The 57671-nt window shown below is 35.0% G+C and carries 52 protein-coding genes and 2 pseudogenes (1 of these 54 running past the window's edge); 17 read left to right on the top strand and 37 right to left on the bottom strand.

Features of this window, described 5'->3' with window-relative positions; translation table 11 throughout:
* Positions 1-66: 66 nt before the first annotated feature.
* The 5 genes and pseudogenes from BIV60_RS11900 to BIV60_RS11915 all read right to left on the bottom strand — a co-directional run bounded on the left by BIV60_RS11900 (position 67) and on the right by BIV60_RS11915 (position 3245).
* Positions 67-309 carry a hypothetical protein gene (locus tag BIV60_RS11900; RefSeq protein ID WP_071355952.1) on the bottom strand — a complete coding sequence of 81 codons (243 nt, stop codon included), beginning with the start codon at positions 307-309 and terminating at the stop codon, positions 67-69.
* 101 nt (positions 310-410) lie between these two features.
* Positions 411-830 (bottom strand): DUF4279 domain-containing protein, encoded by a 420-nt coding sequence (locus tag BIV60_RS11905; protein WP_071355953.1) that lies wholly within the window; start codon positions 828-830, stop codon positions 411-413.
* Between the two features lie 203 nt (positions 831-1033).
* Positions 1034-2065, bottom strand: coding sequence for a 3-deoxy-7-phosphoheptulonate synthase (locus BIV60_RS11910; RefSeq protein ID WP_071355954.1), 1032 nt, complete (start codon positions 2063-2065; stop codon positions 1034-1036).
* 69 nt (positions 2066-2134) lie between these two features.
* Positions 2135-2197 (bottom strand): annotated as a pseudogene (locus BIV60_RS30940) (SEC-C metal-binding domain-containing protein); the annotation flags it as partial.
* A 427-nt stretch (positions 2198-2624) separates the two neighbouring features.
* Entirely contained in the window at positions 2625-3245 is a 621-nt protein-coding gene (locus BIV60_RS11915; RefSeq protein ID WP_071355955.1) for a recombinase family protein, read from the bottom strand.
* A gap of 638 nt (positions 3246-3883) precedes the next feature.
* Between BIV60_RS11915 and BIV60_RS11920 the strand changes: the two genes are divergently transcribed.
* Positions 3884-4519: an HAD family hydrolase gene (locus BIV60_RS11920; RefSeq protein ID WP_071355956.1), complete on the top strand. Its 636-nt coding sequence runs from the start codon at positions 3884-3886 to the stop codon at positions 4517-4519.
* 473 nt (positions 4520-4992) lie between these two features.
* Here the strand turns inward: BIV60_RS11920 and BIV60_RS11925 are convergent, their stop codons facing one another.
* The 3 genes from BIV60_RS11925 to BIV60_RS11935 form a co-directional block, all read right to left on the bottom strand.
* Positions 4993-5532 (bottom strand): hypothetical protein, encoded by a 540-nt coding sequence (locus tag BIV60_RS11925; RefSeq protein WP_071355957.1) that lies wholly within the window; start codon positions 5530-5532, stop codon positions 4993-4995.
* A 12-nt stretch (positions 5533-5544) separates the two neighbouring features.
* Positions 5545-11256, bottom strand: coding sequence for a DNRLRE domain-containing protein (locus BIV60_RS11930; protein WP_071355958.1), 5712 nt, complete (start codon positions 11254-11256; stop codon positions 5545-5547).
* 1038 nt (positions 11257-12294) lie between these two features.
* A complete protein-coding gene (locus tag BIV60_RS11935) occupies positions 12295-12549 on the bottom strand; it encodes a hypothetical protein (RefSeq protein WP_071355959.1) in 255 nt (84 codons plus the stop codon).
* A gap of 88 nt (positions 12550-12637) precedes the next feature.
* Here BIV60_RS11935 and BIV60_RS29640 point away from each other — a divergent pair, with 88 nt between their 5' ends.
* Both BIV60_RS29640 and BIV60_RS11940 read left to right on the top strand, forming a co-directional pair.
* Entirely contained in the window at positions 12638-12805 is a 168-nt protein-coding gene (locus BIV60_RS29640; protein ID WP_177177282.1) for a hypothetical protein, read from the top strand.
* 76 nt (positions 12806-12881) lie between these two features.
* Positions 12882-13721, top strand: coding sequence for an ATP-dependent DNA ligase (locus BIV60_RS11940; protein WP_071355960.1), 840 nt, complete (start codon positions 12882-12884; stop codon positions 13719-13721).
* A 122-nt stretch (positions 13722-13843) separates the two neighbouring features.
* Here the strand turns inward: BIV60_RS11940 and BIV60_RS11945 are convergent, their stop codons facing one another.
* The 12 genes from BIV60_RS11945 to BIV60_RS12000 form a co-directional block, all read right to left on the bottom strand.
* Positions 13844-14074, bottom strand: coding sequence for a hypothetical protein (locus BIV60_RS11945; RefSeq protein ID WP_071355961.1), 231 nt, complete (start codon positions 14072-14074; stop codon positions 13844-13846).
* Between the two features lie 81 nt (positions 14075-14155).
* Positions 14156-16678 carry a VirD4-like conjugal transfer protein, CD1115 family gene (locus BIV60_RS11950; protein ID WP_071355962.1) on the bottom strand — a complete coding sequence of 841 codons (2523 nt, stop codon included), beginning with the start codon at positions 16676-16678 and terminating at the stop codon, positions 14156-14158.
* A 2-nt stretch (positions 16679-16680) separates the two neighbouring features.
* Complete coding sequence (locus tag BIV60_RS11955; protein WP_177177283.1) at positions 16681-17988, bottom strand: type VII secretion protein EssB/YukC; 1308 nt, start codon at positions 17986-17988, stop codon at positions 16681-16683.
* 17 nt (positions 17989-18005) lie between these two features.
* Entirely contained in the window at positions 18006-19013 is a 1008-nt protein-coding gene (locus tag BIV60_RS11960; protein WP_071355964.1) for a conjugal transfer protein TrbL family protein, read from the bottom strand.
* Positions 19014-19027: 14 nt separating this feature from the next.
* Positions 19028-19675 (bottom strand): hypothetical protein, encoded by a 648-nt coding sequence (locus BIV60_RS11965; RefSeq protein WP_071355965.1) that lies wholly within the window; start codon positions 19673-19675, stop codon positions 19028-19030.
* Positions 19672-20232: a hypothetical protein gene (locus BIV60_RS11970; protein WP_071355966.1), complete on the bottom strand. Its 561-nt coding sequence runs from the start codon at positions 20230-20232 to the stop codon at positions 19672-19674. The genes BIV60_RS11965 and BIV60_RS11970 overlap by 4 nt, the downstream gene beginning before the upstream one ends.
* Before the next feature lie 11 nt (positions 20233-20243).
* Positions 20244-21293, bottom strand: a complete 1050-nt coding sequence (locus BIV60_RS11975) for a bifunctional lytic transglycosylase/C40 family peptidase (protein ID WP_071355967.1) — start codon at positions 21291-21293, stop codon at positions 20244-20246.
* Positions 21293-23212: a VirB4 family type IV secretion system protein gene (locus BIV60_RS11980; protein WP_071355968.1), complete on the bottom strand. Its 1920-nt coding sequence runs from the start codon at positions 23210-23212 to the stop codon at positions 21293-21295. The genes BIV60_RS11975 and BIV60_RS11980 overlap by 1 nt, the downstream gene beginning before the upstream one ends.
* Positions 23184-23888 (bottom strand): hypothetical protein, encoded by a 705-nt coding sequence (locus BIV60_RS11985; protein ID WP_071355969.1) that lies wholly within the window; start codon positions 23886-23888, stop codon positions 23184-23186. The genes BIV60_RS11980 and BIV60_RS11985 overlap by 29 nt, the downstream gene beginning before the upstream one ends.
* Positions 23888-24259 (bottom strand): hypothetical protein, encoded by a 372-nt coding sequence (locus BIV60_RS11990; protein WP_071355970.1) that lies wholly within the window; start codon positions 24257-24259, stop codon positions 23888-23890. Before BIV60_RS11990 ends, BIV60_RS11985 begins: the two co-directional genes overlap by 1 nt.
* 21 nt (positions 24260-24280) lie before the next feature.
* Positions 24281-24601, bottom strand: a complete 321-nt coding sequence (locus tag BIV60_RS11995; RefSeq protein ID WP_071356016.1) for a hypothetical protein — start codon at positions 24599-24601, stop codon at positions 24281-24283.
* Positions 24602-24657: 56 nt separating this feature from the next.
* A complete protein-coding gene (locus BIV60_RS12000; RefSeq protein WP_483295114.1) occupies positions 24658-24843 on the bottom strand; it encodes a helix-turn-helix domain-containing protein in 186 nt (61 codons plus the stop codon).
* 148 nt (positions 24844-24991) lie between these two features.
* On the opposite strand from BIV60_RS12000, the gene BIV60_RS12005 reads away from it, so the two are divergent.
* A complete protein-coding gene (locus tag BIV60_RS12005; RefSeq protein ID WP_071355972.1) occupies positions 24992-25426 on the top strand; it encodes a helix-turn-helix domain-containing protein in 435 nt (144 codons plus the stop codon).
* Positions 25427-25592: 166 nt separating this feature from the next.
* Here BIV60_RS12005 and BIV60_RS12010 read toward each other — a convergent pair whose 3' ends face one another.
* The 9 genes and pseudogenes from BIV60_RS12010 to BIV60_RS30945 all read right to left on the bottom strand — a co-directional run.
* The gene (locus BIV60_RS12010; RefSeq protein WP_256218396.1) at positions 25593-26150 is read right to left on the bottom strand and encodes a response regulator; all 558 of its coding nucleotides are present in this window, start codon (positions 26148-26150) and stop codon (positions 25593-25595) included.
* The gene (locus BIV60_RS12015) at positions 26140-27531 is read right to left on the bottom strand and encodes a sensor histidine kinase (RefSeq protein WP_071355974.1); all 1392 of its coding nucleotides are present in this window, start codon (positions 27529-27531) and stop codon (positions 26140-26142) included. Before BIV60_RS12015 ends, BIV60_RS12010 begins: the two co-directional genes overlap by 11 nt.
* A complete protein-coding gene (locus BIV60_RS12020) occupies positions 27528-28163 on the bottom strand; it encodes an HAD-IA family hydrolase (RefSeq protein WP_071355975.1) in 636 nt (211 codons plus the stop codon). Before BIV60_RS12020 ends, BIV60_RS12015 begins: the two co-directional genes overlap by 4 nt.
* A gap of 109 nt (positions 28164-28272) precedes the next feature.
* Positions 28273-29208, bottom strand: coding sequence for a replication initiator protein A (locus tag BIV60_RS12025; RefSeq protein ID WP_071355976.1), 936 nt, complete (start codon positions 29206-29208; stop codon positions 28273-28275).
* A gap of 639 nt (positions 29209-29847) precedes the next feature.
* Positions 29848-30129 (bottom strand): DUF5839 family protein, encoded by a 282-nt coding sequence (locus BIV60_RS12030; RefSeq protein WP_071356017.1) that lies wholly within the window; start codon positions 30127-30129, stop codon positions 29848-29850.
* A 326-nt stretch (positions 30130-30455) separates the two neighbouring features.
* Positions 30456-31625 (bottom strand): replication initiation protein, encoded by a 1170-nt coding sequence (locus tag BIV60_RS12035; protein WP_071355977.1) that lies wholly within the window; start codon positions 31623-31625, stop codon positions 30456-30458.
* A 1148-nt stretch (positions 31626-32773) separates the two neighbouring features.
* On the bottom strand, positions 32774-33181 hold the full coding sequence (locus BIV60_RS12045) for a GNAT family N-acetyltransferase (protein ID WP_177177284.1): 408 nt from the start codon (positions 33179-33181) through the stop codon (positions 32774-32776).
* 56 nt (positions 33182-33237) lie between these two features.
* Positions 33238-33402 carry a hypothetical protein gene (locus BIV60_RS29645; RefSeq protein ID WP_177177285.1) on the bottom strand — a complete coding sequence of 55 codons (165 nt, stop codon included), beginning with the start codon at positions 33400-33402 and terminating at the stop codon, positions 33238-33240.
* Positions 33403-33434: 32 nt separating this feature from the next.
* Positions 33435-33569 (bottom strand): annotated as a pseudogene (locus BIV60_RS30945) (DUF5839 family protein); the annotation flags it as partial.
* 528 nt (positions 33570-34097) lie between these two features.
* Here BIV60_RS30945 and BIV60_RS12055 point away from each other — a divergent pair.
* The 4 genes from BIV60_RS12055 (at position 34098) to BIV60_RS12065 (ending at position 36947) form a co-directional block, all read left to right on the top strand.
* The gene (locus tag BIV60_RS12055; RefSeq protein WP_071355980.1) at positions 34098-34733 is read left to right on the top strand and encodes a hypothetical protein; all 636 of its coding nucleotides are present in this window, start codon (positions 34098-34100) and stop codon (positions 34731-34733) included.
* 74 nt (positions 34734-34807) lie between these two features.
* Positions 34808-34960, top strand: coding sequence for a hypothetical protein (locus BIV60_RS29650; RefSeq protein ID WP_177177286.1), 153 nt, complete (start codon positions 34808-34810; stop codon positions 34958-34960).
* Positions 34961-35295: 335 nt separating this feature from the next.
* The gene (locus BIV60_RS12060; RefSeq protein ID WP_071355981.1) at positions 35296-36417 is read left to right on the top strand and encodes a ParM/StbA family protein; all 1122 of its coding nucleotides are present in this window, start codon (positions 35296-35298) and stop codon (positions 36415-36417) included.
* Positions 36418-36428: 11 nt separating this feature from the next.
* Positions 36429-36947: a hypothetical protein gene (locus BIV60_RS12065; RefSeq protein WP_071355982.1), complete on the top strand. Its 519-nt coding sequence runs from the start codon at positions 36429-36431 to the stop codon at positions 36945-36947.
* A 481-nt stretch (positions 36948-37428) separates the two neighbouring features.
* Here BIV60_RS12065 and BIV60_RS12070 read toward each other — a convergent pair whose 3' ends face one another.
* Positions 37429-38085 carry a hypothetical protein gene (locus BIV60_RS12070; RefSeq protein ID WP_256218398.1) on the bottom strand — a complete coding sequence of 219 codons (657 nt, stop codon included), beginning with the start codon at positions 38083-38085 and terminating at the stop codon, positions 37429-37431.
* Positions 38024-38452, bottom strand: coding sequence for a hypothetical protein (locus BIV60_RS30420; protein WP_256218399.1), 429 nt, complete (start codon positions 38450-38452; stop codon positions 38024-38026). The genes BIV60_RS12070 and BIV60_RS30420 overlap by 62 nt, the downstream gene beginning before the upstream one ends.
* 238 nt (positions 38453-38690) lie before the next feature.
* Here BIV60_RS30420 and mobQ point away from each other — a divergent pair, with 238 nt between their 5' ends.
* The 3 genes from mobQ to BIV60_RS12085 all read left to right on the top strand — a co-directional run bounded on the left by mobQ (position 38691) and on the right by BIV60_RS12085 (position 41332).
* Positions 38691-40709 carry a MobQ family relaxase gene (mobQ, locus tag BIV60_RS12075; RefSeq protein WP_071355984.1) on the top strand — a complete coding sequence of 673 codons (2019 nt, stop codon included), beginning with the start codon at positions 38691-38693 and terminating at the stop codon, positions 40707-40709.
* Between the two features lie 97 nt (positions 40710-40806).
* Positions 40807-41103: a hypothetical protein gene (locus BIV60_RS12080; RefSeq protein ID WP_071355985.1), complete on the top strand. Its 297-nt coding sequence runs from the start codon at positions 40807-40809 to the stop codon at positions 41101-41103.
* 7 nt (positions 41104-41110) lie between these two features.
* Entirely contained in the window at positions 41111-41332 is a 222-nt protein-coding gene (locus BIV60_RS12085; RefSeq protein ID WP_071355986.1) for a hypothetical protein, read from the top strand.
* Between the two features lie 479 nt (positions 41333-41811).
* Here BIV60_RS12085 and BIV60_RS12095 read toward each other — a convergent pair whose 3' ends face one another.
* From BIV60_RS12095 to BIV60_RS12105, 3 genes are all read right to left on the bottom strand, one after another.
* Positions 41812-42006, bottom strand: a complete 195-nt coding sequence (locus BIV60_RS12095) for an IDEAL domain-containing protein (RefSeq protein WP_071355988.1) — start codon at positions 42004-42006, stop codon at positions 41812-41814.
* A 393-nt stretch (positions 42007-42399) separates the two neighbouring features.
* The gene (locus BIV60_RS12100) at positions 42400-42594 is read right to left on the bottom strand and encodes a hypothetical protein (RefSeq protein WP_071355989.1); all 195 of its coding nucleotides are present in this window, start codon (positions 42592-42594) and stop codon (positions 42400-42402) included.
* Between the two features lies 1 nt (position 42595).
* Positions 42596-42817 (bottom strand): helix-turn-helix transcriptional regulator, encoded by a 222-nt coding sequence (locus BIV60_RS12105; protein ID WP_071355990.1) that lies wholly within the window; start codon positions 42815-42817, stop codon positions 42596-42598.
* 191 nt (positions 42818-43008) lie between these two features.
* Between BIV60_RS12105 and BIV60_RS12110 the strand changes: the two genes are divergently transcribed.
* From BIV60_RS12110 to BIV60_RS12125, 4 genes are all read left to right on the top strand, one after another.
* Positions 43009-43446 carry a hypothetical protein gene (locus BIV60_RS12110; protein ID WP_071355991.1) on the top strand — a complete coding sequence of 146 codons (438 nt, stop codon included), beginning with the start codon at positions 43009-43011 and terminating at the stop codon, positions 43444-43446.
* Positions 43447-43982: 536 nt separating this feature from the next.
* Positions 43983-44255 (top strand): hypothetical protein, encoded by a 273-nt coding sequence (locus BIV60_RS12115; protein WP_071355992.1) that lies wholly within the window; start codon positions 43983-43985, stop codon positions 44253-44255.
* Entirely contained in the window at positions 44252-44515 is a 264-nt protein-coding gene (locus BIV60_RS12120) for a hypothetical protein (protein WP_071355993.1), read from the top strand. Before BIV60_RS12115 ends, BIV60_RS12120 begins: the two co-directional genes overlap by 4 nt.
* Positions 44516-44868: 353 nt before the next feature.
* Complete coding sequence (locus BIV60_RS12125) at positions 44869-45519, top strand: Bax inhibitor-1/YccA family protein (protein ID WP_071355994.1); 651 nt, start codon at positions 44869-44871, stop codon at positions 45517-45519.
* A 719-nt stretch (positions 45520-46238) separates the two neighbouring features.
* On the opposite strand, the gene sigH is transcribed toward BIV60_RS12125, so the two are convergent.
* A complete protein-coding gene (gene sigH / locus BIV60_RS12130; RefSeq protein ID WP_071355995.1) occupies positions 46239-46886 on the bottom strand; it encodes an RNA polymerase sporulation sigma factor SigH in 648 nt (215 codons plus the stop codon).
* Positions 46887-47210: 324 nt separating this feature from the next.
* Here sigH and BIV60_RS12135 point away from each other — a divergent pair, with 324 nt between their 5' ends.
* The gene (locus tag BIV60_RS12135; RefSeq protein ID WP_071355996.1) at positions 47211-48092 is read left to right on the top strand and encodes an Rpn family recombination-promoting nuclease/putative transposase; all 882 of its coding nucleotides are present in this window, start codon (positions 47211-47213) and stop codon (positions 48090-48092) included.
* A 564-nt stretch (positions 48093-48656) separates the two neighbouring features.
* Here the strand turns inward: BIV60_RS12135 and BIV60_RS12140 are convergent.
* Positions 48657-49898 (bottom strand): efflux RND transporter periplasmic adaptor subunit, encoded by a 1242-nt coding sequence (locus tag BIV60_RS12140; protein WP_071355997.1) that lies wholly within the window; start codon positions 49896-49898, stop codon positions 48657-48659.
* Positions 49899-49929: 31 nt separating this feature from the next.
* On the bottom strand, positions 49930-50580 hold the full coding sequence (locus BIV60_RS12145) for a hypothetical protein (RefSeq protein ID WP_071355998.1): 651 nt from the start codon (positions 50578-50580) through the stop codon (positions 49930-49932).
* A 1250-nt stretch (positions 50581-51830) separates the two neighbouring features.
* Here BIV60_RS12145 and BIV60_RS12150 point away from each other — a divergent pair.
* Positions 51831-57671 carry the 5' portion of a DNRLRE domain-containing protein gene (locus BIV60_RS12150; RefSeq protein ID WP_071355999.1) on the top strand. Its footprint extends 114 nt past the window's final position, so the window shows 5841 of its 5955 coding nt (coding positions 1-5841); it begins with the start codon at positions 51831-51833; its stop codon lies beyond the right edge, outside the window.

The following is a 57671-nucleotide window of genomic DNA, read 5'->3' on the forward strand; positions in this document are numbered from 1 at the left end:
TACGACCTAAGCTCGGCCGCACAAGCACCCGTTAGCTTAACAACGCATTATCCATTTAGCTTCTACTTACATAACGTCTATCTCAATTAAGTCCCATACTTCCTTAATGAATTTATTATCCAGCCTTACTTTTAGAAGTAAATCTTTAAGATCTTCTCCTATGATTTCACTAGCTGAATCATAGAACTTCCAAAACATAAATTGACCTGTTCCACAACCTATATAATATGTTTCGTCTTTATAAATAAAATGAATCTCTCCACCTATACTTAAATATTCAAGAAATTCCTCATAACTGTAAAGTTCCATAAGTTTGGACTCCTTTTCTTGAACTCAAGCACCCGTTTGTTTAAGTAGAACTTTTCACAAACTCGTTCTTGTATTCAGATTTGTTTTACCTTTACTTTTGCTCAATAAGAAGTATCCTCAACTTCACCATATGAAAGTATATTCACTTCAAATCTAATATTTAAATCAGCTAATGCCCTTAAAGTCTTGGGGTGTAAATCAAACCCTAATTGTCCTAAATTTGAACGTAAACTAAAAAATATATAAGTATCATAAACTTCAGAGATTTCACGGATAAAAGCCTTATAAGGCAATAGTATGCTTAAAAATTTCTCTAACGCTTGATTTAATTCATCGTAACCTTTAAATTTCACTTGATAATTCCAATAAGAATCCTTCATTTTTATGTCTTTGGTGATTATTTCACCTTTTTTTCTAACTTTTGAAGGTTTAAGGTTTAACTTCTTTGATATTTCATCAGGGTATAAATCTATCCCACGAATAATGAAATCAAACGATCCAGTGACAAAACTCTCTTCCATTCCTAAACACATCCCCAAGAAAACATCATAATTATTTTTCTCCTAACGAGCACCAAAATCCTGAGCTAAACTGCCACGTTAAACACCACAAAAAAAAGAGCCGCAGCAACAACCCTTTGTGAAGCTCAAGCACCCTATAGTTTAAGTACAACTCTTCACAAGGTGATTATCTAAATGTGAAATAATTTATATGAAATTATTTGTTATTTAACTTCTGTTTTATAAATTTCATGAATAAGTTCTTCTGTCTTTTCCCATCCAAGACAAGGATCTGTAATTGATTTACCAAAAACTACTGGTTCGTCTTGACGTCCTTCTTCAAGATAAGATTCAATCATAAATCCGCGAACATATTTCTTAATTTTTTCATTCCATTCACGATTAATCAAAGTTTGACGAACGATACGAATTTGTTCTAAATATTGTTTACCAGAATTATCATGATTCGTATCAATTATGATAAATGGATTTTTAAGATGCATTTTTTCGTAGATTTTGATTGCGTCTAGTAAATTATCTGTATAGTAATTCGGTATATTTTTTCCGTATTCATTTAACCCTCCACGTAAAATTGCATGAGCAAGAGGATTACCTTCAGTTTCTACTTCAGCATGATTAAATAGAAAATTTTGTGCATTTTGAGCAGCATAGATACCATTAAACATTACGTTCAAATTACCTGAAGTTGGATTTTTCATGCCTGTTGGTACATCAATACCACTTGCAACAAATCGATGTTGTTGATCTTCTACACTTCGTGCCCCAACTGCGATGTAGCTTACCAGATCGTCAATCAAAGGAAGATTTTCTGGATATAGCATTTCATCTGCTGTTGTCAAACCAGTCTCAGTAATCACTTTATAATGTAATTCACGAACAGCCTTGATACCGTTAATCAAGCTAGGATTACCTTTTGAATCTGGCTGATGAATTAAGCCTTTATATCCATCACCATTGGTACGAGGTTTAGCCGTATATACCCTCATTACAATAAAAATCTTATCCTTAACTTCTTCTCGTAATTTTGCTAAGCGACGAGCATATTCAAGAACAGCTTCTTCATTATCAGATGAACAAGGACCAATTACCAAAAGCAAGCGATCATCTTCACCTTTAATAATTGCTTCAAGTTCATTATCACGTTCCTTTTTAAGTTTTAACGCTTCTCCTGATAATTTGCCAAGCTCTTTAATTTCTTCTATATTGATTTTAGGGCTTATTTCTTTAAATGCCATAATATTCAAACTCCTTTTTTATTTATACGCCTCAAAAAGAGGCTATTTTATATTTAACTAGATATTAAGCTAAGCAACGTGTCTACGACCATGACAATTCTTAAACTTCTTACCAGATCTGCATGGACATGGGTACGTCTATTTTAAATTGTGCAGGGTAATTTGTATACCGTAATTTTAAACCATCTGGACCATGCTTATTATAAAGGGCTACCCTTTTACTATGGATTTATGATCAGTACCTATTTGTCTTTCTATATCCCTATAGGGTTCTTTCCCTTTAAGATAGCCAAAAACTGCCTTCATTTTATCTTCAAATGAAAACTTCCCCATAAAAAAGCTACACCTTGGGAAAATCGGCTTTTCTTTAACTATGTGAAGAGATGTACTTAAACTAAACTGCCCCGTTAGTTTAAGTGAAAACCTTCACAATCTATACTCTATATTTCAACATAAATATTCAATTTTATTGATACCGTTCCTCAACAAACGGGCCCGTTTGTTGACATAAAATCCTTTTGCTTTCGATAAGCAAAGATTTTTTGACGAGTTCCTTCTATTATATATTGATACTTTTCGATTCTCTTTCGTACTCCTTAACTAGCTTATAAAAAGTTGTCTTTCTAACACCAATTTCTTTCATCGCTTTCACAGCTGTCATCTCTCCTGATTTCCATCGATGATAAGCTTGTTTAAACTCTTCCGTGATAATCGATTTCGGTCTGCCAAAAGCTACACCGTTTTTTAAAGCCACATCTATACCTTCACGCTGCCTTTTTCGAATTCGGTTGCGTTCGTCTTCTGCCATCCAAGAAAGAATTTGTAAAACCAGATCGGCAATAAAAGTGCCTAGACTATCTTTAAATTGTGTGGTATCCAATAAGGGCATGTCTAATACCACAATGTCAGCCTGGATGTTTTTCGTAATGTCATTCCACTCCTGCAATATCTCTTCTTTGTTTCGTCCAAAGCGATCGAGGGAATGAATAAAGAGAACGTCCCCTTTTCGTAAAATACGCTTGAGTAATTGATATTGAACTCGTTTGAAATCTTTGCCACTTTGTTTGTCCATAAAGATATCTCGTTCGTCTATCCCTTTTTCCTTCATGGCTTCAAGTTGTCGTATTTCATTTTGATCTTTGCTACTGACTCGTATATATCCAAATTTTCTAACTTCCACTTTAAACTCTCCTAATTTTAATTCTTTTTTCTCTTATTCTACTATAATCCGTTCGTAAAAGTTCGTTAAAAACAGAGAACGTCCATAAATTATTTTTTAAGTTTTACGAACGTGAAAAATAGCCATTTTTGAACAAAAAATACCCGTTCGCAAAAGTGTACTTTTACGAACGTCATTGGTGGTAGTCACATACTATTCTGGTTTTGATATTTATGGAACAAAATAGTAAGTTAGTTTTTTCGAGAGAGAACCACCGATAACACTGATAATGTAAATAAGAATCCTCTTCCTTATGTACCATAACTTAATGCGAGGGGATCAAGTAAACATAGATTTATAAACAGAGTTAATGGACATAATTTACAAAAGAAATATAGAAAACTAGATTCAATAATGTAGTGTACAGAAAATGACGAGTTTTGGAACAAATAATAAAATATGTGCTTTTTAATTTTGTTCAGCAATCGGGCCATTTTGTGGAAGATGGAACCTAAGCTAGGGGACTATATTTGATGGAATGTGAGAATTACACATACACTTAAACTTAAAATCCGGTTTAAGAAGTATTGGTTATTCTATATTCATTTTTTTGCTAAACTTTGAAAGTAATCAGTCATTTTAAAAGGGAGAGAAAAATAATGTCTCAATCACTAATCTTTGATATGGATGGAACACTATTTCAGACAGATAAAATATTAGAATTATCACTTGATAATACTTTTAACCATTTACGGTCACTAAACTTATGGGATACAGATACCCCTATTGATAAATACCGTAAAATAATGGGCGTACCATTGCCAAAAGTTTGGGAAGCTTTGCTGCCTAATCATTCCAATGAAGTAAGAGAACAATCTGATGCTTATTTTCTAGAAAGATTAGTTGAAAACATAAAAAGTGGGAAAGGTGCTTTATATCCTAATGTAAAGGAGGTTTTCGGTTATTTAAAAGAGAATAATTGTTCAATTTACATAGCAAGTAATGGTTTAACGGAATACTTAAAAGCAATTGTGAGTTATTATAATTTGGATAATTGGGTTACTGAAACATTTAGTATCCAACAAATTGAATCGTTAAATAAATCAGACTTAGTTAGGAGTATTATCAAAAAATATGATATTCCCAATGGAGCAGTAGTTGGAGACCGTTTATCTGATATTAATGCAGCAAAAGATAATGGTTTAGTTTCAATAGGATGTAATTTTGATTTTGCACAAGAAGATGAACTTTCTCAGGCTGATATTGTAATAAATGACTTAATTGAATTTGACTAGACCTCCGTTTTCCTCGACTTCCGACATGTAAATGCTGAATTCTTTTTCAAGTACTAATTTTTCCATCGGTACTCCCCCTATTTGTTTTTAAGATTTTTTGATTTTTAAAGTTATTTCATTGTCCTTTTGCCTGAAGCAACGCCTAATTTCCCCTAAAGGGGATTAATTTTCCCGTTTTGACACGTAGCTCGAACCGTTCCCATAGCGAATGGGTCAAGGGTTTCAGCACCAAAAGTTTTTCTGTGCAGCGCACGCTTAGAAACAGTTTTTTGCCCCTTGATCGATTCGCTCCGTTTCTTAGTTTGAAACCGGGTGGGTTCGGGGGTCCCGGCCGGTTGGAAGCTTATGAAACGTTGGGACACGGTACGATGCGCAGGGCAAAACGGAAAATGAGCAAAATAAAAAGCCAGGCGTTAGCCTGGCATCCATTAGTTCTAATAATTTAGCAATATTTCACAAATTTATTAGGAATTTTAATTCATTTTATAAAAACTTTTTTTTACTAAAGGGTTATTCATTAATGTTGGATAATTAATCGTAAGATAGGAATGAATATTTCTTAAACTTCGATCTATAGCTTCATAAAATTCTTTGTTTGGTATTTTAAATTTACTGGATTTAGGTTTAATTTTTGAAACTTTTTCACCATCATACCATAAACTTTTGAATTTAGAATGTAGAAATACACTCATGTATTGATCTTCTTTTATAAAAACAAACTCAAAAGGTATAAAATCTTCTGTTAGCCTAAATACATCGTAGTTTTCCCTTTTTACATAAAATTGACTAAGTTCAAATATAAAACTAATGATTGGAATTCGTAGATCAGGTATCGATTCTAAATTAAAAAATTCCATAAAATAGTATTGATTAATATTGATTAAGAAATTTTCATGATTATTTACAATTTCCAAATAACCCTTTATTAACTCAAAAACATCTTCATTTGTTTCATCAATATTCCTTAATTCTACTTCATTTTCTATTAATTTTAGGTTAAATTGAAAATTCATTTTTTCTCCTTTTTAAAAAGAAATTGAATAAACTGGATAGGCCGAATGTATTAACATTGTTCCGACATTAACAGGAACTTTCATTAATATTGCAGTGTGTCCGTGAATCACAGGAGCCATCTTATAAAACATTTTAGATCCGAAATATTTAAAATCTTGATGTAGGAGTAAAGCTGGGTTATTTGCTATTTTTATCGCCGTACTGTAAATGAAGTTTTGACTCCAACTACTATCGAAGTGGTTTTTCCCATTGCCTTTCGCCCAAGGTAAAATATGTTCATCTCTAATATGACGCCTATAATAATCATTAAGAACGTACTTTCGGCTAATTCTATCTTTGACTGTTACGTATGCTTTCGATAACAAATATTTCATTTGTGTTTGTAACATGGTAATTGCTGCTAAAAGTCCACCTAGTGCAGCAACCCCTGCAACAACATCATCTACAATTGCATATGTGCCGTTAGGGTCTATTAACATTACTGGATTATTTTCTGTGTAATCATATTGATTTAAACTTAACGGATCGTCATCAAAACCCTGGAACGTATCCATTGTAATAAATCGCCCTACATTAGAATCATAATATCGAGTCATCAAATAATATAATCCAGTTTCATTGTCATAACGATAACCAGCATAACGATAAGGGTTAGAATCTTTCATTGTTCCTGTTGAAGAAATTATGTTCCCCCACGCATCATACTGATACTGCGCAACGATATTTCCACTCGCATCCGTAAGTGATGTTACGTCCCCATGGCCATTCACATGATAATAGTATGTTGTTCCACTCTTGGTCATCGTTACTGGATTTCCTTTATCGTCCCAAGTATAATCAGCAACAATATTATTATTTGAATCTGTTTCATATATCACTTTATCTCCACTGTAATGGAAATAAGTTGTTCCAGTTGAAGTGGTCATACTAGTTCGCTTACCATCTTGATTATAAGTGAAAGTTGCTAAGCTTGTACCATCCGATTTCTTCACTTCAATTAAATGATTTTCAACATCGTAGATGAAAGTGTTGGAACCATTATTGGTCAAGTTTCCATTCGCATCGTACGTATACGCCTGACCATTGACAGCTGTCAGCTGGTTGGCAGCGTCATACGTATAATTGGTTGTTGTGTTTGTTGAACCTTGAGTGACCGTTTTCTTTGTACGATTTCCTACTGCATCGTATTGATATGCAATAGTTGTACCGCCCAATAAGGTTTCTTGCGTTAACTGGTTTAACGCATCATATTGGTACGAAATGGTACCTGAACTTGTTACTACGCTGGTTCTGTTGCCGTTCGCATCATACGTATAACTGTATGAATCTAACAGCGAACCTGCATTGTTATAGTTCTTTACAGATTTTAAGCGATTAGCATCGTCATATTCATATGACGTATAAGTGCCATTTGAACGATTCACAGAGATGACATTTCCCTGTTCATCATAAACGAACTTCGCTTGATTAGCCCCATTTCGAGAAAGGGCAGTTACTTGATTCTGTGGATCGAACGTATATCCTGTGGATACGGATGTTGCTCCTGCTGTAACCGTTAACGAAGTAGGATTCCCATTATTATCGTTCACATAATCAATTTTGTTTGACGCCCCTTCAGCCATTTGAGTTACACGATTATTTTTGTCATATGTGTATGTCGTAGACTTGCCAGCTGAATCGGTTGCTGAAGTTAAGTTACCATTTGCGTCATACGCTAAATCCCATTTCTTCACTCCATTGTAAGAAATACTATCCATTCGATTCAAACCATTGTATGTGTAAGAAACGGAATCTCCTTTAGGGAAGGTTACCTTTGTCCTGTTTCCGTTCTTGTCATACCCAAATTGAATGACCTGATTTAACGGGTTTGTCATACTTGAAATCAAATTCCACTCGTTATAACCATAATTGGTTACATGATTGTTTGCATCCGTTATCAAAGTTTGATTTCCCACTCCGTCGTAACCATAGGAAGTATCTCCTAAGTTAGCGTCAGTTACTTTTGTTAATCGATTTAATGCATCGTATGCAAATGTTGTTTTCTTTCCTTTTCCATCCGTCATACTTGTCTGATTTCCGACACCGTCATAGGTATAGGAAATACTGCTTGCTGAATTATCAACGTTCGTGAGATAGTTTCCGCCAGCGTCATGAGTGTTAAAAGTAAAAGAATCTCCTAGTTCTAAACGCATAGCATCAAACCAAGCCGTTCCCAATTGATCGTAGTAATAATAATAAACATCAATGGAATTAAAGGCCTTCGTTGGCTTTACTTGTGCTGCTACATGTTGCCAGTCTGTAGTTGTTTTACTGAAATCATTTGCAAAATTCCCTACAGTTGAATCGGTATAATTGATTTGAACTTGAAGAGCATAATTTCCACCGTTGGAGTCAGCCCCTACTTGTTTAGACCAACCTGATAGTGTCAATGGAGTAGTTGCATCTCCGGATAAAATAATGTGTTGCTTAATATATTTGTTTTTACCCTTTTCTCCTGTCATTTTAAACGCGTACGTCCCAGTGTAGACGTTGTCATCGCCCGAATTCACGTTTTTATCGATTCCATCATTCGTGGAAGACAAGTTCCCACTGGTTGTCCAGTTATCCGGAATACTATTTAAACCTGAATTACGTTCAAAGCTTGAATTATCTATAAGGTTATAAGCACTCAACACGGTACCTTTTTCTAACTGAACCCCATCAAAATATGCAGTCCCTGATCCAGCGTTAAGTCCAACTGACACTCGAATAGATGCAGTATTCGCTGGTACACTGTCAATAACCGCTTGAATACGAGTCCAATCTTGCGTTCCTTTTAATGTATAAGCTTGTTTTTCACTAATCCATGCTCCTGTAGAATCCAAAAATTCTACTTTGACAACAGAGGTACCTGTTGTTCCGGACGTCTTTACATACCCGCTAACAATATATTTATCGCCTGTTACGTAAGGTATCTTATCCGATTGGACGATTGCCCATCCAGTTGGATTGGAAATGCTAATACTTTTATTTCCAAACTTGGATGTTGTTGACCATGCAAACGTAGCTGTTTTACCAGTTTCGGTTGCTTTTGTCCAGTTATCCGGCCAGTTATCCGTATTACTATCAAGTTCAAAACTTGAGTTAGCCAGCTTATTATCTGCTACAGACATAGGTTTCGTATCATATTCCTGATTCCCATTTGCATCGTATCGACTGGCTGACGTTTGAACATTTGCGTCAGTCGATTCCGTTTGATTGTTATTTGAATCATAATCGGATGAAGTGATATTACTATTAAAATCTTGTTCTTTTGTTAGATTATTTTGGCTATCATACGTGTTATTGCTAGTTTGACCACCTGGAAGCTGTACCGATGTAATGTTTCCATTCCCATCGTACGTATAAATATATTTACTCGTGCCACCCGTTTTATTGGTGTTTGGATCTTGGACCTGAGTAAGGTTGTTATTATTGTCGTACGTATACGTAGTAATGGCTTTGTTTGCAGAATCCAATGGATTTTCAGTTACTTGAACCACATTGCCATTTGCCGTATAGGTGTAATCAATTCGCTTTCCTTCTCCGTCCGTTACAGACGTCACTAGATTCGTCGTATCATAAGAGTAAGTTGTTGTGCTCGTTTGTAAGGTTCCATTGATGGTAATTGGTTTACTAATAGTCTTAACCCTATTGGAAGTATCGTAACTAATAGTCGTTGTGATGTTTCGTGCATCCTTAATTCCTGTCAGTCCATGGTTAGAATCATAGGACAACGTCGTAATTTTTCCAGCTGCATCTGTAACAGTTGTTAAATTACCGGATCCATCATATCCATAATTAATAGTGTGATTTGCTGGATCTGTTATGCTTGAAACATACCCATTGGTCCCATACGTTAAAGTTGTACTTCTTGATGAAGCGTCCTTTAAAGTTGTTAATTTTCCACTTCCATCATAAGTAAATGTCGTCTTATTTCCATTACTATCGACAATAGAAGACAACTTTCCACTTGTATTATAGTTCTCTTTTGTTCCGTCTGTTTGGGTGATGGTGTAGGTTCCATCCCCATTTTTCTCAAGTGTTAAATAGTCACCACCAGCAGTTACATATCCTCCACCAATCTTTTGTCCAAAGATGTGCCGCGTATTATCTTCATCGATCAGCGTAATAGGACCAGTTCCACCATCTACGAGTCTCTTTTCAACATTACTAGTCCATCCATATCCAAACAATCCCGCAACATCAGATTTACGATTGTTATATGTACGAGTCATACTTACTGGTACGCCACGTCCTGGAATAGATAAATCATTTTTCTGATAAACTAAATTTCCATTTGCAGGATTTACTCCATCTTTGGTAAGACTCCAATAATCTTCTGTACCTATTGGGTCAACTGTATAGTTAATCGTCAATTGCGGAGTATTATTTACATTATTTACTGTAGTAAATGTACGGTACGGTGAAGTCGTTTCATTTTGTTGTTTTAGCATGAATCCATAGTTTGGAGTTACTCCATTATACCAATCTTTTACCAATTGTGTAATCGTCCACTGCCAATAAGCATTCGATGAGTTACTTGTAACCGTAGTTTCTGGAGTCGATTGGGTGGTTGGCAGTGTATTCCATGTTACAGAATTAGTCCAACTGCTCGTGATTCGATTTAAATCGACTGACACATTGGTGGCATCTACTTGAGTCTGATAGGCTTTAAACGTAGCACTAGATATTTTGCTATCACTTGGTAAACTAGGTAAGTAAAATTGAACAAGACCACGAGTAGAGCCAAAATAACTGTTATATCCTGTATCCATGTACGTATTACTAGAATAGATGGAGGTCGGGAATGAGCTAGCGACAAAGTTATCCCGTTGAACATCCCAGGTATCAATGGATGGATCAATTGTAACTGGATATTTCGTTTTAGGATCTTTCAAGAAATCTTCGTCCGCTACGACATCAACATAGGTTTTTCCTTTTTCTTCACGAAGTTTGAGGTTAACCTTGTCTGAATACTTACCATTAGCATCTGTCATAAATAGGTTTTTAAAGTACCAAACTTTCTTACTTTTTGAATCTGTAAAGCTGATTGAACCGTCTTTCCCTACAACGGGTTTAACCCCATTGACCTTTAATTCAAAACTAAAGGTATTTTGATGATATTGTTGCAAAATAAGATCTTCTTTTAAGGTATCTCCTTCAATACGATAACGCGCATCGGTATCTGTAAAGATTCCCGGATAGGTGATTTCGTTTCCTTTGATAATACCTTTGACGCTTTTCGCTTGAACAGGAACAAGGGAAACACTTTTTCCGTCTTTTTCAACGGACGCTAAATCTCCTGTTCCAGACTGATCTGCTAACAACGTTTTTACATCACTAGCCGTATTCTCCTGTTTCCCTTCTTTTTTATTAGATTTAAGGGTATTATCAATCTTCTTCCATTTTTTATCGGTTGGATCTTGATAAAATTGAGGATCTAAAAAGACTTCTTCTGTAAAACTTCCATCTGGATTCAGATAACGAGTCGAATACTTGGTTCGCTTACTTGTTAATTCCAGTTTGTTTTTAGGAAGTTTATTCGGGATTTCCCCAACATCTGCTTTTTCAGTTTGCTTATTAGGGGTCCTACCGGTCACACCTGGGGCTGCTTTAGCAAAATTAGGCCCTACTAAACTAAAAGCAATACAAAAGGATAAAACAATTGACACATAACGATAAAAATACTTAAATAAATGCATATTGAATCTTTCTTCCTTTCTAAATAATTGAACAATCCGGATAGTCAACATGATTTTACCTAAATTAATAGATATTGGAAATCGTGAAAATATTGGTAAAAAAGGGCATTATTATTATATTTAAATTAAAATTAGGTTAAATTTATTAAATTTAGTTATATCTCCGTATTATTTTACATTTAACGGATAAAAAATAGTGATTAACACCTATTTGATTTTAAATTCTTAATAATTAGTATTCTTACAAATATTTGAAATTGAATTACCTTAATTTTGCACACTACTAAAAAAAAGGGCGCTGAAACTTCCAATCGATTGAAAACTCCTTGGACAAAAATGAGGAAAGTGGCTAGACACTATACGACTTAAATTTAATAAAAGAGATGTCCCCCTAAAGTATAAAGATATCAAACGTTGAAAAATGAATGTATAAAATATTGAGGCTAGTAAAAAATCAGTAATATGAGGATAATCGTATATAGTTTCTAAAATATCTAGCGAAAGTTCAATATCTGTAGAGCCTTTTAAATACTCATGGGCAGTCTTTGTTACCACATGTCTCGGTTCTATCCCAAGTAGCATAAGTCTCGTTTGTAATCCAGCTTCTCCCCGATCAAAATCACCATATGCAACTACACGACCTCCATCTTACTGAGCCACTTCACGAACTATTTCTACAAATTTCTCATAAGCAAAGACGGAGCCAAAATCTTGTTTTGCAGTTTTTTCTATATTTTCAAAGTCGAAAATATGGCTACAAACATAGTAAATCATCCTCAGTATATATTGTTATAAATTTTCTTGTTCCATTTCCTTTAGGCCCTAGTGACAGGGTTGCTGTCATTTGCTGGTGGTACCCCGTACTGAATATAGGGAGCAGATAAGGTAGATAAAGAGTAGGATAGGAATTTTATGTAATAATTTGATGGACTTCAGCAGCAACCCTGTGGTTAGGACTAATAAAAACGGTAAGGTTTAATCCTAACCGTTTAAGGTACACGTAAAGTTTTCCTTTAGAACGAATAAACCTTAAAAAGCCTACCCTTTGATCCGGTCTTCCAAACATTTCTTTAAGTAATCCTCCAGGATGTTGTTGATGATGTTTGTTTTAATTCCCTTTTTCTTTCCGAAAAATTTAGCCTGATAATCGATTTCCTCTTCAAGCCTTGCTAACAGGTCCCGGCGAACAAAGAATGTCGCCCGCACATATTTTTCTTCCCAATAAGGCTCGTTTTTGTTATGTTGCTCCATTGCGTCTTGCTGGTATTGATTTCTAGCAGTATCATCAATCATGTGTGGTCCTCCTATCGTAAACGTATACGTTTACGACTTTTAGCATACATGAGGAAATCCTGCTGTTCAAGAGAAAGGCTGCGGATATATGGAAAAAGTCGAAAAAAAGATGTCTGCCTATTATTGTGCGAAACAGTATCCGATTGAGGAAATGAAACAGCTCCCAGATGAATATCCAAACTGGTATTACCCGGAATGTTACCCTGAAGTGTTAGAAGCGCATTGTAAGCTTCCCTGGAACTGGAAACGGTATTAGCCCTTTTCTTTCTTTCTATCAATCCCCTAATATTTGTAAGGTATATCCATGCTATCATGGGATAGAGGTGAGAAAAATGTATCTGAGCCCTATGCTTCTGTATAAGTCTGATGATGGAGCATTCAATGATCCAAATTTCATTTCCGAGTTAAAATGCGATGGATTTAGACTTATATATTCATATATGGAACAAAAGAAATTGTTTACACGTCATAAAACGGATATCTCACAGCGTTTTCCTGAATTATTGGCGCTTGATATCCCGAAAGGTACCGTGCTTGACGGGGAAGTGGTCATGATGGATTCGAATGGCAAAATTGATTTCGAAGCAGTCATTGCAAGATTCGCTGTAACGAACACAGACCGAATCAAAATCCTTTCCGAGATGGAGCCGGTCAGTTTCGTCGCCTTTGATGTTTTGGTGTATGAAGGTGAGAAGGTCACGAACCTTCCGCTTTATAGGCGCAAGGAATTGCTCAATGAACTGATCCCGGATGATACTCCGGTTTTATCAAAAGTCTTAAGTATCGATGGGAACGGAGAAGCTTTGTTCAATCTTATTAAACAGCAAGACCTTGAAGGAATTGTCCTGAAGAAAAAGGACAGTATCTACGAGATCGGGAAACGCAGCCATTCGTGGCTTAAGATAATTGATTATAAGCACGCTTCAGTCATCGTGAATGGATACAGGAAAGAGGAATTCGGTTGGCTGCTGTCCTTTGAAGACGGCAAATATGCCGGCATCATGGAGCTTGGCGTGCCAAAAGAAGCGCGAAAACACATTTATCAGCAGAAAAAAATCGATGAAAATGAGAAGTATGTCTTCATTGAGCCGATTTCCGTATCGGTCAAATACCGGAACATCACAAAAGCCGGACTTTTAAGACTACCTTCATTCGTTTGCTTTAATAATTAACTCGCCTGAAGGGAATCCTGGGCGAGTTATATTTTTTCCTCTTTATATCGATAACCAAGTCAAAAAATAGTAGAGAAAAACAATAAAGCTGGCTTTCGCCAGCTGTTCTCCCAATATCCACTTTAATCATTTTCAAAAAAGAAAAATCCTAGTAAACTTAAAATTAAAAGTACTCCTAACGTACTTAGAACTAAAAAACCGATACCACCTACCAAAAATAACGCTTTTGGAAAAATAAAAGCCACAATTAATCCAATAAGTAAGATCCATATAATGGACTTGAATGTTACTTTGAGAAGTTTCCAGATAATATAACCAAAAATAATTCCGATAAGGATATGGGTTATCAGCATAAGACATACCCCCTTAAAAATATTTTGTAAACAATATCATATCAGGTTAAAAAAAAAATTCCTACTAGAATTATCTGGGTACTACCCTACAAACTCTTCATCTGCTTCCGTCTCTGTAACAACCTTTTCCTCCTTGGACTCATTGGTCTTTTCCATACTCTCTTTTACCTTAGAAAGAAGCTCTTTTGTAGAAATAGATACAGATTCTAATTTAAATTGTTGCTTAATTTGGTCTTCTGAAGGATTAACCACAGCATTCGCTGTGGTAACTGATTGAGCAGCAGCCACTTGAGCCAGGGCTGGAATCTTTTCTCGTGCAGCCGCAACCAATTGTTGTTGTTTTCTTTGCTCCTGTTCACGTTCTGCAAGCTCTTTTTCCTGTAACTCCTGCTGCCTTTTTACTTCGATATCCTGTTTTATTTCCCCTTGGGATTTTTTACCTAGTCCCTCAAGTTCTTTAATCCTTTCTTCTAAGGATGTTTTTGTTTCAAAGTCTTGCTGTAATGTAAACATTTCACGCTTTCTAAAGTAACGTTTACCCTTAATAATTTCTCCATCTTTATCCTTGTATAACTCAAACTGAAAAGCCTTTTTACCCTTAAAAGGAGAGGTATTATCCGTTATAACAAGTACAGTATCTTCTTCTAAAGTCTGAATTTCGTTTGAATCAAAAAGATTCCTCCTTGCATACTGCGTTGATTGACTACTTGTATTACCATGATTACCACTACTTGTTGACTTATTATCAACCTGAATCGTTGTTGGTCCCAGAGTCTTAGAAAAATATTCTGCTGTTTCATATTCCGACGCTTTTAAAATCACTTTTACAGAACAGTTCGCAATAATTATTTTTGCATCTGTTTTACCATATTCCTTCTCTAACTGAGAGGGATCTTGTATGATAGGTAATGCTGAGATACCATATCCTCGGCAGGTACTTAAAAACTTCCCGAAATTCGGTATTTTTCCTAGGTTTGTAAACTCATCCAGAATCATTTTAAGTGGAACATACAACTTTGAATCATTCTCGGCACCTACTTTATACAGCTCGCTCATAAGTTGACGGATAAATAAATTAATTAAACTTTTCCAAGTATCGTCGAGCGGTTCTAAGATCATATACACGATCATTTTTTTTCGTCCTAAATCCCCTAGCTGGAAATCACTTACTCGAGTGAATCTTGTTACTGTCTGACTTGTGAAGTCTGCTAATGTTGTCAGTAATGAGATAATAATGCCTGAACGTACTCTGTCTTCTGATTTTTTATATCCAAGTTCGTAAGAAATACGAGCTGGATGTTTATAAGGAAGAGATAAAAACAGACGATCCAATTCAGCTTCATCATCACCTTCTTTTATTTTCGTATCAAATTCCCTTAGGACATCAATTATCCCTTCTACATTACGTTTCAAAGGATGTAATTCGTTATCGACAAACAAGATGAGTGAGCGAAGCAACGAAACTTGCGAGTTGTACCAGATATCCTTCTTCTCAGGATTATTTTTAGATGAAACGAAAGCTTCTGCTGCAATGGATGCTTCGACTTCCTCTCGAACACAATCTAGACTATTCCATCGATTTGAAATTCGCATATTTGTAAAGTTAATAACCTTCACTTCATAGCCTTGTTTTTCTTTAATAGCTGCTGTGTTCTCAAACAATTCACCTTTGACATCTGTCACAAAAATACTAGCTTGCGTTTCATGGATAATATTTGGATATGCTACAGCTTGTGTTTTGTAAGAACCTGAGCCACCAACGAACAATACGTTTGTGTTCCCAAGTTTACTATTGCGATGTTGAATAACAGGCGAACCTTCAAAACGACAAATGATATTCCCCATTCGATCCGTGAATTCTTCAAACAATTGTGCTGAGTATTCCCTGATATAATCTTGAGAGTAAGGGATGTATTGAGATAATGTATCAAGGTCGACATCTCGTAATGCTATACGACCTCGTTTTCCAGCTTTCTCATAATACAAATAATGTTTTGGAATTTTAGCCACTTCTTGTTTTATAAACTCTTCTCGTTCTGCCTCTAATAACTCCATTGCTTCTTCATAAACACGATCTACTTGAAACCCTTCTGATGCTCGTAATTCTGCGGTATGTTCTGCAATTTTTTTCACTAATTCAGGCTTCGGTTCATACCCATCTTCTTCCATCCGAATTCTTTTTTTCTCTGTATCTACTTGTTTTTGTAGCTCGAAGGAACGGTTTAAATCTTTCATAAAGATGTCTTTTTTCATCTTCTGAGAAAAATAACGAGGATTAAAAATTTCTCTTACTGAAGCCCATTTCCCCTTGCCGTATCCTCCGTGTTGGTGAGCTTCTTTATATGTACCTTCGGTACCATCTTTTAAACGCAGATAAAACAGATAACACAAAAGTAAAAGAAGCGGTTGCCCTACTTTAAAGGGCATTTGCGCCCAAGCCGTTTTCAGCAAGAGCGCAGGATGTTGAACAAGGGAAATTAGTGATTCTATCGAATTTAAGGGGGCTTTAATCGCAATCGGTACAACCGCCATTACAACAGCAAGACATACATCGATTAAAATAAATAGGAATAGCACCATGAGTAACGAACCGATGTTTTTCATCTTTATTGCTCCCCTTTGTTTATTGTTTCAATCTCTTTCTGGATAGCTTTAATTTCTGTCTTTTTTTGTTTATCTTTTTTACCTTTGTCAGCCTTGATGACCTCAATTTGTTTGTTTTTGACTTGAATCATCAAGTCTTTATTACCGATTTCTTTTGCTAACACAAAAGATTCATTCAATTTATTTGTGTTCATATAAGCAACAGCAATTATAGATTTTTGGCGATCATCCGGTTTTATTTTTTCTCGTAAGGAGATGACCTGATCATATTTCTTATTGAGATACGCTTTTTCAAATTGAACCAGGGAAGAATTTGACTCCCATTTTTTCAATCCATCAGGGTTGTTTTTAAGTAAGTAGTGAACCACGTCTTCTTCAGAAGACAGTTTGGCTGCTTCAGCATACTGCCCAGTGCTCAAATAAGACTCTTTTAGCAGAGTTTTTTCCTCACCAGTTAACTTTTTTTCATTTTTCATAGCATTAATAAGCTGCTCATATTTCCCATTATAATGAAGTCGATACATCTCCAATAATTCATTTGATTGCTTCAACTTGCTTTGAGTATCCGCCAGTGATTGTTGAGATGCTTGAACGGCAGGATTTGAAAGAGATTGGCCAAGAGCGACAGAACCACCTGAAATACCGAATGCAAGTATTACGCTTCCTCCTATAAGAAGCAATTTCTTTTGAGGTTTTTTCCCTTTCTTTTTCTTATCTAGCTCTTCCATATAACTTTCTTGCAGCCGTTCTCTTTCTCGAATGATGGCAGTTTGTAAATCATCAAAGTTTCGAGCATCAATAATATGTTTAAGGAAATCCGTAGTCTCTTCATACACACTGTAAAGACCTTTTTGTTTAAGTGCATGGAATGGATATTTTGTAAAGAGATAGACAATCAAGCATTGTACATAATAGTGATCATTCTGCTCTATTGGATTGGTTAATCCTCTTAATCCTCTATATAGCGCCTTCACTTCTTGTAATTGCTTAATGTAGAGGTTTTCAGGATGAAGAAATGTAACATAGTTACTGTCCGCAAGAGATTCGAAGGTTAAAAGATTTTCAGCAATAGCAAGCTTTTGTAGTGGCGCTTGCTTTCTTTCTCTTGATAAAGGAAGAAATCCCTTTTCGATCTCATAATGAAAAGTCGTATATTGCTTATCAAAATGAATTTCCATACAATTAAAGAATAGGTGCGATGGTTGTTTTAATGGCTTTAATTCACCAACCGTATCTACTTTTGTGAGATTGGAAGGAATGCGGTAGCAGGCATCCTTCCCTTCTATTTGTAATGTCCCCTCTAAAAACATCTGCGGCTTACTCATCGTTATTTACCCCCTTTGAGAATGAATTTGGCAATAGCAACCTTTCCCGCTGATCCAGCTGCACCAATCGCGGCACGTCCCGTTCCTGTACTGTATAAAAATTGTCTTAAAAAAGCTGGACCACTGATAAGAACAAGACATAATCCAAAGCCCAGGGCAATCATTTTAAGCTGCAAAGTAGCAAAACAATTAGCAATCATATATAACAAAATAACTTGAATGACAAATGTAAACAGTGTAGCTATCATTTCTCTCCACCAAACCGAAAATACATTTAGTTCATCACTGATTAAACTAATTACCGCCAGAGGAAATGTAGCAACAAGGAAAGCAAATTCTCCATCAGCTTTTAATCGCTGAAACACAACTACAAAGAATAAGAAAACGAAAGCAATAGAACAAATAGCAATTGCACTTAAAGCAACTTGCGGGTTAAGTCCCATCATTTCTGCAAGCTTTGAATCTGGTGATCCTGTTTCAAGCCACTTCCCTAACGCACTATTTTCAAAATTAATTCCTTTATTCGTAAAATACTTTGTCATTGCCCCACATAATTCAACAAGTTGATCAATTACCCATGGAAGTATAGCAATAAGCACCATACTCTTTATAAGAGCAGCCAGCTTATCTTTTATGTAACTTGAGTTATCACCTATTGTGTTCACCCGAAGCATACTATTAAGAATGTGATACATCATCACCGCGATGGCTAGTAAAATACCAAACCATTTAAAGAAAGTGGTCACATTATCTACAATACTGTTTTGATATACTTCTGGGTCAAGGATGAACCAGTTCATCCATTTTAGTACCGCTCCTCCAAATCCTTTTGCAATATCTGTTATATAAGCGGTCGCTTGATCTTTTACACTGTTTCCAATCGCTTCTGTAGTCGTCTGGATGGGGTGGGCAACAAATTCACCAGTTTTTTGAGCCGCATCTTTTATACCATTAGCAACATCCGTAGCTTTATCAACTATTTGATTTGCAATATTACTAAAGTCTGGCATATTTCCTTCCCCCTTTATGAATTAACAACTTTAAACTTAGCATTAGGAGTATAATTGATTTTCCAGATTCCACCTTCATTTGAAATTACTACACCTAGCATCCCAGTATTTTGATTAGTTGTAAGCTTCACAGCAACAGAGTAAACTTTGTATTCCGAATTATAATCAACCATCTCAATTGAAAGATTTATTAACTTTAAATCAAGTAATTTATTGTTCCCATCACCTATAGAACTGTAAAGATTGATACGTTGATAAAATTGGGCAATTTGTTGCGGGGTATATTGTTTTAATGAATCCTGAGAAAACTGTTGTTTTATTTGGTCATATAAAGCTTTTTCACGATTTACTGCATCTTGACCACTCAAACTTTTTTCATCAAATAAATGAAAGAAATTCAATGTCACTTTTTTTATTTCTTCCACATCAACATTTTCTTGATCTGTTATATTTTTTTCCTTCATTCCAAACTGTTCTAATGTCTTAGAATTAGAGTCTATATCTTTCTGAGATGAAGTAGTAGAAGCTGCTGTTTGTGTTGATTTCGTAGAATGTGTGGCTTGCTTCGGTTTTTCTTCCGTTCTTCCGAATGTAACAGTGAGAATCAGAATTAACAGAAAGCCTCCTATTACACCAGCTACAATTTTTGTAGATTTTTTCATTGTGTTCCCTCCGTTTGGGTGATGACTTGGGTATCATCGACTAAATACGTTTGTTGCTTTTCATCATAAATAAGCTTGCATGCTAACATTACTCGGGAAGTGGAAGCATTTCCGTTTACATCAACGGTAATATCAAACATAATAATTCCCTTTCCTCCTGTTCCAGAGGTGTTTGGGCGAAAATACACATCGAAATTCGTTGCCTTTGAAGTAACAACCACATCATTTGGAAGCTTAGGAACTTCTCCATTAGCACTAGAAGGAATCATAGATTGTAATCCATTTTGTGTTGTATACGGCTTTGCTTGTTCATAACGGTTGTCTTTTTGAGAGCTATAATTAAACGCAGCTTCGACAAAGTGTATAAGCTTATCTTCTCCTTGCTTAACACTTCCCCCATCACTACCAGAGAGCTTTTGTTCCTTTTTCTGTTGTTTGAGCGTTTGTATAAGCTTCTCAGCTGCGTCTACCTTACTGTTTGCAGAAATCACCGTATAAGTGAGGGCGCAAACCATAATAAGGAGTGTAGCAATCAGTATATTTTTGAAAATCCGCATTCCTTCCCTCCTTATCCCTTTATCACCCTACCCGCACCGTAGTAATGTTTACCCCAGTATCCATCAAACACATTGTCAATTCTGAGTCCACTGTCATTAGAATTAATCATTTTGCCGTTTCCTAAATACAGCCCTACATGCGTCACTGTTGGCCCATTATATGTGCCCTGAAAGAAGACAAGATCACCTGCTTGTAGCTGTTCTGGATTTACATGAGCTGTAAAATTATATTGTTCTTGAGCCGTGCGGGGAAGATTGATACCAACTTGTCGAAATCCGTACAACATTAAGCCGCTGCAATCGAATCCTGTTTCAGGACTTACTCCCGTCCAATAATACGGTTTTCCTAAATAGTTAGCCATCGTGTTATAGACTGTATTGACATCAAATCCTTGTACGCCTGCTGCAATTGCGACATTAGAGGTATCTGGTGTCAAGTTCTTTAATACTTTTTCAGAGTACTGAAAATCGCCATAACAGGCTTTATATTGCGTCCTGATTGCAGATGAACAAATGCCTTGCGGCGGTGTATGCTCCTGTGAAAACTGAATGGCTAATTCCTTGCTATATTTACCACCTCTCGCCTTTATATAATCAATAAATCCGGGGCCATAGTTATACGACTGAAGGGTTAATGGCACATCATAATTAGCTTTCATCAGAACATTTTTAAATTCTTGAACCCCTGCCCAAATACTGTATATTGGATCTTGAATCCCATTGGGGATTTTAGGGTACTTGTTATTAAAAGCTCCCTCACTCGCCTGCATTGGATCGAGTCCTGTTCCCCCACTTTCCTGTTGCATCAATGCGAGAAGAAGTTCAGTATAGTCTCCTATTCCAAACTCTTCTGCAAATTTTTTTACTACAGGTTCCCAATTTCGGACCGCTGGTGATACATTTGCTTTTCCTCCTATTTCACCACTGATAGGAGGATTCAATTGAAGAGAAGAAATACCAGCCATGGTAAGAAATAAAACCCCTATAAAACCAATGACCGCCATCAGAATGGGCTTTCGAAACTTAACAACTAAGCTTCCCACCCGAACCGCAGTCAGCATTAAGAAACACCACGCTTGATAACAGAAATGTCATAATGCGGTACTTTATTTGCATCTTTCATAAACTTTTCTTCATATCTTGCTGCATCAAATAACCGCATCTCTTCTGGCGTTTGTACAATCTCAATCTGAACTCGTTTAGTACCCATGCAATAAATGCCTTTCGCCTTTACTTTTCGCTTGATAATTTTAATTTCTTTTTCTGAAAGTTGAATACCACTTTTTTCGATTAAGTCTTGTAAACCCTTTTCCTCTAATCCTAAAATCAATTTTGTATAGGAATTTTCAATAATGGCTGCCCCATAATTGCGTTTTCCATCGGAGGCTGATAAGTAATCCTCAATTTGCTGCGTCGCAACCGTTGCACCGCCTTTATACTTACGAATGCGTTTATAAATGTGAGACACAAACTTCATAAGCAAAGGATGATCCGGATCAGCCAGAACGTGGGCCTCATCGATGTAGAGCCGCTTCATAACCGATTTATCACGCGTAATTTCGTCCCATAAGAAGGTGATAACATTGTACATAGCCGTTTTTTTTAAATCAGATCCATCCTCTAATTTTTTAAGATCAAAACAAATAAAATCATTCGATAAATCCACATTTGTGTGGCCATTAAACATATTAGAATTGCTTCCTGTTACGTATGTTTCAAAGATCATACGGAAATGCCTTAACTCCTGATATTCTTCATCTGGAAGCTTCTCTATTTCGTATAACACATCTGAAAAAATGGGGAAATCTTTAGAACTTAAGGAGCTAAAATCTAACTCTGTCTCATCTTTTATCTCTAATTTCCGTTTATACGTATTGAATAGCACTTTTTCCAATAATGCTTCTTCGACTTGTGTTAAATCCTTTTTCATGGAGCGAAATAAAATCTTTAATCTTTGGACCTTTTGACTCAATAAGGAGGCTTGTAATTCTCCATCCTCTTCCAATTCTTCTGTATCTGTAATTTCATTATTTAAAATTTCCATCGGGTTAATGACTGTTCTTGATGAGTTGGAGAGGATGACCAGTGTTCCGCCTAACGCTCTCACAATTTTTCTGAATTCTCCCTCTGGATCGATAACATATGTCTTTACTCCAAGAGGCCAATGACGTAACACATCCGAAATCATCATAGTTGTTTTTGCAGATCCCGAAGTCCCGCAAATGAATTCACTATGATTCATTAAAGCATAATGATCTACTAGAACAATACTACCCGTAGTTTCATTAATCCCTTTAATAACGCTATATTGGCTCTGATGGAAAATTTCAGAATCATCGAACGGGATAAATGATGATAAAGCTTCTACATCAATATTTCGATTTGTAACTTCAGGTACTGCATTATCCCTAAGTGGCAAGACAGAATGAAAAGCATCTTTCGCTCGATAATGTACATGTGTTCCTTTTAAATGAACACGCTGCAACAAATTGGTGATACGTCCTTCCAGTCGTTCTAGTTCTTTTAGGTTTTGGGCTTGTAGATGAATATACATATGAACTTTAAACATAATATCGCAGTCACTTTCGACCAACTTATCTAATAAACGCTCATTGCTCATTCGTTCCTTTTCTGCAGCTCTTCTTTTATATTCGTCTTTTGTAGCCTCCCGGCTTTCCAATTCAGGAATAGCTCGTTTTAAGTGCTTAATCATTTTATCAGAAGGAGATTTTTCGAGATGAATCGAAATCGTTACATTTCCTTGAAAACGGCGTAAATTGGAAAGCCAATTTCCAAATACCCGCTTCGGATAGTCAAACACGCAGATAGTACTTGCATAGTTGCTTCCAAGCTGCATGTATTTGGTATGTTCTTCTACGACATCTGGCAAAATGATATCTTTAAACGTAATTTCATCTTCTTCTTGAAACACGATTGTTTCTTCTTCCTTCTTAGCCAGCAATGTAAACAACTTTCGCATCCGGTTTTTCCCCTCCTTTTCGAATCACTTGTGGCACATATGCCTCTTCAATAGGCTGATACATAGCTGCAGCATAGTTATAAAATACTTGAAACAGATACATAAGCTGCTGATTCGTTAAGCGGTAGCAATCAAGTGTAAAGTCTCTTCCGAACATATTTCTAATTCGCTCTTCCAATTCTTTTGCTCGCTGATTCAGTTCATCTAATGCATCTTTATAAGCCAGGTCATCATCCCCTATAATTTTTTGATCGATAATCACATAATGCTCTTTTTTGAAAATTTTGTTATGCGTCTGATGGTCATAGGCGAACAATGCATAACTTGCTTGAAGACGTCGTTTATGCTCGTTTTCCTCAACTTCATGTTTTTGGACCAACATTCGAGTGTAATCTTGCAAATTAACTGGCTGCGCGACATTTTCAAATTGAATGTTCCCGTCCAATCCCGCCAAAAATGCCTCAAAACTATCAAACACATAACTTTGTTCTCCTAAAGACATTAAATCTAGATTAATAGTACTTATCCAAAATACAGCAACGAGACGATTATCTTTTGTTACTGCCACATCATCTCGTATATCCTCCACAGGAAAGGCATCTTGCGCACTAAGGTCGGTCTGCTGCTCTTTGTTCTTCGCACGATTGATGAGGTAATTTTGAAGAGCCTTTAACATTAATTCACTCCTTTCTTACGATAGAAAAAACGTTTTTGCCGTTGATCAAATTGAAAGTACCAAATAAATATTTTCCAGGCTGGTAAATCACGTCGGAGAGGTCGAATCATGATGAGAAAAAGAACTGAGAAGAATAGTAAGAAGTCTAAAGACAATTGAATAATCCAATTTACACGTAGAAAAAATAAGAAGCCAACCAAAATAATGACGGGAACAAAGAAGCGTAAATCGGATAAATATATCCCCCACATTTGTGTTTTAGAGTCTATATTCATTGGGATATAAAACTCTTTTCCTTTTGTAGCTTCTTCACCAAATAGGGAACGAGATAGAATCCGTTTGAGAGCCGATAATACTTGTTCATCATACATAACAGCTTACCTCACTCAATATCATAAAAGTCCCTTAACCCAGTAAACTATTCCGCCAATGGACACTGCTAAGATTTCAAGAATAATAAGATATTGAAGCTTCCCTTTAAGCTCAGCTCGATCATGACCTTCATGTTTTGCCATATACGAGATGACTAGAAAAATAGCATTCGCTGCACAATAAGCAGTCGCAACTCCTACCCCTACTCCAATGAATGCATTAATAACTGTCTTAATCGTCGAAGTCGGATCAATAGCTTCACCTTTTGCAAAAGCTATGGATGGAAGACCAGCAAAAAATGCTGTAATCCAAGGCGTTTTTGATTTTAAAATTTTTTTCAATGTAAAATCCCCTTTCCGTTTTTTTGTTACACACATACATAATTCATCTTTTAGCGTTACTCGGTAAGTTCCTCTATGTTGATTTCTAAAGCTTTAGCAATCTTCTTGATATTTTCATGAGTAGGGTATCTTCGATTTCCACTTTCGATTTGCGAAATGGTCGGCTGTGGAACTCCTGATTTTTCAGCCAGCTCGAATTGTGTCCACCCTTTCTCTACCCTCTTTTCCCTTATTTTATAAATAATGATCACCTCCTTTAATCCATTATATTCCATATCGAATAATTAAGTCAATAAAATATATTCTAATAAGAATAAATATTAAGAATTCCTTCCTCCTTTTTCTGATATAATTTAGGTAAAAATAATCTACAACTGGTGAGTGAGAATTATGGATCAATTTAGTAAGGAACTTGGAGCCAAGATCAATAAATATCGAAAAGCGATAAATATGTCAACCACCGTACTATCTGAGCTCTCAGAAACTTCCCAAGGCACAATCAGTAAGATTGAAAATGGTCATTCAACGACAAATATTGAAACTCTTATAAAAATTTGTAATGCACTGGGAGTTTCACTTTATGAAATATTGCCAGACAATGTTTCGCCTAATCTTAAAGTAGATAATCCTGATAAAAGACAGTTGCTCAAGGTTTTAAACCAAATGTCTGAAAGCGAGATAAAGATGATTCGAATCCTTCTTACAAAAAATATCATGCCAGTACTAAAAAGCATTACCCCTGTTATAAAAGCAATAGATGAATTAGACGATAAAGAACGAGTACTTTTAACCGACCTCCTTGATTCAATAACGAATAATAAGTAATTACCTTTATGCTACAAGACTGAAAAAGTTTAGGGGAGGGTGAAAAAATTCACCCTCCCCAGTTTTAGAAACATATGGTATAATATTATATTTGCATTTCGATATTATGAAATCATTTTCTACTACCATTCAACAAAAAAAGCAAAATAAATTAAAGTGGCCTCCTTCAATTTATTTTGCTTTTTATTATTTTCAAATGACTTTTTATTGTTTCAATGGACTTATAAAGCTTTTGAGCGATCTGCTTTTTGTTTAGCCCCTGTTCTCTCAGATCATAAACCTCCCGTTCTAAAGGAGTTAATACTTTTACTTTTCTTTCCCTTTTAAGTTCATTAATAAGTACATTCGAAACATCTGAATGAATGCTAACCCTGTTGTAATAAGCCTCTCTGATCGACGCAACAATATCTTTACAAGATGATTTCGTGATGTAATTTATTGTTCCATAATCAAAGGCTTTTAGAATAATTTCTCTTTCCCGAATGCTTGTAAGGACGATAATTCGCTCTAAATTTCGTTCCGTCAATGCTTTCACTATTTCTAATCCGTCAAATTGATGTTTGGTCAAACAGAGGTCAACCAAAGCAACATCAACTTTAGAAGGGCAAAATTTTTCAAAAGCTTCAGATTTCGAAGCAGCTACAATAGTTACTTCTATATCTGGGACTTGTTTAAGTTCAAATGTGATATTTTGTCGCCAAAACTCTTCATCTTCAACCAGCATGACTTTTATTATCTCCATGGTCCCACCTACCTCTTGTAAAAATCAATTTAACAATAGTTCCTTTCACATCACTGGTTATCATTAAATTACCTTTATGTTTTCTCATGACTTCAGAGCAATAACTTAATCCCAAGCCATAGTTATTTGAATCCTTCTTAGTCGTGAAATATGGGGTAATGACTTTATCTAAAAGTTCTTTTGGAATGCCCTGGCCACTGTCTGCTATCTGGATAATGATTGAGTTTCTTAGTTCAAACGTAGAAATTGTTATGTACCGTTCAGTATGTTTCATAGCTTCAATGGAATTGTTGATGATATTATTCAATGCTTCTTCAACATGAATTCGATCACAATTAAGAGTACCTTTGAATTGGCTGTCCACGGTAATCTGCACATTTTTCTTTTCTATATTGGGGTTTACAATAACTTTATCCAAGATGTCAGAAAGAAAATGATTATTCCTTATGATTACTATTTCAGCCGTTTGCGAACGAATATGATCTACCATATCCATCATGTGATTGCTTACATCTACTATTTTTCCAATTACATCTTTCATGGATTCATCTTTTCCATTGTTATCTACCCAACGATCAATCCGATCAGAAAGGTATTTTATTTTGGAAATCTCATTCTTCATGGTGTGATTGATAATATCCGTTCCAGATGATACGGCAGACATGGTTTGACTTAAAATATGGCTTTCCAATCGAATTTTTATTCCAAGGACACCATTAAACAGCGAAAAAATTAAAAACAAAGTAAAGGAATAGGCAATAAAATAAGGGATTACCTCGTAATATTGTTTAGAATGTTGAATATCAATTATATTTGCTATATAGATAAAGACCATACCAGCTAAGATTGTCGGAACCAGAATAAAAGCTGTAAACAGACGATTCTGTTTAACTTGCTTGTTCTTCTCCTTAAAGTAAGAAGAAATGAGCAACCAACAACTGTAAAGATTATAAGGAATAACCCAAATAGCATGGTTAATGTAAAAATATTGGTCTTTATTAGCTAGATTCCAAGGTTGCATAAAGAAGCTAATAAATACGGGAATCAATAAAATATAGGAAAAAATTTTTATGGATTTTTTACGGAAAATACCCGAATAAACAATTGCATACATTATTAATCCGTAGTGATAAATAGTGTGTGGAATCAAACTAAACAATGGATCAATATATAACAAAACCATTTTAAACAATCCATTAGGATCCATAATCGGAAAAATAACATGTGCAATGACTTGGTTCAGTCCACCCAACCCACTACTAACAAGAAACACAACAGCCCATTTGGATGAATCTGATTCGGAATAAAAAGCGATCAAAACAGCAACTATCAACGGAAGAAAAAACATCGCAAAATAAATCATGTTGAACATTCCTTAATTATGTTGCAAATTTCTACTGGCTCATGAATTATGTATTGAGGATTTGCACTAACCAACAATTCCTGAGCTTCAAATCCCCATGTAACTGCTACACAAGGTACATGAATTTTATTACATGCTTCAATGTCCCGAAGCTCGTCACCGACATACAACATTTCACTTGGAGAGATTCCTTTATCTTTCATCAAGCGCAGAATAGCTTTATCTTTGCCGAAGATATTGCTCGCCGTGAAAACAAAATCAAAAGCATCAATTTGATTAAGCTCAAGAAAGCTTCGGATGTTTTCTTTGTAATTCGATGACAGTATTCCGATGGTTGCTCCATTTTTTTTTAAATCCCCAAGGACTTCCCTAATTCCAGCAACGGAACCTAGAGTGGCAACATCCTTTTTGTACTTCTTTTTCATATCAATAAGAAGCATCGGTAGCTTATACATCGGACATTTCAATGCCTTTAGACGATCTGGAATAGAAAGTGTAGACAAGTATTCAACTTCATCATCACTTATCTTTCTATAGCCATATTTGTCTGCAAAATCATTAAATAGTTGAATGGCTAGTGGTCTACTGTAAACGAGCGTTCCATCAAAATCAAAGATTACTGTTTTGGGCATCGCTTAACATCCTTTCGTGTAATTCTTTTGAATAAAGAGTCCTGTCGTGCAGGGTTAACCCTGCTTTATCTATCTTAAGATAGAATTCTTTCTAAAATGGTTGGCCGTATTAAGCATCCAACCAATTGTAGAAAGGTACTTCAATTATAGGTTGGGTATCCAATTCTTGTTTCCATTGCTGGAACTTTTGTTGTTTAGATTTTTTTATTTCCTCTTTGACTTGATCCTTGGCTCGACGGAATTCTAACTCTTCTATTTTATTTGATAGGGCAGTAACAAGGTAATCCCTAAAGATATTAACTTTTCCCTGATTATATTTATCAACGACTTTTCGAACAACAGCATTAAAACTCCTATTTGATAATTCCTCTTTAGTAGATTCTCTAAAATTTGAAATAACTAAATTAATATATTCATCGTTATGTCTAGCCGAAACTTCTCCCGAAGGGGAAGTTCGCTTATCATCATCAATATTATCTATATATTTGTTATTAGTATTAGTTCTTATTTGTTTATTTTTAATAATATTATTCTTAATTGTCTCCGATTTGTGGAGTTCTAGTTCTCCGATTTGTGGAGTTCTAGAACTCTGATTTTCGGAGTTCTCTTGTGGCTCTAGGGATCCGGGATTTCCCAAAGGTGGTTCTTCGTCATTTTCGATACCTTCGTGGTCGTTGTTTGCTTTATAAATATCTTCATCCGTATATTCAAGCTGAAGAATATAAAGACGATCAGACTTACCTTGGCCAATCCTCATAGCTTCCATTAAACCATATGTAATAAGTTCTTTTTTTAAATTAACAGCCTTTGTATTTTGACAGTTCATACGTTCTTTGATTGTTTCCAAAGACATTTTTATGTAATAATGACCTTCTTCATCTTTCCATCCTCTTTTCATCGAAAGCTTAATTAAATCCAGACATAGCATATAAAATAGCTTTCCATCGCCAGACATTTTTTTGTACTTCTCCCCGTACATTAACAGTTTCGGAAATTGGAAATAAATCAAATTAGCATTATCAGCATTTGTAAAATATCTACTCATTTTATTTGTTCCCCTCTCGGGAAAACAAAAAAGACGTTATTCCCTAAAAATTAGGAAACAACGCCTTAAAAATCTAATATAAGCCTCTTGAAAAATCTATATACATAGTTTAAAATAAACATGTATATAATGATATTAAAGAGACTTTTGGCAAGTGTTTCCCTAGTGTGAGTAGGGTAACGGTTTAAGGGTGTTGCAAGCACCACTTAAACAGCTGAAAGTCTTTTTTATTTTCCGTTCTTATTTGTTAATATCATTATGGTTTATGAGAAAAATTAAATCAAGTATTTTTCTAAATTATAGCAAATTTAAGGGGGGTGAATTTTTTCACCCTCCCCAAATTAAAAAATAAATGGTAAAATATATATTTCGAACTTTCTATAAAAAATGGACCTCTAAATCTTTTCTAATATGCCTCTGAGCTTTATTAAATCTGCTCCCTCCTGCAATAGCAGCTATATCAGCTGACGTAGCTGCTACAATATCTGTCACAGAGCACGGTCAATGTCTTACTGAACTTAAAAAAGAGCCTTAAGGCTCTCTTAGCAGGATTGCTTTAACTCTGGGTTACAAGCTTCATAGATTTCTTTTGCTTCTGGATAGTCAAAAATTTTCGTTTCCTCGTAAAATAAAATAAAATTAACTAACAGGTTCCTTCTTTGGTGCTCTTTCTAACACCTTGACCACTCTTTTATAGCGCTTTTGTGTTTCCTTAAATTCTTCTCGAAATACCTGCATCACTAACACGGGTGCAAAACCATTTGCAGTAAGAACTAAAACAATATCTCCTTGTTGAATTGGCTCGTTTCTCAAATATTTGGGTATATGCCAATAGTACATTTTACTTGTAGCCAATTTTATAATTCCGTCCTTGTTGCTCAAAACATGAAAAGCAGCTATTCTATTATTTTCCAAGATCATCCCTCCGAGCAATTTCTCATTCATATAATTATTCAATTCTCATCGTGAAAAAAACATTGATATATAAGGATTAATTAGCTTTTATTCATGAAAATCCTTTATTTTTTTAGGGTTTCACTTAATGGACTACTCCAGTATATGTTGTTCTTCCAAAAGGTCTTGGCGTAGCGAGTCTATCAACTCCTTAATGTGCTCCCTACGGTCCGCTTACCGTACGCCATACGAGGCTTTCTTGCCTTTGTAAGAGGTTTCCCCTCATTTTTACATGGGGTGTTTGCTTAAGCCAATGCGCAGTCGTTTTCCATTCGTTCCATATCCTCGGTTTTTTAAACAAGCATTTTTTCTCTTTGTGTATTGAGTTCTTGTATAATTTCTACCTTTTTTTCTAACCACAAATTATTTGCTTGCTCTTCAGTCATAAATTGCTTAAATACTTCAATAGCGATTTCTTCCATCATCCAATCAGGTAAATATTCCAACCTTTTAACTTTTCGTTTAGGAATATTATTCAAAATAAACTGACGAATAGCTTTTTGAACGTTATCAGCCTCCGGCTCCTCTTTATCTTTTACCTTTTTTGGTAAAACAGAAGATACGTATCCAATCGGATTTTTTATATCTGTTTTATATTTGATATAATCTATTAATTCCAATACATTTTCTTTTCCATATTGCAACCATTCCGAAACAAGTTTTGCTGATAAATTTAATCCTAATTCTTTCCCCAGTTTTTGAATTTCCAAAACATCTTCTTTTTCCATCACCTTATCCATTTTTTCTTGTATATCAGGAATGCTGGATACTTTAGGATTTTGTTTTATTTTGAATTTTACTTTTTCTACAGAACGGCCTTTTTTAATAGTTTCGTAAGTAAAAGTAATATCCGTCTTTTCCTCAAGCTCATCTTTTGCATGGTCTAGAACCCGTTGCCTGAAATTTATCCATTTCGGATATTTATCTGGAATACCTAATTTAATCCTTAACTCAACTAATGTAAAAGTCCTTTCAGTTAAACCCTCATAACTTTTTAGAAGTTCATATAATCGAATGGAGTAGCTGCTGCGAAGATGAATGATATTCCCTAATTTATATCGGGTAAATTTTTCACTTAAAAATAAAAAAAATGGCTTTAAATCAGGGTCGAAACGAACAGTTACAGATCCTTCATTTGTGTTATATGTGGCTTTAGATAACCAAGCAATCCTGGTTGGTTTTCCTTCAGCATTTATGAATAAAAAAGGTTGCATTAACTTTGTGGTGATTTTATCTATTTCACCATATATATTCTTTGATTTTGAACCTATTAGGTCTTTAAATTGCTTAATAGAAAACGTATAAGTCTGAAAATCTTTATCTGTGGGACGAATATTTGAAGCAATGGTAGATATAATCTTTTGTTCCATCACACCTAATTTATAGGTTGCTTCGATAATGGTATTTGCTTTTGAAACTAGATTTGAATCTTTGAAAATTATATCTCTATTTTCATTTGTCATTATGTATAGTCCCCTAAAATAAGTGATACTATCATTTTAAACGATAAAACCAACATAAATAAATTAAAGTTTTTTTTCGGAATATTTCCGTTTAAACAAGATCACCCCAAATTTGTTGTGTATTCACCCCTTTTTTGTTGTGTAATACCCCAAATCTGTTGTGCTTTCGCCCCAAAAGTGTATAGGTTTGACACCCTAAATTTGTTGTGTATTCACCCCTTTTTTGTTGTGCAATGCCCCAAATCTGTTGTGCTTTCGCCCCAAAAGTGTATAGGTTCGGCACCCCAAATTTGTTGTGTTTCCACCCCTTTTTTGTTATGTAATACCCCAAATCTGTTGTGTATTCACCCCAAAAGTGTATAGGTATATCTTAGCAACCCCTTGTCCATCAAGGCTTACAGAAACCTGTAAACAAGTATAAACAAGAAATAAACAAGATTAAATAATAATATATGTTAAACAAGAAACAAACAGAACTAAAAATTACATTGTTGTTATTTAATAGAATTCAAATGGAAGTAAATTGCTGAATAATTCCAATTTCCACTTATAATGAAATTTAAATTTAAAATCTCGAATAAGTAAAAGTAATTACCCCAAATTTGTTTGCTTTTTAAGGTTTAAAGTCCCCAAAATGTGATTTATTTAAATTAATCTTTATTAAGGAAAAAGCTAACTTAAATATACATTGTTACTACCAAGCTAATTTGTCCAAAAAGTAGCACTGACATTTGAGTTGTCCAAATTGGGGTGTTTTAGCGTCCAATTTGGACATAAATAATCGACTTTTTTCATGTTACTCCGTCCACAATATATAGCTATGAAAAACATAGTTTGCAGGATCAATAATTATATTGGCAACTTAACACTGAGCCCCTACAGACATGATTGCCAAGTCAGAAAGCCAATCTGTCTTCGCCCTACAAGGTTATCATTGTATTTGGCAAAAAATGCTGTTTAACTGGCATTATGTTTTTTGAATATAAAAAGAGCCTAAAATATACAAGGAATGCATAAAAACTTGCATATTTTGGGATCTTCAATTGTTATTGTTAGCTCATTAAAGCACTCCTTTAGTTTAAGTGCATTGCCTCAAAATCACGTTTCTAAAATTAAGTTACTTAGCAAATATAGATAACAAAAGAATATTACCGATATATATTTTTTGTCATTCCAACGAAAAATTTCTTAAAACCTAAATCTTTATAATAGGATTCCAAACTTTCTACACACATAAGTTGAGGAATTACTTTATTTTGCTCACAATGATTGATTATTCGGTTCAATATTTCTTTACCAATTCCTTGGGACTGATAACTAGGCAGTTCACATACTCCGCATATAATCGCCGTAATGACGCCATCAGAAATAACACGTCCCATTCCCACTAATTGTTTTTCATCAAAAGCATATACTGCATACCAGCTCTGTTTACACATTCGTTCTAAATCATTAACGGTTAATTTAAGTGAATTCCATCCTAACGATTCATATAAATTTAATAATTCTTCAAAATTTCCAGGTGCCTCTGCCGTATAATCTATCTTTTTTATCACATAAATACCTCCTAATTTTGTATCACTTGCAAATTAAATCTGAGAAAGGATTAACACTACACTCCTTCAATAACATAACTAATAAGTTTTTCCTTGATACGAAAAATTCCCTCTAAATCTCTTCTATATATGCCTCTGAGATTTATTAAATCTGCTATGCCTCCTGCAATAGCAGCTATATCAGCTATATCAGCTGACGTAGCTGCTACAATATCTGTCACAGAGCACTGTCAATGGCTTAATTCCGTTACCTTTAAGGCACAAATAAAATAAAATTAACTGATTCCTTCTGTGGTGCTCTTTCTAACACCTTCCCCCCTCTTTTATAGTGCTTTTGTGTTTCCTTAAATTCTTCTCGACATACCTGCATCACTAACACGAATGTTAAACCATTTGCAGTATTAAACTAAAACAATATCTCCTTGTTGAATTGGCTCATTTCTCGAAAATTTTGGTATTTACCAATAGTACATTTTTGAAGTTTGCAATTTTATGTCCTTGTTACTCAAAATATGAAAAGCAGCTATCGTATTATTTTCAAAGATCTTCCCTCCGAACAATTTCTCATTCATATAATTATTCAATTCTCATCGTGAAAAAAACCATAGGATTAATTAGCTTTTTTTCATGAAAATCTTTTATTTATTTTTTAAGAGTTTCATTTGTGGACTCTCCAGTATATGTTGTTCTTTCAAGAGGGTCTTGGTGTAGCCTAGAGTCTGTCAACTCCTTAATGTGTTGTGCATTTCCTACGGTCCGCTTACCGTACGCCATACGGGGCATTCTTGCTTTTGTAAGAGGTTTCCCCTCATTTTTTAGGAGAAAAAGCAAATGCAAGCTAAAACATCATAGTGATCAGAGCAGGGCTAATGTTATAATTACTATAACAGTAGATATAGAAGGAGTTGTAGCTGCTATGGTAGATGATGTATCAGATATTTTAATTGATTCAGTACAATTAGCTGATGTTTGGGATATGAAGCCGTCTACAATACGAAAATATTCGGCTGCAGCTGAAAGTACGGGGTACAGATTCAAGCGGTTGGGAAAACGGAGCAAGTTGATGTTTTCATCTAAAGAAATAGATGCCTTCAAAAAAGCCATCGAAATGAAAGAAGAACAAGGCGATGATTTGAAGATAGAAGATGCTATAGCAATTGTTTTCACTGCTATGCTAGATGATGTAGCAGATATAGAAGCTGACATAAGCCCTGTAACAGATATTGTATCAGCTACGTCAGCAGATATAGCTGATATTGCAGGAAGTATAGCAGATTTAACAAAAGTTATTTCTGACATGTCATCAAAAATTGAACGCCTTGAAGGTCAAAACATTGAACAAGCCAAATCCTATGAATCTAAAATCAGTGAACTTTCTAAACAAAATAATGAGCTTATTGAAACGATGAACAGAATTGAATCGAACATCAGCAAGAATGATGATATTCTGGAATCAATTCGAGGAACTACCAATATGTTAAATGAAATGACATCGGAGTTTGCAGTTTCAAAGGAAAAGAAAGGATTTTTCAGGAAGTTGTTTGGAAAATGAAAATGACAGCTGCTGAAATCTTAGAAACAATTTAAAACATGGTGAATGCTGAATAATGGTGATTTTTTTCTTCTATGTCAGATGATGTAGCAGATACAGAAGCTGACATAAGCTCTGTGACAGATATTGTATCAGCTACGTCAGCAGATATAGCTGCTATAATATCTGTCACAGGAAGTATAGTAGATTTAACAAAAATTATTTCTGATATGGCATCATCATATTAATGCCTTAGAAGTAATGAAAGGCCATAGAGGGCTTTTATAAGTCCTCTATGGCCTTTTTTAGGTAAGCTTATGGGAGATTTTTGTTATACTTTCCATCCAATTGTGTTTAACATATTCTAAATTAACTAAAAAATATCTTAATAAATAATAAAAACTAAAAGGTTTTTTATTTAAAGTTAAACAAAATATATAACAGATTAATATCATATAAATCAAAAATTATTATCACTTAAGTTATACATTTGTAAAACCTTTTTTAATATGAATGTTGAATTGTTATACGTTATGTTATACAATGATATCAAATGGTAAATGTTACTTTTGGAGGGATATTGATGAAAATAACCACTCGTTTTGCTAGTGTTGACATTGGTAATGATGCATTGAAAGGGATTTTCGGTGGAGTTGCTGAAAAATTATACATACCTAATGTAGTTGCCAAAGAAGAAGAAGATCGTAAAATTATAGAATTAGAGAAAGATACATTGAACGGCTTACATGTAAAAATTTCTTCACCATCTTTATCAAATGAAACAGGGATTTTTGCCGTTGGTAATCTGGCAACAGGTTACGATCATAATGATCGTATGGGAATTCGCTCTATTAAAGCAGAGAGTGATCAATCTCTTGTCGTTCTATTAACAGCACTCGCAATCGACGCTGTAAAACATTTTCCTTCCATAAATGGTGTATGTGAAGCAAATTTTCTTCTAAGCACAGGGTTACCTCTTGATGAAGTGAAGGACAAAAAGAAAAAAGTGCTTAAACAACGCTTAATGGACAAAGAGCATGTAGTGACATTCTTACAGACTCCTAGATTACAAGGGAAATCAGTAAGAATTACATTTTCAGATGTTTTAGTTAACTCAGAAGGCTATGCTGCATTTTTAGACTTAACAACAGATGATGCCTTACAAATTCGGAATGGATATTTAAAAAACAAATGCATCATGATTAATGACATTGGTGGCGTCTCAACTGACACAGCCGTATTTAAAGCTGACGGAGAAATTCATAACAAAGCGAGTCAGGGAATCGATGAGGGCACATTAAAATATCTACAAGAAATTCTAGAAGCGATTGATAAGCAACATAAAGTGAAATTGCCAAGCTTGCAGCATGTTTTAGATGTAATCAAAAATGACAAAATGGTATTAGTGAAAGGGCGAAAAGTTTCTGCTGAAAAAGAAATCACGCCTATCTTAGAAAAAGCTGCCAAAGTACAATTCAAACATATTGAAAATACGTGGGAAGCCGCTCCCGAGCTCGAAAAGGTGTTTTTCGTTGGCGGTGGTTCTGCGCTTCTGAAAGAATATATTCTAGAAATGAATAAAGAAATTAATTATCCTTTGGAATTTATACAAACAGATGAATCGGTATGGATGATCTCCCGTGCGTACTGGAAAGCACTACAACTCTATGTAAAACATAAGAATCTAGAAATTGTATCTGTCTAAAGGTGATTTTTATGAAAAAAGCATCCAAATATGAAGGAGGGTCTTTATTCACGATCCGCTTTCCAAACACCACACCAGATATTGTGCTGGATACGTTAAATGAACTAAAAGAAAAGCACGGAAGAGAATTTACTTCTAAAATCATTGACCGTTGGCACAATATGTTTTCAGAAGGAAAACAAACAAATGATAAACATTATTTACACTTACCAATACCTTTTTTAACAGAAGAGCAACGGAAAACACTCGAAAGCAAAGAATTTCAGGATATGATGTCTAGTTTAGCTTATTTTTTATTAACCAAGACGATTACTCCTGCTTTAGAACGTGCACCTATTTATTTTGGGAGTGCTCCAATAAATACGGCCCCTGTTGTTACTAATAAAGTTGGGCAACAACCTATAACAGAAGAGAAATCAGAAATAAAATTGGAAGAAAGTTCAGAAGTAAAAGAAACAGTAAATCAAGAAGTATCACAAGAAGCCCTTAGCTTTGCGTCAAAATTCTTATTTGACGATGATGATGATTGAACATTCGTTGTTTTAAATCAGACTCTATACTGAGCTAAAGTTGTCTTGAAGGCAATAGAGACACCATGAAGTTCTAAAGGTCTTTTGTCCTCATCAGGTTGAGGGAAGGGAGGCTGGGGTGAATTGGCAAGAGCCAAGAGGGGCGAGCCCCTTCCTAGCGTCACTAAACTAAGCATAAAAGAACACTTGGAACGGAAGGATTAGCGGTTTTGCAGGCTATACTTGCTGTCAGCGAACGAGCCGTAAATCTGTTCCTCATCAGTATATTGGTCGTTCGGCGACATAAACGTAAGCCTGCAAAAATGCGGAATGCAAGGGGGAAAGGGTGGAGATTTTTTTGAGCGTTAGCGTTCCGAAGGACAAAAAAATACTACCCAAACCTTGCGTGGAGCATAGCCTCGAAGAAGTGTATAATGACAAAAACCATTTTCTATATGTATGAAATGGTTTTTTCTTTAACGACTAATTGCTCATGCTTTTTTTATAATTCAAGAACCTCAATTTCAACAGTTTCTACATCGATAATGTTCTCCAAATCTTTTTCAAGTTCTACTCCCATTTCTTGATTTATAAACCGATCCATAACTTCAAATGCTTCTTCTTTTGTAGGAAATTCTCCACCTAGTTTTTCGATAATGATAGGTACAATACCTTTTGAATCTTCTGTTACATCGTATACTTCATGGCCAATAAAAAAGATTTCGCGTTCTTGTGACTCATACACATTAAAATACACCTTTTCATGAACACAGTGGTATTGTTTATTAAAATCGGTATCTTGCAAATTCTCTTTCATTACAACGCACTCATCCGAAACCAAGATTGGCAAACGTTCCTCTTCTAAAGGAACCGGATATAAACCATAAGGAGCAATTTTTGTTTCTGGTAAAACAACTGTTATTGTTTCAATCTGCCTTCCATCCTCTAAGAGTAGTTGCTTTTCACGGATAGGAAACTTATATTGTCCTTCATGAAATACATCTAGCTTTTTTTCTTGCTGCATCTTATTCAAAATTTCTGCTACTAGCTGTTTAGAATTTTCCTCATTCAATTTAAATTTTTTAGAGACAGCCGATTCAACCTTTTGTACTGGTTGCAAATTCCGTTTTTGAAGCATTCGTGAAATCATCACTTCCATGAATGTTTCCACATTCTTCTTGATTTGTTCGGAAATTCCCGTACTGTTGTGTCGCAACTTTCTCCACCTCCTTCTCAGAAGATACATCAGAGTGTTTTTCGCGTTTACCTAGTAAAACATAATCCTCACGAATAATTTTTTTCTGCTTAATCATTTCACCAAATTGAATTGCAACTTGCTCGGCTTCTTCTGCCCCTTCAATTTCAAAATATTTCTCAAAAATAGCCCCGACTTCAATTAAACGTCTTGTTCTCTCTTTCCGTTCCTGACTACGAATCTTTGCCTGTAAGGATTTTTCTTGTTTTGCTATTTGTTCTTTTCGCTTTTGTAGTTCTTCCAAGCGTTCTTCCATCGTTTTTCGTGCCATGATTTTGTCTTCTCCTTTCTATTTTATTCGCAGAATAAAAGTGAACTAATATTAAGAATATTATAAATAAAACTGGAAAGAAAAGCAAGAAAATGGTATAATTTTCACACGAACGAAGTGAATAGTGCGCACTTATACATTGATTCTCAATGTGTGCGGTCTTCGACACAAAAAACAAGTCCTCGCTAGGCTGCGGTGTTGCCCCAAAGGGGTTAAAAGGAAAGGAGGGAATCCTAAAATGGCCATCTATCATTACCATACGCAAGTATTTAGCCGTTCAAAAGGGCAAAATGCAGTTGCGGCCGCTGCTTATCGTTCTAGTGAAGAACTGATAGATGAAACAACAGGAGAGAAGAAATTCTACGCTCGTGAAATCAAACCTGTTGATTTTATTTTGGCTCCCCCCGATGTCCCAGAGTGGGTATATGACCGTCAGAAACTTTGGAATGAAGTCGAGAAAGTAGAACGTCGAAAAGATTCGCAACTCGCACGTGAAATGGATATTGCGTTACCACGTGAATTGTCCTTTTCACAACAAGAAGAATTAGTACGGACATTTGTAAATGAAAACTTCGTAGATCATGGGATGATTGCAGATGTTGCTATTCATCGTGACGATCTTAATAATCCTCATTGTCACATCATGCTAACCATGAGACATATTGATGAAAATGGATTTGGTAAAAAGGCGAGAGAGTGGAATCCAGAGTTTCGAAATACAAAAGGCGGAACTGGATTTGTTGCAGAGAAAAACACGATTTTACACGCTCGTGAGATGTGGGCAAAGTATGCCAATGAAGCATTAGAACGAGCAGGATTCGAAGAGAGAATTACACACCTGCGATTAGAAGATGGAACGATAAAATTGATTCCTACTCAACATCTTGGATATAAACAAAATGACTTAGAGAAACAAGGAATTACAACTCCGACAGGAGATTTAAATCGTGAGATTAAAAAGCATAATGTAGAGGTTCTTTCTTTCCACGAAGAAAAGAGAAAAATTGAGGAAGAGCGAAAACAACAAAAAGAGTTTGATGATTCATCTGTTCAAGATAAAATTGCAATCAAAAATGCGGCAAAGCTTCTTCGTCAATATGCGGATTATTCCTCTTGCGAAAAGCGTTTAGACCAACTCAATAATTGGGAAAGAAAAGTCCAATCTCAATTACAAAAAGAGCCACATTCCGAAGAACTTCAAAAGAAATTGCAAACCATTGAAGGACAACGGAAGGTTATGGAAAATGCTCTCAAAGCATTTGAAAACGAAGCAATTCGTGAGCTACCAAAGTATTTTACACAAGATGATTTATCTTCTTTCTCTCGTTCAGAATTAGCAAGAATTCATGAATACACTCGTAAATTTGGCTTAGTCGAACCTTCTCATCTTCCAAACATAATTGAATATTATCAAGATGAAAAAGCATTAGATCAAGCAAAACGATATACAAAGGATCTCACATATGAAAAAGTAAAAACAGAATTAGCAAAACTCGATAACTGGAATCGGGCTATTGAGAGTAAGCAGTTGGAACTTATAAAAGGCTATGAAGTAGCACTGGATAAGGAAGCATATCAAAACCAATATGAGAAAGAATTTAAAGATGTGTTTGCGCAAGAAGATGCTTATAAAGCAAAAAAAGCAGTGTTGGAGAAGGCATTTAAAGTCTTAGAAGAACGTCTTGTTGCTCAACTGATTGTCACGTATCCAGAATGGTCAGGAGCAGAGCATGTTCCAGCGGAACAAGCAAAACAAATGTTAGATATGAATCAATATTACGGCCGCACTTTGAGACTGGATGAATTTGCAAATATACCGAACATGCCACTCTTTAAACGAGAAGAACGCCGTGAAATTCATGAAACATTACAAGAATTACGTGAAGTGAAAAAGCTAATTCGTGAATTTGAGCCGCAGCAAACAGAAGAGGCAAAAGAAAACCTTCCGCTTCTAAAGGCTTATGAAGTACAGCAAAAAGAAAAAATGTTTGCAACATACAACATTGATATCGAAGACAGCACATTTAAAGACCTCTTCTATCAAGAATGCAAGTATCAAGAAGATGATTTCATGCAGCAGGAACAGCCGAAGATTACTTATCAGCCAAACTATGAATCTGCTTCTCCGACTGTTGCTGGTGACGTATTAGGCGAAATCCTATGGGCTGTGGAACAGGCGCAGCGTGAGGCAGATCGCCGTACTCAAGAGCGACAACGCAGCATGAAGCGTAAACGAAACTTTGGATTAGACCTATAAAGGAGTGGTATTATGTATCGAGTTTGCTTAGCCGAAAAATCCGACCAAGGACGAAAATACGCTAAACCGTTCCCTTATAAAGATAAGGGTAAATTCATTGAAATTGAGCCATATGAAAGTTTTCCATTCCGAAGGAATTCAAGGTGCTATAGCAATTGTCTTCACTGCTATGTTAGATGATGTAGCAAATACAGAAGCTGACATAAGCCCTGTAACAGATATTGTAGCAGCTACGTCAACTGATATAGGTGCTATTGCAGGAGGCATAGCAGATTTAACAAAAACTTTTTCAGATATGTCATCAAAAATTGAGCGTCTTAAAACTTACTTTATATGCAGGGAACTGGATATAACTTATCGAATTAATCATGAACATATGATTGTAAAGGAGTAGGGCGAAAATGGACAAAATCTGCTGTTTAGCTTATCTTTTATACCAATCGGATAATGAGGAAGTTAAAAATATCGCTATTGAATTATTAAATGGTGAAATATCACTTAAGGACATTAAAAAAAGAAAAGAATTAAAAAAATATATCACAGCAACGGAAGCAAAAATCAATAAGGTTGATACACATGAGGTAGTTCTATTCGTAGAAAAATTTATGTTAATGGAAGCTTAAATGAAATAAACAAACAACTAGGGAGCTGTACATTGATCTTTTTATTTAGACGTAGATAACAATGGAATTAACTTTATTCTCAATGAGGGAATCGCAAGAGATATATACTCAGACTTAGAAAAAATGCTGAGACCGCTTGTCGCTTCTACTTGTAAAGTATTAGAACACTACAAATCGTATAATAAAAACACCATCATGCAAGGTCAAATCTTAGAAACTGGGGAGTTTGAAGTTAATCTCAGTCCTGGATTAGGACAATACATTGACCCATACACCAAAAATCAAATCCTTTTTGAGAACGCAAAACTGATTGCAAATATTTTAGCACAGGTGATGAATCGGCGTACTTTAGAGAATCGATAATGGAATAATTTTCTGTTATTCCAAAGACTCTTAGATTCATATAATACAAAAACCATCTCAAAGTAGAGATGGTTTTTTCTTCTTCTTTATGTTAAGGGCTACTTTACATACAACAATTAAGAAATGTTCTTTAACTCTTCTGTTAATCGTAGAAATTCTTTTTTGTTTTTGTCTCGTAAGGATTGGTCAATTTTCTGTTGAATTTTCTTTTTTTGGAAATCAAGTAGAGCCTTGTCTAACACCATTTCAGCAAATAGAGAATCTATGACATTTAATACAGGTTGTGGTGAATTAAGTAAATTCTTTTCCATAAAAAATCAACTCCTGACCTTTTTTCTATTATACCAACCATTTATACAAATATTCAAAAAATGAGTCAAAACTTGAGACTGTACAGGAATAATTTCACTTTTTTTGATAAAGGATTATCTATTGAATGAAAATAAAGATGTTTCATTACTATAAAGTTATTTAAAACACCAGTCATTTATTCCATAATAGGGCGCTTTCCTGAAATAAGATAATTATATATGGGCTGATTGATTTTTACCGTTCAGTGTATTTTTTCTCAATAAGGTGTACTTTATAGAGATTTATTTATTTTCAAGGCTTTAAAGCTTACCAAATAATTTATCAAAATTGTTTAAATGGTATTTACTCCTATAGTTGCCCCTTAAATCCGGAATCGTTTCCGTACCCCTATATTATCCGTTTTTCCTACGATTTTGTATGTATTCTTCCATAATCAAACCATTTTCCTTGAGGGTATGATTAATCTTATATGTCATTACAGCCATATGATCAAGGAAGAGGGCAGCTCGTTGCGGATTTTCCTTAGTCATTTCTTTAATATCATCCGGTAATGGTCCCTTAAATGCTTTAGCAAGATTTTTATCCATATTACATGCTCCAGAAGTCATTAAAATCAATTTTTTTATCGTATTTTTTAAGGGCATTTATTATTTTATTTCCATTCTTTACTGTAGGCTGAAAAGCATCACCTTGAGACAACCTTGATATTGTTGAACGAGATACACCGGCTGCTTCAGCCAATTCCTCTTGAGTTATTTCGTGTTTTTTTAAAAATCTGCGTAGTTTTGAGCCTCTGTTAAATCCAAACATTGTTCTGCCCACCTTTGTACTTTTCTTGGTAGTAACAGAATGGACAAGAATACAATTTTTTAAACATTTAGAATTTTAACATTTAAATTTTCTGGAATGACAGAAAATTGTCATTAATGAATATTAGGACAAATATATTTAATTAACTACGTCATCAAGACGTACCTATATAGGAGAAAGGGGAGGGAATCATGGCATACAGACCAACAGTTAGATATTGTGATGAGTTCAAAAATTACATCAATGAGACATTCCGAGCTACCAGATTAGACCGGAACCAGATTCTAAGGCTCGCATTATTTGTTGCTGCCCATTCAGATGAGTTTAAAAGGCTCCTAGAACAATATAAAAGAAGGCGAGACGTACCCGCCTCCTCACCCAACTGGAGCCTTAATGACCACCATTTATGGATGGAAAGCGCCCCACGATCAGTAGGGGAGGGAGGTAATGAAAATATTAACGACTCAAGAAGAAAAATTAATAATGTTATTGCAGCTCCTGAATCATCATTAGGAACCAGAGCCATCAACATCGAAAATCGGTGTATTCAAGAGGGAGGGAAACAAGTTGGTGAGGTTCTTACCGAACGAAAAGTCTTCACAGGAGGAATTAAGATTACGCTCACTTAAAGTAAAAAAGGTCCCTGAAATCTACGGGAATTACATCATCGAACAAAGAAAATTTACATTTAGTAATTTTCTCTGATTATTGGGCACCGAATCTGCCATATTTTTTTCATGGCATATTTAAAAAAATGGAATACGTCTCTGCTACGTCTAGATAAAATTTAGCGTCTCAGGAAGTCTAGACGTAGCAAAAATATGAATCTATTATCAATTTTATGTAACAAAAATACCGTGGTAGTTCCTAGTAGTCTTTCAAAAGTCGATAAATAATCAGCAAATGTCTTATCGAAGATTGGAAAACAAATGTACATGTTATACAAAAATATTGGACGATACCGGGGGGAGAAGAGAAACAATAATCCATGAAGTATCACAAGAAGCCCTCAGCTTTGCTTCAAAATACTTATTTAACGATTATAAGGATTAACAGTCTGATTAAGTATATGTCCAAAACATCCCTCCTACCGGCTGCAAGTGTAACAGTGTAACAAAGTTGACATTGGTAATTGTCATTACATTTTGAAAGGAGATCCGAAAAGATGATAGAAGAGAAAGGATTAGGCAATAAAAAAATAAATCGAGTGGGCATTTCACTTTCAAACAGAAATGACTCCAAATTACGTAAGCTTGCTACTGCTTGTGGAATGGGTCATACAACTTTAGCTGGACTTATAATTGAAAAAAGCTTGAACAATGCACAAATGGTTGCAGAGTTACAAAAAGAATATTGCATTCAATCAGCTTATAAAGTTGTAGTCATTAATAATAAAGGAGAGCTTAATTATGTTCTGAGCGGGAGGGAAGACTTGTGAGTTGGGTTAGCTTCATTACAGGTGGTATGACTGTGATTTTCGTCTATGCTTTATTTACTGGTAGTAGGGAAGATGAAAATATGAAGTTAGCTGTTGAAGAAAATGCCCCAGAATTAAACATGGTTGTAAATGGACCATCTGGTCGATTAGTAACATTGTCTTGTCAGACTTGTAGAAAGTTGAAAAGGCACAAAGAGATACAGCCAAACCTATTCCAGTGTACCAAATGTAAGCGCCATGTGGATATAAGAGCTTCCTAACTAGTAACTAAAATATGATTATGTAGCATTATGGATATACCACATACCCGACAGGCTAACAAAAGAGGAAGCTCAAACTTTGGGCTCCTTTTTTTAATTACAAGCATTTAATTGAATTTCCAACGTACATATTTTCGAAATGTCGGCATGTAGTGGTATCCCCTTAATTGGGGATTTGTTACATATAATTACTCTAGAAGGGGTACCACCACAGGTCAAGAATATCTTATTTTCTTTGCGCTAGCTATCCTATTTTGGGTAGCATTTTTTATTTAAAAAAGGAAACAAAAAGAAATTGACATACCATCTATAGGATATATAATGATAATAATTTTAAATAAGGGGTGAAGGAAATGAGTAGTATTTCTTTATCGAAAGAGAAGCAACAAAGTGTTTTGGCGAAAGTATATGCCTACATGTTCATTGGGCTTTTGATTACTGCGTTAACATCATACGAAGTATCACAAAACATGGCAGCACTTGAATTGACGAAGAACACATTTTTCCTTATTGTACTGTTCCAATTAGGGATGGTTTTTGTATTAAGCTTTTTCATTACAAGAATCCACCCAGTCGTGGCAACCGGTTTGTTTATCCTATATTCGATTTCCACCGGCGTTGTTCTTAGTCTTATTTTACTCGTTTACACTCAATCAAGTGTATCCTCTGCATTTGTTACTACTGCTGGAGTGTTCGGGTTATCAAGCTTTTACGCAGTAACAACGAAAAGAAACTTGGACAGCTGGGGCGGTTATCTGTTCATGGGGTTGATCGGGCTTATCCTTTCCTCTGTTGTAAATTTCTTTATTGGAAGCGGTCCGATGGATTTTGTCATTAGTATCATCGGTGTTGTTCTATTCATTGGGCTAACAGCATACGATACGCAAAAAATAACAACAAACAGAGCATATGCAACTTATCCAGTGCTTGGTGCATTTATTTTATATCTCGATTTTATCAATATGTTTTTGTATATTATCCGGTTGTTTGGTTCAAGAAAATAGAAGTAAAAGGTTATCTGAAATTCAGATAACCTTTTTGCTTCTATGTATGTACTTCGATTACTTATCGATTTGCTTGAACTCTATCGGGAAATATGCAATTCTGGGTTTTGGGAACCTTGGAAATTTCCCGTGTATTCGAACCAACTCCGTATTATTCGAAATAGGGTGTTTTTGCCCATCCCTTCGAGAAATCTATACTTAAAGGTATAAAACCCTGATTTGACAAGGGTTTTACATTGAAGACATATACACAACGTGTACCCTTAACAACAAGCCAGTTTAAAAGGAGCTTAAAAGCTCCTTGCTTGCCAAGTACGATTCGATATCTAGTGAAACGTCTTCTTTTATGTATTTTAGTAAAATTGATTATCCCCGTGGGGATGTATTTTTTAACTACTAATGAGCTTAAAATGTATTTACTTTCTGCTTTAAGTTTACAGTTTAAGTATCAGCTGCGTCTGAAGCTTTTTTTGTGTCCAAGTTAAGGAATGAATATAACATAAAGGAAAGGATATTAAGTTACCTTCAGATTCTTATAAATATATTACATTCAAATCAATCTGATATTTTCAAAGCGGTGATATATACACGTGGGCTAAAAAGGAAGTGTACTCCATCAAGAAACTACGAAAAAATCTCGGACTTGAAATCCAAAAAGAATTTTTCGATTCAAAATAGGGTACAATGACGTTTGTTTTCACTACATGCACAACAAGTTATCACACATTTACAAATGAATTTATATCTATGGCACGTTCTATTTTTCTTTTTACTCTTTGTAAAGCATTATCTACCGATTTTACATGTGTATTTAACTCTTCCGACATTTCTACATACGATTGTCCGTCTAAATAAAGGGATAACACTTTTCTTTCTAGTTCAGTCAACAACATAGTTAACTTTAATTGAAATTCACTATTCTTTTCTTTATTTAACACCAATGACATAGGATCGCTATTACTAGTACCAGGAATCAAGTCCATAAATGTAACAGAACCATCTTCCTCATATACAGGCTTGTCTAAAGAAAGATAAGAATTTAGAGGTTTGTGCTTTTGTCTGGTAGCGTGTTTAACAGCAGTAATCATTTGCCTTTTAATGCACATATCAGCAAATGAAAGAAATGAGGGCATTTTTCCTTTTTGGTAATCCCTAATTGCTTTGTACAATCCAATCATTCCTTCTTGGACAATATCTTCTCTGTCTCCACCTATCAAAAAGTATTTACTTGACTTTGAACGCACAAAGTTCTTATATTTATAGATTAATCGTTCTAACGATTCACTATCTCCATTATGTATATTATCTATTAATATCTCATCTTCAAGCTCATTGTTTACATGAATCCCATCAACACATATCGCCATTCTTATCCCCCCTTTTGCCTAGAACCAGTTGTTATATTAATGAAAGCGCTATTATATAATAATAACGTAAACTACCTCATTTATAAATGGAGATTCGTTATAAAAAATAGACGAATTACGACAAAATGAGAAAAACTTTATTGTTGTACCATCCCTAATTTGTGGAAATCAACTTTTTTGATTTTGTTAAACAAATAGTAAGGCTATGCTTAAGCCTGTTATAGCCTTCAAGGCTATTAGTTCATGGTTTCCTTCATTGCTTCCTCCTTGCCCTATCTTGTACAATAAAAGAAAGAAAACTTATCAGACAGGGAGAGGAAACCCATGTCCAATCAATTAGTAAATTTACGGATCGATTTTGCATTCAAACAGTTATTTGGCACCAAAGGAAACGAAGATATTCTGATTGAATTTTTGAATGCAATGTTAGGTCCATCTTTAAATACACCGATTACATCTTTGCAACTAGATGATCCACATTTGCATAAGGCTTATGAAGATGATAAATTATCTATTTTAGATTTAGTAGCGACGTTAGATAACGGGACACAAGTAAATATCGAAATACAGTTAAGAAATGCACATGATATAATCAAGCGATCTTTATACTATTGGAGCAAGCTATATACTTCACAAATGCAAGAAGGAATGCCCTATGATTCCCTTCGAAAAACGATTACCATTAACTTGTTAGACTTCGTATTATTTCAAACATATGAAGAATTCCATACAACAGGACAACTGTGGAATATTCACAAAAATCAGGTTTTAAGTGATGATGTAGAGCTCCATTTTGTTGAAATCCCAAAACTAGTAAAACAGTGGAAAGAAGAGAAAATCAACCCCTGGGAAAATGCGTTTGTTCGTTGGATGTTATTATTACCGGCACATGAAGATGAGCATTTAACTCAAACACTGGAGGAGATTGCGATGAATCAAGATCCAATCCTACAAAAAGCAATAAACAAATGGGAAAATATGAGTCATGATTCTTCGTTTCGTCGTGCATATGAAGCACGAGAGAAATTATTATTAGATGAACAAGCGAAGTTAGCTCATGCGGAACAAAAGGGGAGACAAGAAGGTCTTGAAGCTGGTAAAATGCAATTAATTCAGGGAATGTATAAGAATGGAATGTCTGTAGAAGATATTGCGAAATTCACTGGGTTACGAGTGGCTGAGATACAACAATTTTTACGAAATTAGAGGCTAGTAATAGAGGTTCCTGGCATAGACAACAAAAGTAGCATAGATGTAGAAATACTTTGAGGAAACAGGAGCAAATTTTTTGCTCCTTATTTTTTTCTAATGTTCGACAGTAAATGAGACTAGTACCTAAACTTTAGTTTTGAAAGCCATGTAGATTTCCGTCATAATCCCCAGTAATTCCTACTTCTACATCAAATAGTGCTTTTTTCAGAATTATCGGGGGTAATATATGTTCTTACTAAGTACCGGTCCAGGGGTTCGAAGTTCCATTTCCTTATCTGTGTTACGCTAGGCTTATTACCATTTCAAGGGTGTGCCACTTTTGTGACTGGATACCTACCCAGTACTACCTTTAAACGCCAATACTCCTTGAACACTGAACCCAAACCTTAGACCTTGTCTTTTAGTTCAATAAAACAGTAAGCGATTGAATAAATGGATTTTATTGACCAAGACTTCAGTAAAGGATTCAAAGGAACTCCATGGAAGTGGTTAGCTTCCCTCATGGTTGTGTTTCCCCTATTAAAAACGTATTCTTCACATTCTTAGGGAATCGATCTCTTATTTCTTAGAAAAACCAATAACTATTTCTTTTAATATGTCTATCTTCGATTCTTTTGAGAAAGACTTTGGGCTAAGGTTCTCTAAGTTTAGCGGGGTGAAGAACGGCTCTCCTACTTTTTTTACGTTATTAGGATCTAACGCAATAATTTCACCCGTTTTAATACCCTGTTGGACTTCAATACGACCATTCAAACTAAGCCCTTTCTTAATATTTCGCTTTTCAATTAAACCTTCTGAGTTCAGAACATATACATAATCACTATTTTTCGCCTTTTTTAGGACCGATATTTCTGATAACGTGGTAGTATTAAGAACCTTGGCGGTTACTATCGAGACATTGACATGGTTACCGTAGAAGATTTCGTGTTCATTTTCATTGAGTTTAATTTCAAATGGATAGTGGCTTTCTTTTTTCTCGGACGGTGTCTTTTCAGGATACTTCGCGATTTTTGTAAGGGTTCCATCGAGCTTCCCTTTGAATAAATCGGAGGTCACCATAACTTCCATTCCCTCTTTTACCTTGTTCAGTTCATCCTCTGAAAACGTCCCTTCTACTTTCGGTTTATCAGAAATAATTGTCATTATTGGATTTTTCAATTCATAATTTATTCTTTTTACAAATCCCGTTACGTCACCGTTAGGACTAATTTGTTCTTTATCCGTATATGACTTAAGGATGTCATCGTATTTTTGTATTTCATTATTGAAATGACCTTTCTCTTTCTGCAAATCTAATACTTCTTTTTCAATAGAGACCGATATAAGGTCCTGTTTAGATGTATCAGTTGAAAGGGTAGCTGAACCATTGACCGGTCTTGCTTCGTTCTCAGTAGATGCGGACACGGATTGCAAAAATTGGAGTTGTTTTATTTGTTCGTCAATCATAGTAGCTTCCCGTACAAGTTGAAGCTTCTTTCCTTCCATTTTTTGCCGATCGCTATCAAACCTTTTAGAGGAATATTTATAAAGAGGGCTTCCCGGTTCTACTTTATCCCCTTTATTGACAAGAAACTCTTTAAATTCGTCAGGTGTTCCATTGTAATACACATAATGCTCTTCCATAGGCGTTATCATACCAGATACCGGCATGGTTGCCCTCAAATCTTCCCTCTTGGTCTGTTCCCATTTTGGAATATAAGAAGAACGCTCTACTTTACTACCTTCTTTTAAGGAAAGAAACAGATTCACGGAAACAAATAATACTCCAGCTGTAATGATAATCGCTTTCTTTTTCTTCACTGTACCACCCCTTCCTATTAAATAATCTTGTCTAAATCGATAATAGATGTAAAAAAGTCGAGCATAACCACATTATGACATTAATCCCGATTACCATCGCCAAGACGTTCATTGAGCTTTTTTTAGTCAGTACTTTTAAATACTTAAATTCTATAAACAAAGCCCATATCTTAAATAGAGTGATAGTTGCCAAGAAATTCATAATAAATTCATTTCCGGTAAAATACTGTATAATAACACCAAATGAGAATGGGGATGAATTTGTAGCAAGACCAAAGATTAGGATAAAAGGCATAAGAACAATTTTTTCAATTAACAATATTACTAGCACTAAAAGTTGGGCCACGATTAGTTTATTAAACTCAACATCTATCAGCATCCAGAAAAAAAATGCTGGAATAAACAAGATTATTGCAGCATAAAAGATGCCAAAGAGAATCTGCCCAATGACAAACAAAGCTTTATGCATTTCAAATTCGTCTTGGGGCACGCTAATTAATTTTTTTGAAAGATATTCAGAACCAATACCGAAATAGGCACTTATACCAAAAACTAAACCACTAAACAAGATGAAGAAAATAACCCTCTTCCAGAGGCCTCTGATCACTTCTGTTTCCCGAATTTGATATGAATAGATATTTGGATGACTGAGTCCATTTATAAGTTTTATGCGAAAATTCATAATTTACTTCCTTTTAATTTGTTTTGAAAAATTACATATCAATTATTAATTTATAGTTAAGGAAAAAATCCTTTTTTAAGTATACTGCTTTATGAAAAAATTGCATATGAAGCAGACATGTCATTATCTTTTAACACCAAAATTCATTTTACTTTAATTAGAAGAAGCTGGATATCGTGAAAATGATGGAAAAATAAAAATTTGTTTTTTCATATGTAAGCCCGAATAATAAAAACTAAGGGCACCTTACCAGTACGCATCACAAATAGCAGTATATCACGATCTTTTTGCTCAAATATACTGCTTATTTTAATTTTCTGCTACATGCTGCCTAATCCTTTTTGACCATGGCATGTATTGATTTAAAATTTCAGGGTTTTGGTGGGTGCCGAGATTCGGAAGGTCAGACAAACGTTTCTTCATGTATTCGTAGAAATCCACACCGTAGGGGAATATATAGCCTATAAGTAGATTCAAACGTATAGGACTTTAAATAAGTCCTCTGAGAATGGTCGATATGCCAGACAGAATCGCCTGAACTCTACCATGAGAAAAACGTTTGGGTACTGGCATTACAAACAATTTAAGGATGTAGCAGAACTCCATAAGATTCTTAATCCTTCACACCCTGAGATCACTTTAAAATATATCGGCATCACGGATGAACAAGTTTAAAATGATTTAATGAATTGTGTGCTATAGAAGGCTATCATGCACATTACAAAGGATATTTGCAGGATTTTAAGAGGCTGAGGTTAGGTTACAGTCTTTTTTTATTTTGTTCAAGCCTTGTTGCATATAGCTTTATACAAAGGTTTTTCAGTTTCTTAAAACTTATAGACCTAGCTAAGTGTGATATTCAAGGTAACACATCCTCTTTCAATTAATTTTATAATGGAAAATTATTTACTTTTTTATCATTATTTCCTCTATATCCAATATTTAAAAAATATAGTAAAATTATTCAGACTATTCTAGAGTAGTACAAAGGTTATGGGAGGAGTAAAATTATTCAGACTATTCTAGAATAGTACAAAGGTTATGGGAGGAGGAAACAAATACATGTACTCAACATTTCGGCCATTTTGTTGTTAGTTTGCTTTCAGTTATAAAAAGGAAGAAAGGGGTTGGTAAAATATTCGTACTCATTATAGATTCTAACTTAATTCAAATGAAACACAGAAAAGAACAAACTATAGACAGATAAAATAATTAAAATTATTTAAAATTCGGGGGAATTGAGGATTAAAATGCAAAAATTATTAAATAAATACTTGTCGATTTTAACAGCAATAATGATTCTAATTTCATTTTTACCGTTTAAAACGATCGCGGCTACGGAGCAACAGACTAGTTCAGACTTACCACCTCAGCTACAATCTCCACCAGCGGGATCAAAAGACATAGTGGATGAAGATTTGAGTAAGAGGGAAGAAAATGTTAAGCATTTTTTATTAAAAGATCATACCTATGAAGCAGATGTTTATCCATATCCCATTCATTATAAAGAAAATGGGCAATGGAAAGATATTGATAACTCCTTAAGTGACACCACAGACAGCGAAACAAATGATCAAGTATTGGAAAATAAAGATAACCCATTTAAGATTCATTTTGCTAAGAATACAAATAAGAAAAATTTGGTGAAAATTAAAAATGGAAGTTATGTTTTAGGCTGGACGCTTGATCAATCACAAGATTCACAGGTCATAAAAGATAAGGTTTCCATTCCCGGATATGATGGATTCTCAGAAAACGAAAAAAAGAGAACAATAAAAAAGGTCGTTTCATCTGTAACCTATCCTGAAATACTAGCCAACACTGATTTACAATATAAATTAGTTTCAGACGAAATTAAAGAAAACCTAATATTAAAAAAAGTACCTGAAATTGATCAATTTACATTTACTTATAATGTAAAAAATTTAAAGGCTAAGATTAAAGATAATACCGTTATTTTTTACAATGAAAATGATCCTTCCAAAGAGGTATTTACCATAAATGCTCCTTATATGTATGACCAAAATGGGGAACAGTCCAACTCTATTACTCTAGAACTACAACCGAGTGGGAATGGATACAAAGTATTGGTAAAACCAGATCTAACCTGGCTGCAATCACCAGAAAGAAAGTATCCAGTTATAATAGATCCGACAGTTGAAACTTCATTAGGTCGATCGGATATACTTGATAATCATGTTTCTCAGAATTACCCGACAACGAATTATATCAATAGTGTTATGTTAAAAGTGGGGAAAGGCTCCTCTTCCGGCATTAATCAAACATTTATCAAATTTAATTTACCAACGATTTCTGCTGCAAATGTTATTACAAAAGCTACATTAGATTTATCTCTTTATAGCGCAAACACAACAGCAAGTCAGATTGATCTCCATAAAGTAACGCAGAATTGGGACACCAATACCATTACGTGGAATACAAAACCAACCTTTGATTCAAGTAAAGTTCAAGACTATCAAATGGTTCAAGGCAATGCCAATACCGATTTTGTTTGGGATATAACAGGGATTGCGAAACAATGGTATACCAACCAACAAAATTATGGATTGATGTTAAAAGCAAATGATGAAACGGGGAACTACACGGAGTTTTATTCATCGGATGTAACGGATACTTATGCAGCATACCGACCAGTGGCAACATTTGATTATGTCAACAATAGTGGTTTAGAAGATTATTGGACCTATCATTCGCATGATGTAGGACGTGCAGGAACAGGATATGTAAATGACTATTCAGGAAATCTTGTGTTCACGCATGATGATTTAAGCATGAATGGGACGAGAATGCCAGCTTCCATCAATCATGTGTACAATAGTACAGATCGATTAGTGGATAATAAATATGGTTTAGGCTGGCGATTAAATGTAAGTCAACGAGTGGATCTTGACGGTACGTTAAATCAGTATTATTACACTGATGAGGACGGCACAAAACACTACTTTGATTTTGATAGTACATCGAATTCTTATAAAGATGAATCTGGTTTAGATTTAACGATGACCATTGATTCTTCGTCAAGCACAGAAAAATATAAAGTAAAAGATAAGTCTGGTAATCAATTAAGCTTTAATTCAACCGGCTATCTAACGTTCATTAAAGATAATAATAACAACAAAATTTCGTTAAGTTATTCAGGAAATTATTTAGTCAATGTAACAGACGGCGCTGGAAGGATAACGACGATAAAACGAGATTCTACTACCAATTATCTAACTCAAATCATCGATCCAAGCGGGAGAATTACTTCTTATTCTTATACAGGGTCAGATTTAACGAAAATAACCTATCCTGATGGGAAATATAGTCAGTATACGTACGATTCCAATCATAATTTAACTGAAGCGAAGAATTTTGATGGATACCGAATCGACTATACGTACTATACGAATGCTCCTTACCGAGTTCAGAAAGCAACTGAATCCCATATTGATAGTAGTCAAGTGGTAACGAATGGTCAATCCTTACAGTTTACCTATGGAAACAACACGACTACCTTTGTTGATAATAGTGGCAGAAAAGAGATTTACCAATTTAATGACAGTGGAAATACGGTTAGCATGAAGGATGCAGACGGCAATGCTCAATATTTTAAATATAAAACGAGTGGCTCAAACGTTAATAAACTTTCCGCTGCTTCAAAAATGCAAAGAACAACAATCAATTTCTTGCTAAATCATAATGCGGAAGCAACCACAGATTGGACAGCTGGGAATGATACGGGTTCAACCGGCTCACAAAGTTTTACGACTGAAGCTGCCTATATCGGCAATCAATCTCTTAAAGTGACAAAAACAAATAATACCAACGCGCATTACTATAATCAAACGGTTACTTTAACACCAGGAAAGACGTATACCTATTCCGGATATATCAAAACAAGCAATGTTTCGAAAAGTAATAATGGAGGAGCAGCAATTTACCTTCAATATCAGGATAAAGCTGGTGTTTGGCGCACAGTTACTTCTCCCTATGTAACTGGAACTCTTGATTGGAATCGTTATGAATTAACTTTCACGCTCCCTAGTGATACCACATATAAAAACGTAAATATTCGAGTGGGTGTAAATAACGAAACAGGATCTGCTTATTTCGATGCCTTACAACTTGAAGAGGGAAAAGTTCCTAGTCGATATAACTTAGTAGAAAATGCAGATTTCAGCTATGGATCGACGATTCCTTCCTATTGGAATCAAGTAACGGGAAGTGCTTCTTCCAATATCTATACCACGGTTAGCGGCGGTCCATCGAACATGGACAGCAAGGTATTCGGTATTAGCGGTAACGCAACTGAACTCAGAAATATCAATCAAAATATAAAAGTAAAAGGAAAAAAAGGTGATATCTTTACCATTGGAGGCTGGGCGAAAGGGGACACGGTTCCGATTACGGATACAAGCAGGTATTATGCTTTGGATCTAAAAATCAAAAGAACGGACGGAACCTATGAATATATTGTTGTTCCATTTAATCAGGATTCATCCGATTGGCAGTATGTTTCAGATATTGGAACAGCCGATAGTGATTATACTGAGGTAACCCTTTATGCCATCTACCATCATAATCAAAATACAGCTTATTTTGATGGTCTCCAATTATATTGCGAACCATTTGAAGATAATTACAACTATGATAGTAATGGAAATTTAATTAACACAAAAAACGTAAAGCAGGACCAATCATCCTTTACGTACAATTCCACCAATGATCTTACTAAATATGCTGATCCGATGGGGAATGCTTCTACTTATACGTATGATAACAATCATAATGTCTTAAGCTCTGTTTCACCGAAAAATATCGTATCCAGTTTTACGTATGATTCAAACGGTAACATCACATCTACTTCAACGAAAAGTTCGGATGGAACGTTATCCGTGAATAATAGCACCACTTATACGCCAGATGGAAATTATGTTTCTTCCATAACAGATACTTCAGGTAATGTGATTACGAATAATTATGATTTAACCAAAGGGACGCTAAAGGATATAACTGATCCCTATAATCAAAAAACAACCAACAGTTATGATTCCAATACAGATCAATTACTATCTGTTTCAAAAACAGTGGATCAACAGACAGTGACAAATAGCTATCAATATCAAAATGATTTGTTAAGCACGATTGTCCAAAATAGCAGTAATATTGGATTTCAATATAATGTTTTTGGGGACAACACTCAGGTCAATATAGGGACAAAAAATTTAATAACAAACAGTTATGATAATTCCAAACATTTATTGCAAAGCAGTCAATATAATCAAGGTGACAAGATTTCTTATGGATATGATAATACAGACCGTATCACGTCCAAATCTTTAAATCAATCGTCCATTCCGAATTTCAGCTATGCTTATGATAATAACGGGAATCTTGGGTTGCTAACGGATAATGATAATAGCGTAACTTATCGTTACAATTATGATTTATTAGATCGAGTAACAGATATAAAAGATTCATTGGGTAATAGTTTTCAATTCACCTATAATCCCAATAGTCAAATTACGTCACATCAGTTTAACACCCCTAGTAAATCGTATACTACGACGTATTCTTACGATAGTGTAGGGAATCAGACATTGGTATCATATAATCAAAGTAAAATTGACTTTACTTACGATACGTTAGGGCGTTTGCAACAAAAAGTGATTAACCTGGCAAGCGGTAATTATGCAACGGCCTATACCTTTAAACAAGGAGTAGACTCCGGGAAAACAACCTATTTAGTTGACACGTATACCAATGGTACCAATAGTCCTTTATCCTATACGTATGATAAAATGGGGAATATTAAGACCATTACGCAAAGTGGAAAGAAAATCACTTATACGTATAACGAATTAAGTGAATTGCTTCGTGAAGATAATGCTGTAAATGGACAAACTCTTGTCTATACCTATGATGTAGGTGGCAATATCAAAACGAAAAAAATCTATGCGTATACAGATCCATCCCTGACACCAGCAAGCCCAGTAAAAACGTATACATATAATTATGGGGATACAAACTGGCACGATCTGTTGACATCGATTGATATTACAACGTATACGAATGGAACTCCGTCGACCGTTACAACGCAAATCGCCTACGATCCAAATGTAATGGGAAATCCGACATCTTATGACAGCAATACGTTAACATGGACGTGGGGAAAAGAGCTAAAAAGCTTCTCGAATGCTACTTATGACATTACGTATTCCTACAACGATGACGGAATACGTACCAAGAAGGTTGTCAAAAATAAACAAACGAATAGTACTGTAACGACAAACTATGTTCTAGACGAGGATAAGGTTGTTTACGAATCTGATGGAACTAATAACCTTCACTATACCTATGACAGCGAAGATAACCTTTTAAGTCTCAACCTTAACGGAACTGAATACTACTATATTCTTAATGCTCAAGGAGACGTAATAGGGTTATTAGATGGTAGCGGGAACCAAGTCGTAACGTATCAATACGATGCCTGGGGGAATAATACTTCCATTAGTGGTACATTAAAGGATACCGTTGGGAAGCTAAACCCATATCGATACCGTAGCTATCGTTACGATTCCGAAACCAATCTTTATTATTTACAAAGCAGGTACTATAGTACGGAATGGGGTAGATTTTTAAATGCGGATTCAATAGCAGGAAGTAAAGGTGAACTCCTTACTTCAAATATGTATACTTATTGCAGAAATAATCCTGTAAATAATATAGACCCTAATGGTGATTGGGATTTACCTTCAAAGGGAGTCTATAATGGTATGGTGCGGACTTACAGGGCAATAGGGAATGGCATAAAATATGCGTGGAATGGTATTAAAACTGGTTCTAAAAAAATTATTAATAAAATAAAGGGTCCAAATAATATTGTAAAAAATGGAACGAAAGTATTTAAAAAATTTGATGTTTCAAAGGCATATGTCAAACCAAAACATCTCTCTACTTCGGGTGGTAATGGTGCGAAATTTCTAGGCAGTACAAAAAAAGAAGCAGAAGCAATCTTACGTCAAGCTATGCGAAAAGGAGATATAAGTAAAGTACTGGATAATGGTTTGACTAGAGAAGGAAATCAG

It is taken from the genome of Bacillus sp. MUM 116 (assembly GCF_001866655.1).
Lineage (GTDB): Bacteria > Bacillota > Bacilli > Bacillales > Cytobacillaceae > Neobacillus.

Bases quoted from the DNA above. Each gene is read 5' to 3' on its own strand.
- BIV60_RS11960 (WP_071355964.1), bottom strand. From the start codon at position 19,013: ATGCCAGACTTTAGTAATATTGCAAATCAAATAGTTGATAAAGCTACG.
- BIV60_RS11945 (WP_071355961.1), bottom strand. From the start codon at position 14,074: ATGCTGATAACCCATATCCTTATCGGAATTATTTTTGGTTATATTATC.
- BIV60_RS11925 (WP_071355957.1), bottom strand. From the start codon at position 5,532: ATGAATTTTCAATTTAACCTAAAATTAATAGAAAATGAAGTAGAATTA.
- BIV60_RS12070 (WP_256218398.1), bottom strand. From the start codon at position 38,085: ATGGAAGTGATGATTTCACGAATGCTTCAAAAACGGAATTTGCAACCA.
- BIV60_RS12125 (WP_071355994.1), top strand. From the start codon at position 44,869: ATGAGTAGTATTTCTTTATCGAAAGAGAAGCAACAAAGTGTTTTGGCG.
- BIV60_RS11930 (WP_071355958.1), bottom strand. From the start codon at position 11,256: ATGCATTTATTTAAGTATTTTTATCGTTATGTGTCAATTGTTTTATCC.
- sigH (WP_071355995.1), bottom strand. From the start codon at position 46,886: ATGGCGATATGTGTTGATGGGATTCATGTAAACAATGAGCTTGAAGAT.
- BIV60_RS12115 (WP_071355992.1), top strand. From the start codon at position 43,983: ATGATAGAAGAGAAAGGATTAGGCAATAAAAAAATAAATCGAGTGGGC.
- BIV60_RS30420 (WP_256218399.1), bottom strand. From the start codon at position 38,452: ATGGCACGAAAAACGATGGAAGAACGCTTGGAAGAACTACAAAAGCGA.
- BIV60_RS11990 (WP_071355970.1), bottom strand. From the start codon at position 24,259: ATGTATGATGAACAAGTATTATCGGCTCTCAAACGGATTCTATCTCGT.
- BIV60_RS12135 (WP_071355996.1), top strand. From the start codon at position 47,211: ATGTCCAATCAATTAGTAAATTTACGGATCGATTTTGCATTCAAACAG.
- BIV60_RS12055 (WP_071355980.1), top strand. From the start codon at position 34,098: ATGGTAGATGATGTATCAGATATTTTAATTGATTCAGTACAATTAGCT.
- BIV60_RS12010 (WP_256218396.1), bottom strand. From the start codon at position 26,150: ATGCTGGTTGAAGATGAAGAGTTTTGGCGACAAAATATCACATTTGAA.
- BIV60_RS12025 (WP_071355976.1), bottom strand. From the start codon at position 29,208: ATGAGTAGATATTTTACAAATGCTGATAATGCTAATTTGATTTATTTC.
- mobQ (WP_071355984.1), top strand. From the start codon at position 38,691: ATGGCCATCTATCATTACCATACGCAAGTATTTAGCCGTTCAAAAGGG.
- BIV60_RS11955 (WP_177177283.1), bottom strand. From the start codon at position 17,988: ATGTTTTTAGAGGGGACATTACAAATAGAAGGGAAGGATGCCTGCTAC.
- BIV60_RS12110 (WP_071355991.1), top strand. From the start codon at position 43,009: ATGGCATACAGACCAACAGTTAGATATTGTGATGAGTTCAAAAATTAC.
- BIV60_RS29650 (WP_177177286.1), top strand. From the start codon at position 34,808: ATGTCAGATGATGTAGCAGATACAGAAGCTGACATAAGCTCTGTGACA.
- BIV60_RS11920 (WP_071355956.1), top strand. From the start codon at position 3,884: ATGTCTCAATCACTAATCTTTGATATGGATGGAACACTATTTCAGACA.
- BIV60_RS12085 (WP_071355986.1), top strand. From the start codon at position 41,111: ATGGACAAAATCTGCTGTTTAGCTTATCTTTTATACCAATCGGATAAT.
- BIV60_RS11950 (WP_071355962.1), bottom strand. From the start codon at position 16,678: ATGAAAAACATCGGTTCGTTACTCATGGTGCTATTCCTATTTATTTTA.
- BIV60_RS11935 (WP_071355959.1), bottom strand. From the start codon at position 12,549: ATGATTGATGATACTGCTAGAAATCAATACCAGCAAGACGCAATGGAG.
- BIV60_RS11970 (WP_071355966.1), bottom strand. From the start codon at position 20,232: ATGCGGATTTTCAAAAATATACTGATTGCTACACTCCTTATTATGGTT.
- BIV60_RS12035 (WP_071355977.1), bottom strand. From the start codon at position 31,625: ATGACAAATGAAAATAGAGATATAATTTTCAAAGATTCAAATCTAGTT.
- BIV60_RS11940 (WP_071355960.1), top strand. From the start codon at position 12,882: ATGTATCTGAGCCCTATGCTTCTGTATAAGTCTGATGATGGAGCATTC.
- BIV60_RS11905 (WP_071355953.1), bottom strand. From the start codon at position 830: ATGGAAGAGAGTTTTGTCACTGGATCGTTTGATTTCATTATTCGTGGG.
- BIV60_RS11980 (WP_071355968.1), bottom strand. From the start codon at position 23,212: ATGCGAAAGTTGTTTACATTGCTGGCTAAGAAGGAAGAAGAAACAATC.
- BIV60_RS12020 (WP_071355975.1), bottom strand. From the start codon at position 28,163: ATGCCCAAAACAGTAATCTTTGATTTTGATGGAACGCTCGTTTACAGT.
- BIV60_RS11985 (WP_071355969.1), bottom strand. From the start codon at position 23,888: ATGTTAAAGGCTCTTCAAAATTACCTCATCAATCGTGCGAAGAACAAA.
- BIV60_RS11910 (WP_071355954.1), bottom strand. From the start codon at position 2,065: ATGGCATTTAAAGAAATAAGCCCTAAAATCAATATAGAAGAAATTAAA.
- BIV60_RS12095 (WP_071355988.1), bottom strand. From the start codon at position 42,006: ATGGAAAAGAATTTACTTAATTCACCACAACCTGTATTAAATGTCATA.
- BIV60_RS12065 (WP_071355982.1), top strand. From the start codon at position 36,429: ATGAAAAAAGCATCCAAATATGAAGGAGGGTCTTTATTCACGATCCGC.
- BIV60_RS11900 (WP_071355952.1), bottom strand. From the start codon at position 309: ATGGAACTTTACAGTTATGAGGAATTTCTTGAATATTTAAGTATAGGT.
- BIV60_RS11975 (WP_071355967.1), bottom strand. From the start codon at position 21,293: ATGCTGACTGCGGTTCGGGTGGGAAGCTTAGTTGTTAAGTTTCGAAAG.
- BIV60_RS12100 (WP_071355989.1), bottom strand. From the start codon at position 42,594: ATGGATAAAAATCTTGCTAAAGCATTTAAGGGACCATTACCGGATGAT.
- BIV60_RS12105 (WP_071355990.1), bottom strand. From the start codon at position 42,817: ATGTTTGGATTTAACAGAGGCTCAAAACTACGCAGATTTTTAAAAAAA.
- BIV60_RS12145 (WP_071355998.1), bottom strand. From the start codon at position 50,580: ATGAATTTTCGCATAAAACTTATAAATGGACTCAGTCATCCAAATATC.
- BIV60_RS12060 (WP_071355981.1), top strand. From the start codon at position 35,296: ATGAAAATAACCACTCGTTTTGCTAGTGTTGACATTGGTAATGATGCA.
- BIV60_RS11965 (WP_071355965.1), bottom strand. From the start codon at position 19,675: ATGAAAAAATCTACAAAAATTGTAGCTGGTGTAATAGGAGGCTTTCTG.
- BIV60_RS29640 (WP_177177282.1), top strand. From the start codon at position 12,638: ATGGAAAAAGTCGAAAAAAAGATGTCTGCCTATTATTGTGCGAAACAG.
- BIV60_RS12005 (WP_071355972.1), top strand. From the start codon at position 24,992: ATGGATCAATTTAGTAAGGAACTTGGAGCCAAGATCAATAAATATCGA.
- BIV60_RS12030 (WP_071356017.1), bottom strand. From the start codon at position 30,129: ATGATCTTGGAAAATAATAGAATAGCTGCTTTTCATGTTTTGAGCAAC.
- BIV60_RS12015 (WP_071355974.1), bottom strand. From the start codon at position 27,531: ATGATTTATTTTGCGATGTTTTTTCTTCCGTTGATAGTTGCTGTTTTG.